We start from the raw sequence: 55,291 nt of genomic DNA, 5'->3' as shown, positions 1-55,291 counted from the left end.
AGCAGCCCCAGGCCGTCGGCGATGGCGATGCCGCCCAGCAGGACGGCCGGCACGTTGGTCAGCAGCATGCCCAGGGTCGTGCCCAGCGTACCAGCAGCATGTCGTTGAACTGGGCCGCCAGGGCGACGGTGGCGATCTGCGTCTTGTCGCCGATTTCGGCAATGGCGACGACCAGGGTGGAAACGAAGAAGGCTTCCAACGGGAAATCCGGGCGGAAAAAGAGGGCGGCAGGGGCGTCGGGAAAACGCTCGGGGAGGAGGAGGCTGCCCATAAACGGGCCGGACCATAACCAAGCTTTCCTCCTTTAGCAAGAGGAGGAATGGCCAAAAAAAGCAAGTTTTGCACAGGGTGAGGGGCGAGGCGGAAACTAGGGAATTCGTCAAGAGGGTTTTATGACGAAAGCCGAAGTTTTTTATCTGTATTTATTTAAGTCATTGATTTCAAAAGAAACTGAAGCAGTTGCCGCTTTCTTGGGCAGGTCGATAAGACTCCGCATGTTGCCTTGGAACCCACATGCTCTCCCCCAGCTTTTCAACAAACTTATCCACAGGAATCGTGGATATCACTAATGGGGGAGACAACGCCGGGCGGGACCTGCCGAAATTTCTCTCAGGTCCCGCCGGGGAAGGGGTCAGTTCCGCTCGGTGATCTGGGCGGTGGTGGGGTCGACATGGACTTCCCGCTTGCGGCCGTCATCGCCGATATATTCGACTTCCCAGCGGCCGTCGTTCCATTCGATCTCCTCGAAATAGGCCACGTCGATCTGCTGCTCCAGCGTCTGGATGATCTGGGACAGCGGCTGGGCATTGGCCGGCGGTGGATCGTCGGCCAGGGCAGGGGACGCCGCCAGGGTGAAGGCAAGCGCGCCCGCGGCCAGGATCGGGCGGGATCGGATCGAAAGGATCATGGAAACCTCCGTTATCTTGCTGTTGAAAAAACTCCTGCGACAGACGCTTGTTCCCGGAACGGGCGGCGACGGCGCAGAAAAAAAGCCCGCCGTTGCCGGCGGGCATGAAAAAAGACAGGTCCTTGCGACCCGTTTACTCGACCGGGCTTTCGCCCCTCGGGGCGGCGCCGGGGCGGCCATGGGCGAGGACGACCTGCTTCTCCAGGTCGGCTTCGGTGCACAGCCCCAGGGTCACCGGATTGCGCGGCTTGATATTGGCGGCATTCCAGTGGGTACGGTCCCGCACGGCCAGGATGGTCGGCTTGGTGGTGCCGATCAGCTTGCAGATCTGGGCATCCGTCAGTTCCGGATGGTGCTTCAGCAGCCAGGCGATGGCATCGGGCCGGTCCTGGCGCTTGGACACCGGCGTATAGCGCGCGCCCTTGCTCTTGGGCTGCGAGATTTCCGAAGCGATCAGGCGCAGACGGGCATTCTCGTCCTTTTCGCAGCGGGCGATCTCCTCCTGGGTCAGCTGGCCGCTGGCGACGGGATCCAGGCCCACGATGCCGGTCGCCACTTCGCCGTCGGCGATCGCCTGAACCTCAAGCGAATGCATGCCGCAGAAATCGGCGATCTGCTCGAAGGTCAGAGTCGTATTCTCAACGAGCCAGACGGCTGTCGCCTTGGGCATGAGCGGCAAGGCCATAGGAGGTCCTCCTTGTTTTTGGTCTGATCCCCCGCGACCGGCGACGGTCGCGCCGATGAAACGGCGTCGGGGTAAAGTGGAATAGGTTCCCTTATAGGTCCTCTCCGGGAAAGGGTCAAATCCCGCCACCTACACCGTCAGGACTATTTTTCCAATATGGTCGCTGCTCTCCATCAACCGGTGCGCTTCGGCCGCCTGGTCCAGGGGAAAAGTGGCATAGATGATCGGCGCCACATCGCCCGCATCGAGCAGCGGCCAGACCTTCTGGCGCAACTCGGCGGCGATGGCGGCCTTGGCCGCGACCGATTGCGGACGCAGGGTCGAACCGGTCAGGGTCAGGCGCTTGAGCATCACCGGCATGAGATTGATTTCGGCCTTCGATCCTTTCAAGAAGGCGATGCTGACCAAACGGCCATCCATGGCCAGGCATTTGATGTTGCGGGGAATGTAATCGCCCCCGACCATATCCAGAATGACATCGACACCGCGCCCGTCGGTGACGGCCTGGATGACTTCGACGTAATCCTCAAGGCGATAATTGATGGCCTGGTCGGCGCCCAGCTTCTCGCAGGCCTCGCATTTCTCGGGGCTGCCGGCGGTGGCGTAGACGGTGGCGCCGAAGGCCTTGGCGAGTTGGATGGCGGTGGTGCCGATGCCCGACGAGCCGCCATGGATCAGCAGGCTTTCCCCTTCCTTCAGCCGGGCGCGCTGGAAGACGTTGTGCCAGACGGTGAAGTAGGTTTCGGGCAGGGCGGCGGCCTTCTCCATGTCGAATCCTTCCGGAATCGGCATGCAGCAGGAGGCGGCGGCGGTGCAGTATTCGGCATAGCCCCCGCCGGTGACCAGGGCGCAGACCTCGTCCCCGACCTTCCATTCGGTCACGCCGTCGCCCAGGGCGACGATGGTGCCGGCCACTTCCAGGCCGGGAATGTCGGAGGCGCCGGGCGGCGGCGGATAGGACCCCTGGCGCTGGATCACGTCGGGGCGGTTGACCCCGGCCGCGGCCACCTGGATCAGCACCTCGCCCGCCGCCGCCACGGGCACGGGCCGTTTCGCGGGCACCAGCACGTCGGGCGCGCCGGGTTGGGTGATTTCGATACAACTCATGGCCTCGGTCATGCGCGGCTCCCGATTGACGATGGAAACAGAGAAGGCCAGTCTGAAACCAGGACGCCGGTGAGACAAGAGGCGAGGAGGACCACATGGACCCGGAAGACCTGGAACCCCGCAAGCAGCCCGCACAGCCGCTCGGCAATCTGGACTCTCTGTCTATCGCCGAACTGGAGGCACATATCGTAGCCTTGGAAGGGGAAATCACCCGTATCCGCCGCGCCATCGCGGCCAAGCGCAATCATCGGACCGGGGCAGAGGAACTGTTCCGCAAAGATTAAGACCAAAGTCCAGGAGACAAGAAAGTGCAGGAAACGTTCACGCTGAAGGGGAAGCGCGCCGTGGTCACCGGTTCGACCAGCGGCATCGGTCTCGGCATCGCCCGCGCCCTGGCCGCCCAGGGCTGCAAGGTCATGCTCAACGGTTTCGGCGAGCCCGAGGCCATCGAGACTTTGCGCCGCGCCCTGGAGGAGGAATACGGCACGGAGATCGCCTATAACGCAGCGGACCTGTCCCGTGCCAAGGAATGCGAGGCCCTGATCCGCGATGCCGAGAATAGCTGGGGCGGCGTGGATATCCTGGTCAACAATGCCGGCATCCAGCATGTCGCCCCGGTCGAGGATTTTCCGCCGGAGCGCTGGGATGCGGTGATCGCCATCAACCTGTCCTCGGCCTTCCACACCATCCGCGCCGCCCTGCCGGGCATGAAGGCCTCGGGCTATGGCCGCATCGTCAACATCGCCTCGGCCCATGGGCTGGTCGCTTCGGCCTGCAAGTCAGCCTATGTGGCGGCCAAGCATGGCGTTGTCGGCCTGACCAAGGTGGTGGCGCTGGAAAATGCCGAAACCGGCGTCACCTGCAACGCCATCTGCCCCGGCTGGGTGCTGACCGCGCTGGTGGAAAAGCAGATCCATGCCCGCGCCGAGGCCGAAAACCTGTCGGTCGAGGAGGCCAGCCGGCACTTGCTGTCGGAGAAGCAGCCGAGCAAGCGCTTCACCACTGTCGACGAACTGGGCGAGCTGACCGTCTTCCTCTGCGGTCCGGCGGCGGGCAACATCACCGGCGCCTCGATGCCGGTGGATGGCGGATGGACCGCGCAATGACGGCCGAGAAGCCCTCTTCGCGCATCGCCCCGGCACGCCGGGGCGATTTCCGCTTCTTCACCGAGCTTCAGACGCGCTGGTCCGACAACGACATGTTCGGCCATCTCAACAACGTCACTTATTACCGCTTCTTCGAGGCGGTGGTGGTGGATTTCTTCCTGCGGGAAATGCGCGTCGACCTGTTCAAGGGCGATACCGTGCCCTTCGCCGCCGAAAGCACCTGCCGCTTCCGTAAGGCCTTGAGCTGGCCCCAGGCGGTGGAGGGCGCCTTCCGCGTCGAGCATATGGGAACCTCGTCCGTGCGCTACGGCCTGGCCCTGTTCGCCAAGGGCGAGGAGGAAGCCGCCGCCGATGGCCATTGGGTCCATGTCTTCGTGGACCGCGAAACCCAACGCCCGGTTCCGATCCCGGACGAGGTGCGGGCGACTTTCGCGCGGTTTGCCGGGGTAGAGCGCTGAGTATCCTTCGAGACGGCCCTGCGGGCCTCCTCAGGATGAGGGTTCAAGTGTTGCATTAGCCTCACCCTGAGGAGCCGCGTGAGCGGCGTCTCGAAGGGTGGAGCGGGCCAAAAGCCCAAGCATCACTCCGGCGACCGATAAGGCAGGAAGAAGCAGAAGGCGGCGCCTTCGCCCGGGGCGCTGCGGACCCAGATGTCGCCGCCCAGGCGGTGGACGATGGAGCGGCAGATCGCCAGCCCCAGGCCGGTGCCTTCGGGCTTGGCCGTCAATGTGTCGCCTACCTGCTGGAACTTCTCGAAGATGGTCGGCTGGGCCTCCGGCGGGATGCCGGGGCCGTTGTCGATGACGCAGATCTCGTAGCCGTCATTCCCGGCCTCCAGCTTCACCTGCACCAGGCCTTCCCCTTCGGCGCAAAATTTCACGGCATTGGACAGCAGGTTGATGATGACCTGCATCACCCGGTCGCGGTCGGCCCAGGCCATGGGCATGTCCGGCGGCAGCTTTTCCTCCAGGACGATGCGCTTGTCCTTGAAAAGCTGGCGCGTGGCATTGGCGGCGTCGTGGACCACTTCGCGCGGATCGATCATGGTGAAGGTCCATTGCATGTTGCCCGCCTCGATCTTGGCCAGGTCCAGGACCTGGTTGATCAGGCGCGACAGGCGCTCGCTTTCGCGGATGACGATCAGCAGGAATTCCTGGCGCTGTCCGGCGTCCAGATCGGGATTGTCGTGCAGGATTTCCGAGAAGGAGCGGATCGAGGTCAGCGGCGTGCGCAATTCATGGGTGACCGTCGAGATGAAATCGTCCTTCAGGCGGTCCAGTTCCTTCAGCCTTTCATTGGCGGCGCGCAATTCGGCGGTGGCGGCCTCCAGTTCCGCCGATTTCTGCTCCAGCTTCTGGCTGTAGGCGATGACATGGCTGGCCTCGTCGAGGATCTCCATGACCTCGTGCAAACCGACGATCTCGCCCTTGGCGACGCTGGCGACCATGACGCGGGCCGACGCCGCACCGATGGTGCCGGCCAGCAGGCGTTCCGAGAAATTGACCAGATCGGGATCGGCCTGGGTGACCTTGGCGAAGTCGATCTTGTGTTCGGCGGCATAGAGGCGGAAGGCGCGTTCCGTGCGCTCGCGGCCCAGGAAGCGCAGGACCAGGGCGTAGAGATCGGCCACGGTGGCGGTGCCGCGCCAGAATCGGGAACTGCCATGCTCGCCCGAGGGGCGGAAGACATCCACGAACAGCGTGGCCTGGATGCGTTCCATGGCATTCTGCTGGGTCAGCAGCGAAACCATCACATAGCAGCCGATATTCGCCATCATCGACCAGACCAGCGAATGGGTCACCGGGTCCAGCCCCGTCAGGCCCAGCAATTCATAGGGGCGCAGCAGCGCCATGCCGAACAGGCCGTCGGTGATGAAGGTTTCAGGCAGCCAGCCGGAGCGGGCGAAGCTGGGCAGCAGCAGGGTATAGAGCCAGATGAGGAAACCGGCGACCAGCCCGGCGACGGCGCCTTTCTGCGTCGCTCCCTTCCAGAAGATGCCGCCGATCAGCGCCGGGGCGAATTGGGCGGCGGCGCAGAAGGACACCAGGCCGATGGTGACCAGGGTGAAGGAGCCGCCGATCAGCCGCACATAGAGATAGCTGAGGAACAGGACGATGACGATGGTCCAGCGGCGGATGGTCAGCAGCAGGCCGCTGATATCCTTGCGTTCCTGAAGCTTCAGCCAGCGCAGGCGCAGCAGCACCGGCATCACCAGGTCGTTGCACACCATGGTGGCGAGCGCGATGGTCTCGACGATGACCATGCCTGTTGCCGCCGACAACCCGCCGATGAAGGCGAACAGGGCAATGCCTTCCATCTGGTGGGCGATGGGCAGGGCCAGCACGAAGTTGTCGGGATTGACCTGTCCGGGGGGGAAGAGCAGCAGCCCGGCGAAGGTGATGGGCAGCACGAAGAGGTTGATCAGGAACAGATAAAGGGGGAACAGCCAGACGGCCTTGCGCACATGGCGTTCGTCGACATTCTCGACCACGGCGACCTGGAACTGGCGGGGCAGGCAGATGATCACCACCATCGACAGCAGGGTCAGGGCGATCCAGTCGCCGTAATGGCCGATATCGCCGACATGGAACAGGCGGGCGAGGTCGGGGTTTTCGGCGGCGCGGGTGAAGATGTCGCCGAAGCCGTCGAACATCAGGAAGGTGACGGCGAAGCCGACGGCCAGGAAGGCGATCAGCTTGACCACCGATTCGAAGGCGATGGCGGCCACCATGCCTTCGTGATGTTCCGAGGCGTCGATATGACGGGTGCCGAACAGGATCGAGAACAGCGCCAGGACCAGGGCGACATAGAAGCCGGTATCCCATAGCAGCGGCAATTGCGCCACATCCCGGGTGGCGGCCTGGTCGGGATAGTTCAGCAGCACGGTGAAGGTGCTGGAGACGGCTTTCAGCTGCAGCGAGATATAGGGCATGATCCCGATCACCGCGATGATCGTGACCAGCCCGCCCAGAAGCTGGCTCTTGCCGTAGCGCGAGGAGATGAAGTCGGCGATCGAGGTGATGCGGTTGACCTTGGAGATCCGCACCATTTTGCGCAGCACCAGCCACCACAGCGCCGCCATCAGCGTCGGGCCGAGATAGATCGGCAGGAAATGGATGCCCCCCTCCGCCGCCCGCCCGACCGAACCGTAGAAGGTCCAGGAGGTGCAATAGACGGCGATGGACAGGGCGTAGGTATAGGGGTTGGCGATGATGCTGCGCCCCTGGTCGGCGCGCTTGTCGCCCCAATAGGCGATGGCGAAGAGCAGGCACAGATAGGCGAAGGAGACGACGATGATGGTCGAGCTATGGAGCATCGCCGCCTTCCCCCTCTGTGGCGGCGCGGTTGTCGCCCTCGGTCTCGGCCGACCGCTCGATGATCAGGGCCAGGGCCAGGATCAGGCCCAGCCAGGCCAGGAAGACATAGACGAACAGCAGCGGGATGCCCCACAGCATGGTGGGAGCGTTGAACACCGCCAGAAGCGGCGGGTTGAACAGGGCCAGCCCCATCATGAAGGCCGCCACCAGCCTTTCGCGGATGCCGCTGGGCCGCGCCATGCGCAGGCTGGCCGGGCTGCGATGGGGGGCGCGGGCCATGGGATCAGAGCCGCCGTTCGCGCTGGCGGAGCTGGGCGGTCATGTTCGCCGCCTTCATCACCTGCCCCAGGGTGACAAGGCCGCGCGCCTGCAAGCGATCGATCAGCCGCACCAGGATCTGCGCCGTCGCCATGGCATCGCCCAGGGCGGTATGGCGGTCGGTGATGGTGACGCCGGTGCGTTCGGCCAGCGCGTCCAGGGAATGGTCGTCGGCATCCGGGTCCACCAGGGCCGAAAGCAGCAGCGTGTCCACCACCGCATTGCGGAAGGTCACCCCGGCGGCCTCTTCCTTCAGGCGCACGAATTTCAGGTCGTAGGCGGCGTTATGCGCGACCAGGATGGCGTCCTCGCCGACGAAATCCTTGAACTGGGGCAGCACCACCTGGATCGGCGGCTTGTCGCGGACCATGTCCTCGGTGATACCGTGGAAGCGGATGGAATCCGGGGGAATGCTGCGGCCGGGATTGATCAGGCGCAGGAAGGTCTCGCCGGTCAGGACGCGCTGGCGCACCACCCGCACGCCGCCGATCGAGATCATCTCGTCGCCTTCGGTGGGGCGCAGGCCGGTGGTTTCGGTATCGAAGACCACGAAGGTCAGGTCGTCGAGCCGCCGGTCGGCCAGCCTAGCATCGGGGACATGCTCGCTCATCAGGCCGAAATCATAGAATTCCGGTCGCGGCGGCAGGGTGGTGACGGGTTCCTGGAATTGCGGGCGATGGGGGGCGAGCAGGGGCACGCGCAGGGAGGAATATCCCGGCCGCTTGTCCGGCTGGCTCCACAACTCGCTGCCGTGGCGATCCAGGACGTCGCGCAGGGTCTGGCTGCCCAGGGGCCCGTCCAGGGGTTCGTCCAGCCAGGTTTCCAGCTTCTGCGACGGGACCGGTTTGCCCTGCCAAGTGATGTCCAGATAGACGCGGCGGTCGCCCAGCAGCAATTCGACATCGAAGTCCCTGGTCCTGGCGAAGTCCGAAACCTCGCGCAGCAGCCGTTCCAGCGCCATCATCAGCGACAGGCTGTCGCCCTGCAGCCAGAGCGGCATCCCCACCATGGTCAGGCGCAGCTCCGTCTCCTCGTCCAGGCGGCGGGTCAGGCAGTTGATCAGGTCCATGGAATAGATGTCGGTCATCGGCCAGCGCCCGACGCCATGGCCGCGATATTGCGCCGCCAGCATCTCGATGCGCTCGCTCAAGGCGGTCGCTTCCTTGAGGATCGCCTGCTCGAATTTCTCGCGCTCGGCGGTCTCCATCTGCGGATAGAGGGCCACTGTCTCGGCGGCGGCGCGCAGATTGGCGACGGGGCTGCGCAGGTCGCGGGTCAGCGCTCGGCGCACTGCATCGCTCTTGGCGAGCGAGGCCACCTGGACCGAGATATCCACCAGTGTGATGACATAGGCGGTGACCTGGCGGTCGCGGTCCAGAATCAGGGCCATGCGGCCTTGCAGCATGATGCGGGAATCGACGGTGGCGCAGACGAAGGTGGTGCTGAGTTCCTCGGGGGTGGTGGCATCGCTTTCGCGGCGGCGCCAGTCCAGGCGTTCCAGGCTGTGCAGCACCGGCTGGCGGGTCAGCAGGCGGAACAGCGGCCGGCCCAGCCCCACCGACAGGGTCGGCCCCAGCATGCGCGCGGCGGCTTGGTTGTAGAGCAGGATCTGGTGATTGATGCCGCAGACCAGCACGCCCTCGCTGAGGTCCAGCAGGATGGCTTCCAGCCAGCTTTTCTGTTCCTCCGTCCGGGCGGTGGCGTTGTCGATGGCCTGGAGCGTCTCGTCGCGCGACTGGTGCAGGGCCTCGACCAGGGCGCCCACGGAATCGGAAAGGCCCTTGAGGGCGCCGCCGGGCAGGACGGGGGGACGATGGACCATGCGGCTTTCGATGGTGCTGCGCAGGCCCAGTTCCAGCCTCTTGGCCGGGCGCAGGATGCCCCGGTCCACCGCCAGCCACAGGCCGATCACGCCCAGCATCAGCAGGAAGCCGATTCCGGCCCCCCGCGCCAAGGCTTCACCGGGGCCGGAATCGGCGATCAGGCCGGGCAGAGCGGTCGGGGCGGCGAAGGCCAGGGCCGCCATGGCGGTGAAGAGCAGGCCGAGGCTCTGTCTGCGCATCCGCGAACCTCCTGCCGGTCAGGCGCTTCCTTGCGGCTTCATGTGGCTTTTCACCCGATCGACCACTTCGCGGGTGGAGAAGGGCTTGGTGATGTAGTCGTCGGCGCCCAGGGCGAGGCCCTTTTCCTTCTCGATCTCGCGCCCCTTGGCGGTCAGCATGATGATGCGCACGCCGTTCCAGGCGGGATTGGCGCGGATGGCCTGGCAGACGTCGTAGCCGTCGCGCTTGGGCATCATCACGTCGAGCAGGACCACATCGGGGGCGCTTTCTTCGACGGCTTTCAGCGCCGCTTCGCCGTCGCGCGCCACGCGCACGTCGAAACCGGCCTGCTTCATCAGGAATTCGAGGGACAGGACGATATTGGGCTCGTCATCGACGACCAGGACCGACTGGGTCACGGGGCCTCCTCCCTTTGCTTTTGTGTCCGTCTCGAAAGGACGGTTTTCAATAAGATAACATCTTCACATATCTCTGTCATTTCGCCCGGCGGGGCAGGGATTTAGCAACCGGTCTTGGTCCTCTGGCCTATGTCTTCCGGGCTTTTGCGGGCGGCGGGACCTGCCCATATTCAGACCATGGACCCAGCCCTTTCCCCTAAGCCGCGTTTCGGCGCAACGCCGGATGAGTGGCATGTTCCCCTGAGTGCCGGCCAGGTGACGCTGGCCGAGGCGGTGGCCGATTTGCGTCTGGTCGGCGGCGGACAGGCCGAGGTGCCGTTGCTGGTGCAACTGGTCGAGAACCCGAAATTCCGCATTCCCGGCTTCGACCTGTTCCATGGCCGGGTCGGGCTGGACGACCATGATTGCATCCATGTCCTGTTGGGGCGCGGCATCCGGCCCAAGGACGAAGCCTTCGTCATCGGCTTTACCATGGGATCGACCCATCGCGTCGGCTCCTCGGAGGAACGTCTTTTCTCCTTCATCGCGGGAAATCTCTATTCCGGCATCTATCGTTTCTCGAACGAGGACATCGCCGTTTTCCGTGATGCCTTGCGGCTGGGCTACATCTCGCGCTGCCAGGCCTTGGACCAGGTGGATTTCAGGCCCTACATGAACCGCTCCCTGGCCGAAGCGAGGGCCGCGCTTGGCATCGAGGCCGACCTGTTGCGGGCCTATTACGCCATCGAGGGGCGGCGCTATCCGTCCTCACCCGAAAGCGTCCGCCTCACCGCGTAAGGCTACCCCCTGCGTCCAAACGGCTTGACCGGCCTGAGGCCGCTCCCACCTGTCCGTCAGGGGAAACCTGTCCGAAGGAGGGGGGCAAGCAAGGAGACGGCGATTATGCAGACACCGAGCATGAAGGATATCCGGCGCATCGCCATGATCGGCGGCGGCGGCCTTTTGGCGCTTCAGGGATTGCGGCGGGGCGATGCCGCAGGACTGGCCATGGCCGCGGCGGGGTCAGGCTTGCTGACGGCCGCGCTGCGCGGCAGCGAAGTCCTGGGCAAACTGCGTCAGGGCAAGGCGAAGGAGGCGATGGAAAGCCGCCCGGTCCGGTCCCGCTGCACCATGACCATCTCCGCCTCGCGCCGGGACCTCTACCGTTTCTGGCGCCGGACAGAAAACCTGAACAAGCTGATTCCCCGGATCGAGCATGTCGATTCCATCAGCGATACCCGTTCCCACTGGAGCATGTCCCTGCCCATGGGCGTGACGCTGGAATGGGAATCCGAGGTCATCGACGAGCGCGAGAACCAGTTGATTCGCTGGCGTTCGGTCGGTACGCCGGATGTGAACAATTCCGGGCAGGTGCGTTTCCGCGATATCGGCGACGGCCGTACCGAAGTGGATTTGTCCCTGCGCTACGAGCCGCCCTTCGGAATGGCCGGGCAGGCGGTGGCCTGGATGATGGGGCACGAGCCGGAACAGCAGGCCATGGAGGCGCTGAAACGCTTGAAGCAGATCATGGAAAGCGGCCGGGATGCGCATGAGGGCATCACCACGACCGGCAAGGCCGAGGACCGAGGCCGGACTCCGCCCCCCCCCTCGACCGAAGGCGGCGGCATCGTGAAGGGGGCCGGGGTGAAGGGGACCGAGGAAGAGAAAGGCCATGGCGTGGTGACCGGCGTCGAAATGGTCGGCGGCCAGCCGGTGGCGGCGCGCAGCATCGATCCCACCAGCGACCAGCAATCCGAGATCGTGCGCAAGAATACCTGATGCCAAATCCTTGACGCCTCCCCTGTCGTCGCCCATACCCCCCAGGAATGAGACGACAGGAGGACGGGATGAACCTGCGTATCGAAAGGCTGAGCGGCCAGGGCTTGGCGGCGCGGCTGGGCGATCTGGCCCGGCTGCGCATCGCCGTCTTCCGCGACTGGCCCTATCTCTATGATGGCGATCAGGCCTATGAGGAGCGCTATCTGCGTTCCTATGCCGAGACGCCGGACAGCGTCATCGTCGCGGCGCTGGACGGGGAAAAGGTCGTCGGGGCTGCCACCGCCCTGCCCATGGCGGGTGAGCCCGAGGAAATGCGCGCCGCCTTCGCCAAGGCCGGATTCGATCCCAACCGCATCTTCTATTTCGGCGAGTCCGTGCTGCTGTCCCAGTATCGCGGCCAGGGCATCGGCGTCGAATTCTTCCGCCAGCGCGAAGCCCATGCCCGCGAGACGGGCGGCTATACCCATGCGACCTTCTGTGCTGTCGACCGTCCGGCCGATCATCCCCGCCGTCCGGCGGATTACGTGCCCCTGGATGACTTCTGGCGCCGGCGCGGCTTCACCCCGCTGCCCGACATGACGGTGCATTTTTCATGGAAGGACCTGGACGAGGCCGAGGAAAGTCCCAAATTGATGCGCTTTTGGATCAAGGAGCTATCGTGACCCTGCGCGTCGCCGCCGCCCAATATCCCATCGACCGCCCGCTTGTCTGGCAGGACTACGCCGCCAAGGCCGAATCCTGGGTGGCCGAGGCCGCCGCCCGTGAGGCCCGCCTGCTGGTCTTTCCCGAATATGGCGCCATGGAACTGGCCGCCCTGCTGGGGGAAGAGGTGGCGGCCGACCTGCATCGCCAGATCGACGAGATGCAGGCCTTCCTGCCGCGCTTTCTCGATCTTTGGGGCGGCCTGGCGAAACGGCATCGGGTCTGGCTGCTGGCGCCCACCCTGCCGGTGCGGCGGGACGGGCAATTCCGCAACACCGCCCATTTCTTCGCGCCCGACGGTACGTGCCGGGTGCAGGAAAAGATGATCATGACCCGCTTCGAGAACGAGGAATGGGGCATCGGGCCGGGCGAGGCCTTGCGCGTCTTCGACACCGATTTCGGCCGGGTCGGCATCGCCATCTGCTACGACGTGGAATTTCCGCAGCTTGTCCATGCCCTGGCCGAAGCCGGGGCCGGATTGATTTTGGCGCCAAGCTGCACCGACACGCTGGCCGGCTGGCACCGCGTCCGCCTTTCGGCCCAGGCCCGTGCCCTGGAGAACCAGTGCTTCGTCCTGCAATCCCCCACGGTGGGCGAGGCCCCGTGGTCACCCGCCGTGGACGTCAATATCGGTGCCGCCGCCATTTTCGGCCCACCTGACCGCTTCATGCCCGATAACGGCATCCTGGCCGAAGGCGAACTGAACGCGCCGGGCTGGGTCTATGCCGATCTCGACATGGACGCGATGACCCGCGTTCGCGCCGAAGGTCAGGTCTTCAACTGGCGCGACTGGGACCGGCAGGCGGGACTGGGCAAGGTGGAGGTGGCGTAGGCGGGATGTGCCAATTCATGCTTCGAGACGCCGCTTCGCGGCTCCTCAGCATGAGGTTTGGTTATGTTATTGAAAAGTAAGGAAGTGGCCTCGCCCTGAGGAGGCCCGCAGGGCCGTCTCGAAGGGCGCTGCGGGCCTAATTGCTAATTCGTCACCCGTCCCTTCGCGCGATACCGTCCGTCCTCGAAGCCCTGGAACATCTCGTTGACCTGGGGATGGGCGACGGGGCCGTGTTCGTCGTCGGGCAGGAGGTTCTGTTCCGAGACATAGGCCACATAGGGACCCTGCGGCCCCACGGCGAGCAGGTGGTAGAAGGGCTGTTCCTTGTTCGGGCGGATCTCTTCGGGGATGGCCTGATACCATTCCTCGGTATTGGCGAATTCCGGGTCCACGTCGAAGATCACGCCCCGGAAGGGAAAGATCCGGTGGCGGACGATTTGGCCGATTTCGAATTTGGCCAAGCGCATGATCACATTCATTTAGGCGTCCACTCCCCACCAGGCACGGGCTTCTCGGACGGTCCAGGAGGGACCGTGACCGCTGAACAATATAGTCTCGGGCGGAAGCAATGCGAGAAAACGGGTGATCGAGGCCTCCAATTGGGGCTGGCTGCCACCGGGGAAATCGGTGCGGCCGACCCCGTGGTTGAACAAGGTGTCGCCGGTGATGCAGAAACCGGGAAAGGCATAGCAGACGCCGCCGGGCGTATGGCCGGGCGTGTGGATCATGCGGACCTCGACGCCCCCCAGGTTCAGCACCGGCTCGCCCGTCCGCCAATCCGCCAGTTTCGGCGGGGTCAGGCGCATTCCCAGATAGGCGGCGAAATGCGCCGCCTGGGCGATCACCGGCTTTTCGTCCTCATGGGCGAGGAAAGGCAGGCCCAGCGCCTGCTGGATCGCGTGGGTCGCGCCGATATGGTCGGGATGGCCGTGGGTCAGCCAGATGGCCTTGACCGTGCCGCCTTCGGCCTGCCCCAATTTCAGGATCCGTTCGGCTTCGCCGCCGGGGTCGAGCACCACTCGTTCGCCGGTCGGGACATGTTCGACCAGATAGCAATTCTGGTTCAGCGGCGGATTGGTCACGACGATGCGCAGGGCGAAATCGCCGATCATCAAAGGCCGGTGCGTTGCCATGCCTGTCCTTCTCCCTGTGTATCTCCGGTTTACTCCGGACGCTTGGACTTGCCAAGAGGGCGCCGACGCAGGGCGCGGACCAGGAAACGGGATGGATGGATGGCCTGGGCGACGTCGCGTTCCACGGGTAAAGGCGCACCGGCCATGGTCGCGGCCAGGATCTCGGCGGCCAAGGGAGCCAGGGGAAAGCCCTTCGAGCCCAGGCCCGACAGGACATAGAGCCCGTCCTGCCAGCGCGCCGCCGGATAGCTTTCCGGGCGGCGGCCGTGATGCAGATCGGCGAAATCCTGACGATAGCTTGCCGCATCGGGTACCGGCCCGACCAGGGGCAGGTGGTCGTCGGTGGTGGCGCGCAAGGCCGCCCGGCCGCCCTTGATGCGGGATTGCCAGCGCTCGGCCAGGGCGGGCAGGGGGCCGCGCAGCAGGTCCAGGCAATGGGCGTGGTCCTCCTCGGACAGGGCGCTCCAGCCGAGGTCGGCGGGGTCGGGCCAGCGTCCGAAGGTCGCGCCGATCACATGCATGCGGCCATCCCAGGGCGCGGGCACTTCCGGCGTGGCATAGCCTCCGAAGGACAAGGCGACCGAAGGCCCGGTGCCGTCGGCCTCGACGAAGGAAATCTGGCCGCGATTGGCATGGATCGGCAATTCGGCGCTGGGGCAGAGGCGGGGCGTTTCCGGCCCGTTGGCCAGCACCACGGCGGCGGCTTCGGTGATGATTTCGCCCGCCGGATCGCGCAGCGCCCAACCGTCCGGAATGCGTTCCAGTGACGCCACCTCGGCGCGGATGGTAGCGATGCCTTGGCTCAGGGCCTCGCAGATGCGCGAAGGCGCGATGCATCCGGCATGGGGGAAGAACAGGCCGCCGAAAGGCGCCTCGATGCCGTGTTCCAGCTCTTCCGCCAGATCTTCGGTGCCGGCCAGCCCGCGCAGGCGTTCCGCATCCTCGGCATCGCGGGCGAGCAGCGCCAGTCCGCGTCCATGCCAGATATCCTCGGGCAGAGTCTCGTACAGCCGTTTTGCATAGAAGAAGGCGGCGGAATGGAAACGTGCATTGGCGCTGGCCGAGGCGGTGAGATGGGGCTTGAACAGCCCGGCCGGATTGCCCGATGCTTCGCGCGCCAGGGCGGCATGGCGCTCGATGATGACGGGCGAGAAACCATATCCGGCCAAGGCATGGGCCGCCGCCACGCCGGCGATGCCGCCGCCGATCACCGCCACCGGCCCGGCGGGCGCTGGTTCGGCGGGCGCGTACCACGGCGCGTCGAGCACGACGGGGGCGGGGGCTTCCATTCGGCCGCGCAGGCATTCCCGCTTGCGCCCGAAGCCGGGGGCTTTTTCCATCACGAAGCCCAGGGCCTGCAGATTGCGGCGAACTTCTCCCGCCGCGGTGAAGGTGGCGAGGCGTGCACCGGGAGCCGACAGCCGGGCGACCTGGGCCAGGACCTCGGGCCGCCACATCTCGGGATTCCGCGAGGGGGCGAAGCCGTCCAGATACCAGGCATCGAAGCGGCCTTCCAGCCTGGACAGCATCTCGGCGGCCTCGCCCATCAGCAGGGTCAGGGCGACCCTGCCGTTCTCCAGCATGATGCGGTGGAAGCCCGGCCGGGCGCCGGGCCAGTGTTCGACCAATTGCCGGGCCAGCGGCGCCAGTTCGGGGAAGGCGGCCAGGGCGCGGGCCAGGTCGTCCCGCCCCAGGGGGAAGCCCTCGACCGCTACGTAATCCAGCCGCGCGCCGGGGGACGCGCTTTCGCGCCAGGCCTGCCAGGTCAGCAGGAAGTTCAGCCCGGTGCCGAAGCCGGTTTCGCCCAGGGCGAAACGGTGCCGGTCCCGCCATATGGACGGGACGCCGATGCCGTCCAGGAAGACCCACCGGCTTTCCGCCAAGCCCTGTCCGGCGGTGAAGTAGATGTCGCCGAAACGTTGGGATCTGGGGGTGTCGCCGATGCTCCAATCCAGATGGGCTTGGGACAGGGTGGGGAGAGGACTCCTCATTTGGAGGTAACCATAATCGTTAGGGGTGGTGGGCCAGATGGGGCTTGTTTCGGTCTCTTCCCCCATGGTTCTATCGCTTTCGAGGATGATCGAGACCCGATGTCCGAAGGATTGCCACCTTCTCATCCCGCCGACTTTCCGGCCCGACTATAGCGACAAGACGGCACTGCCCATAAGGCTGCCTGACTTACACGTATTTTATCATGCCGCCAGGCATGGCGGATCAAAAAAGGACCAGGCCCAGTGAACAATCGCAAACGCCTCGTCATCGCCGCTTTGGTTGCCCTTGGGCTGCTGGGCGGCATTGCCACCAGCTACCCCCTCTATAGCGCGCTCACCTCCGGAACCGAGACGGAAGAGGGCATGACGTTGCGCGATTCCAGTTATTCCCAGGTGGTCGAGCTGGTACGCGCCGGCGAAGTCGAGACGTTGACCTTCTACGGCATGCGTTCGGCCTCTGCCGCCGGTACCGACAACGTGTTGCACCGGACCCTGGTGCCGGAACTGGTGGCCGCCGATCTGGCCCGCCAGGCCGCCGATGCCGGCGTGACCGTCGAGTTCAAATCCGAAGAATTCCTGCCCTATGGCGAAAGCGTCACCGCACGGGCCTTGCTGGCCGTGGTGGGCAATCTGCTGATTTTCGGCTTCCTGGGGGCCTTCTTCTATTTCTACGTCCTGCGCGGCCCGATGGCCGGACGTTCCAAGGTGCGCCAGGTTTCCGCCTCGGACAGCAATGTGCGCTTCGCCGACGTGGCGGGCTGCGATGCCGAGAAGGAAGAGCTGATGGAAGTGGTGCAGTTCCTGCGCGACCCGCAGCGCTTCAGCCGCCTGGGCGGTACCGTTCCCACGGGCGTGCTGATGTCCGGCCCGCCGGGCACCGGCAAGACCCTGCTTGCCAAGGCCGTGGCCGGCGAGGCGGGCGTGCCCTTCTTCTCGGCCTCGGGTTCTGATTTCGTCGAGATGTATGTCGGCGTCGGCGCCGGCCGCGTGCGCAGCATGTTCGCCAAGGCCAAGAAGAAGGCGCCCTGCATCCTGTTCATCGACGAGATCGATGCGGTGGGCCGTTCGCGCAGCACCGGCACGTCCGGCGGCGCGCATGAAGAGCGCGAGCAGACCCTGAACCAGCTTTTGGTCGAGATGGATGGCTTTGGCGCCAATTCCGGCGTGATCGTCATCGCCGCCACCAACCGCCCGGAAATCCTGGATGCCGCCTTGACCCGTCCTGGCCGTTTCTCGCGCAATATCGTGCTGCAGAACCCGGATATCGGTGGGCGCGAAAAGATCCTGGCCGTGCATTGCGCCAAGGTGCGTCTGGCTGCCGATGCCGACCTGCATGTGGTGGCGCGCGGCACGCCCGGTTTCTCGGGCGCCGACCTGGCCAATCTGGTCAACGAGGCCGCCATCATGGCCGCCCGCAGCAACCGCGACAGCGTGACCATGGCCGATTTCGATCACGCCAAGGACCGCCTCATCATGGGCAACGAGCGCCGTTCCTTCGTGCTGAGCGAGGAGGACCGCCGCCTGACCGCCTATCACGAAGCGGGACATGCCCTGGTCGCCCATTACAGCCCGGCTTCGGACCCGATCCACAAGGTCACCATCGTGCCGCGCGGCCAGTCGCTGGGCATGGTGGTCCGCATCCCCGAACGCGACCAGCCCTCGCTGCGCCGTTCGCGCCTGCTGGCCGACCTCGCCGTGGCCATGGGTGGCCGTGCCGCCGAGGAACTGATCTTCGGGCCGGAGGAAATCACCACGGGGGCGTCGGGCGATATTCAGATGGCATCGCGCATCGCCCGTAAGATGGTCGCGGAATGGGGCATGAGCGAGAGGGTCGGCACCGTCGCCTATACGCTGAACTATGCCGAGCGCGACAGCGCCTTCTCGGAAGACACGACGCGCCAGATCGATGCCGAGGTCAAGGCCCTGGTGGCGGAAGGACGGGACCGTGCCCTGCACATCCTGACCACGCGCATGGACCAGCTTCATGAACTGGCCCAGGCCCTGCTGGAACGGGAAAGCCTGAGCGGGGCCGAGATCAAGGAAATGGCCCGCAACTGGCCCGCCTCGGTCGAGGACCCGTCGGAGGTGGTGGCCGAACAGGCCGCGTAAACTCCCCGACAGGAAAAGGGTCCGCTTCGCCCGCCTCCAGCAATGGGGGCGGGCGAAACGCTGTTTGAGGCTTGAGAAGGGAGCTCATTTTCCGGCGCTTTCTGCGGAACCATCCGGAGAGGGGATTGTTGGTCCTTCGCTGCCCCATTTCACGGAGGATCCCATGAAAGAGACGGAACGCGCCAAGCATGAACATGGCGGGCCCGGCAAGTCCGCCCGCAAGGGACATCTGGACCCGGACGACAAGGGCAATGTGGCCAGTCAGCAGCAGACCGGCGGTGCTGGTACCAGCGATGAAAAGCCCGCTTCCGACCGGCGCATCGGCACCGGCGAATCGGAAGACCAGAAGCACTGATGGTTGAGCAGGTCCTTCTCACCGAGACGCGCATTCTCCCCATCGCCTCGGGCGGCTATGCGCCGGTCGAGGTGATGACGGGGCGGGGGCGCGTGGATTTCCGCTGGTACGAAGTGGAAGGAGCCGAAGCCGCCGTCTTGATGGTGGGCGGCGTCGGCGGCGGCTGGGACAGCCCGGCCCACGACCTCTATCCCTGGCTCTGTCAGGAATTGCCGAAGGCGGGCATCGCCGCTTTGCGAGTGCGATTCCGCCATTCCAGCCAGTTGAACGAGGCGCTTCACGATGTGCTGGCCGGTATCGCCTTCCTGGAGGGCGAGGGTATCAAGCGGGTGGGTTTGGTCGGACATTCCTTCGGCGGTGCGGTGGTGACCCAGGCCGCCGCTTTGTCGCCCGATGTGGACGCCTTGGTGACCATTGCCACCCAGGCCTATGGCGCCACCCTGGCCGATCAGGTCCTCTGCCAGACCTTGATGCTGCATGGCGAACAGGACGAAATTCTGCCGTCTCTTTGTACCGACCGGCTGGCTTCGCAGATCACCGCCCCCAAGCGCGTGGAATATTTCCCCGGCGCGGGGCATTGCCTGGACGAAGTGGCAGCTCAAATCCGGCCGCTTCTGCACGATTGGTTGGTGGCGCGGCTGCGGTGAGGCGGGCGAGAAGCTAGAAGACACAGATGAAAATAATAACAAACACCCTTTCTTCTATCTGTGTTTCTCTGTGTTCATCTGTGTCTCTATAAAAAGCCTCTACAGCCCCAGGCGCGGAATTTCGATGGCCGGGCAGCGGTCCATGATCACTGTCAGTCCCGCTTCCTCGGCGCGGCGTTTGGCGTCGTGGTCGATGACGCCCAATTGCATCCACACGACCTTGGCGCCGATGGCGATGGCTTCGTCCACGACGCCGCCGGCCTGTTCGGAATTCCGGAAGATATCGACCATGTCGACGGGGAAGGGAATTGCGGCGAGATTGGGATAGACCGTCTCGCCCAGCAATGTCTGTCCTTCCAGCCCCGGATTGATGGGAATGCAGCGATAGCCCTGACGTTGCAGGAAGGCCATGACGCTATGGCTGGGGCGGATGGTCTTGGGCGAGGCGCCGACCACGGCGATGGTCTTGACGCTGGTCAGGACGTCGCGGATCACGGCTTCGGACATCTTTCTGCTCCTGTGGGATTGCGCCGGTGAATCAGATGCCGCCGCCGGCTTCGATCAGGCCGGTCTGGCGCTCGACTTCCAGCAGCAATTCGTGAAGATGCGAATCGACCACGCCGTGATTTTCCAACTCGCGCACCGTGTTGATCAGGTAGTCGCGGTTCAGTCCGGCACGGCCTTCGGCATCCATGATGATCTGGGCCGAACGCTCCAGCCCCAGATTTCCGGCATATTGGCGGTGCTGGGGATCGGCCACGAAGGTATAGGCTTCCACCCGCTCGCCGCTGCGGCACAGGCAGACCGGCAAGGTGAGGGCGATATAGGCGTAAGATCCCAATTCCCGTTCGTTCAGGTAATCGACCACTTCGTCGGCCTTATCGGCAGCGACGCGGAAGGCCGCGCCCTGGCAGTGCCCGCCCGGCGTCAGCCCCAGCACCAGGCCCGGCTTCTCCGCCGTGCCTCGGTAATGGCGGGAGTAAAGGCAGAAGGCACGGTGATAGCCCTCCAGTACGGCGGGCTGCACATCCAGGTAAGGAAAACCCGGCCGCCACATCAGCGAGCCATAACCGAATACCCAAAGATCGCCTTCAGACATTATACCCTTCGTTCTTGCTGGAGAGATGCCGCGGGAGGCGCGACCTCTTGTGCGGAGATATTGTGATTTCAGGCCAGGATGAACAGGACGGCGTCTTCCCTCAGCAGCCCCGCCAGACGGGATCGCGCTTAGCGAGGAAGGCGTCGATGCCTTCCTCGGCGTCTTGGGCCAGCATGTTCCGGGTCATGACCTCGCTGGCATAGGCATAGGCCTCGTCCAGCCCCATTTCCGCCTGCCGGTAAAAGGCTTCCTTGCCGGTCGCCAGCGTCAGCGGGGATTTGGCGGCGATCTGGCGGGCCAGCTGAGTCACCTGCTCGTCCAGTTCCGCCGCCGGGACGGCACGGTTGATCAGGCCCCAGGCCTGCGCTTCGGCGGCGGTGACGGGGCGGCCGGTCAGCAGCATCTCCATGGCCTGTTTGCGGCCCACGGCACGCGACAGGGCGACCATGGGGGTCGAGCAGAACAGGCCGATATTGACGCCGGGCGTGGCGAAGCGGGCCTCTTCGGCAGCTATGGCTAGGTCGCAGCTCGCCACCAGCTGGCAGCCGGCGGCGGTGGCCATGGCATGGACCTTGGCAATCACCGGCTTGGGCAGCCGGACGATGGCGGTCATCAGGGCCGAGCACCGGGAGAACAGGTCGGCATAATTCTCCCGCCCCGGATTGGCGCGAATTTCCTTCAGGTCGTGTCCGGCGCAGAAGGCCGGGCCGTTGGCGGCGATGACCACCACCTTGACCGTCGCGTCCGAGGCGATCGCATCCAGTTCGGCCTGAAGGGCGGCCATCAGCCCCAGCGACAGGGCGTTGCGTGCCTGGGGGCGGTTCAGCGTCAGCGTGGCGATGCCCTCGGCATCCTGGCGCAGCAGCAGGGGCTGAGCGGTTTCGGCGGTCATGGATGGTCTCTCCCTGTTTCTTGATTATGAATTTCAGTCTGCGCCCCCGGGGACATGGGATCAAGCCCGTGCGTTGACGCAAAGGGAAAGCCGCCGCCATACTTGGAGAAAATAATCCCGGAGGAAACATGCCGCTCATCACCGTCGAGGATTTCCAGAAACTGGTTTCCGCCGAATTGCCGCTGGTCGATCTGTTCGGCATGCATACCGAGGCCATCGGCGAGGGCACGGCGCGCATGCGCATGCACGCCAATCCCGATCTGGTCCGTCCCGGCGGCACGGTCGCGGGACCGGCCCTGATGGCCCTGGCCGATGTCACCATGTATGCGGTGGTGCTGGGCATGATCGGCAAGGTGGAACTGGCGGTGACCACCAATCTGTCGATCAATTTCCTGCGCAAGCCGCCCCAGGCCGACGTCATTGCCGAAGGCCGCATCCTGAAGCTGGGCAAGCGCCTTGCGGTGGGCGAGGTGGCGCTCTACACGGACGGCAGCGACGACATGGTCGCCCATGTCACCGGCACCTATTCCATTCCTCCCTCGGCGGCGGCCGTCATGAGCCGGACCAGCGCGGCCTGAACGTTCCCCCGATGCGGCTCCGGCGATGCCGGAAAGAGAGGTGAGTCTTGCCCATGCGAGATGAGTCCTCCGGCTTTTCCGTCTCCCGATCGGTCTGACCGATCGGGCCGGGACGCATCTTTTTCAAGTCTTCTTCAGCCTTAGGTGCATTTGCCTCGGGGAAATTCTCCTCGCACTCTTGAGACGCTCATGCGTCGCCGCGAGTCGTGCAGGAAGGGTCCGGGAGGTATCACATGCTGCTGTCGGAAGTCGCCCCGAAGGCCTCCGCCACCGAAATCCGCCCGATGAAGGTGGAGGATTACGGCAGCCTTGCGCCGCTCTACCGCCGGATGGACTGGCAAGTGCCTTCCGTGGCGAAATGGCGCTGGCTGACGGTGGACAATCCCGCGCTGGCCGAGGCCGGGCCGGGATTCCGGCCCGGCTGGCTGTTGCTGAACGGCGGCAGGCCCTGCGGTTTTCTCGGGAATCTGGCCCAGCGCTATTGGCTGGACGGCGAAGCGGTGCTTGCTGCCGCGGGCCAAGCCTATCTGGTGCTGCCGGAACATCGCAGCGCCAGCCTCAAGCTGCTGCACCGCTTCATGAACCAGCCCGGCGTCTCGTTGCTGTTCAATACTTCGGCCAATGAAACGGCCTCCAGCATCTTTGAATTCTTCAAGTTCCAGAGCCTGCCGGAGGGGCCGCTCTCTTCCCGCTTCGGCTGGGTGCTGAATGCCGGAGCGGTGGCGGCGGCGAAAATGCGGCGGCAGGGGAAGGGAAAAAGCCTGGCCGGGCTGGCGAGCATCGTGGGCGCTCTCGCCGGAGGTCCCGGCCTGCGCTTGGCCGGTCATGGGATGAAACGCCCCGCCGGTGCCATGCCCGACCTGCGGTCCCTGGAGGCATCGGCGGTAGGCGAGGCCTTCGACCGGCTGTGGCTGCGTCTGACCCTCAGTTCGGAAAAGCTGCTGGCCTGGCGGGATGCCGCCACCTTGCGCTGGCGTCTGGGCGATCCCGATGCCCAACATCCGGTGCGCCTGATCAGTTGCGGCAGCGGCGGCTATCTAGACGGCTACGTCTTGTGGAAGGCGCATGCGCGGCCCGCGATCGGCCTGCTGGGCGCGCGCATCCTCGACCTGCAACTGGACCCGGAAGCGCCGCCCGAGACGGCGGACTGGCTGCTTTGGGCGGCCGCGCTGCAGGCCAGGCGCGAGGGCTGCCACCTGATGGAGATGTTCGGCCTGCCGGGCCTCGCGCAGCAGCGCTTCCTGGCGCGCCGGGCCATCCCCATGCCCTATCCCCATAACTCTTATTTCTATCGCGTGCCGGATGCGGCGCTGGCCCAGCTGCTGCAAGACCCGGATGTCTGGCTGCCCAGCCTGATGGATGGGGATGCCAGCCTCTTTTACTAACCCCTCAAACAGCGGCCAATGCACCCATGGTTGTTTTGTGGGGCGCGAATGTTCCGCGATAATTTCAGGAATGTGATCCCGCGGCGGTTTTTCCGGCTTGCTCAGCCGGAACCTGCGGAAGAGCCCCCCGCAACAATGTGGGACATGCATGATGACCATTTCTTCCCGCAACGGCCTGCAAATCTACACGACCTGCCCGCAGTCGAAGGACCAGGACGGGAAGGATTATCCGCGCCGGGTGATCGAGGTGGCCCAATGGAGCGAGGCGGCGGGCTGCGCCGGCATCCTGATCTATACCGACAACAGCCTGGCCGATCCCTGGCTGGTGGCGCAGGTCATCCTGCAGAACACCCGCAGCCTGCTGCCCTTGGTGGCGGTGCAGCCCCTCTACATGCATCCTTATGCGGCGGCCAAGAAGGTGGCCTCGCTGGCCCTGCTTCATGACCGGCGGATCGCCCTGAACATGCTGGCGGGCGGGTTCCGGAACGACCTGTTGGCGCTGGGCGACGACACGCCCCATGACGACCGCTACCGGCGCACCACCGAATATGCCCTGATCCTGAAGCAATTGCTGGAAAGCCCGCATCCGGTGCGTTTCGAGGGCCGGTACTACCGGGTCAAGGGAGTGAGGATGCAGCCGCCGCTGCCGCCCGAGCTGTTTCCGGAAATCCTGATCTCCGGCTCCTCGGCCGCCGGGCTGGCCGCCGCCGAGGACATCGGCGCCACGGCGGTGGTCTATCCCAAGCGCCTGGAGGCGGGGGAGGAGGCGAAGATGCCCGCAGGCTGCGGGGCGCGGATCGGCATCATCGCCCGCAAGGACGGCGCCGAGGCCTGGCGCATCGCGCATGAACGCTTCCCCGAAGACCGTCCGGGCGAACTGACCCATCAACTGGCCATGAAGGTCAGCGATTCGGTCTGGCACAAGCAGCTTTCCGAAACCGAGACCGTCCCCCGTTTCGCGGACGATCCCTATTGGCTGCGCCCGTTCCAGACCTACAAAACATTCTGCCCCTATCTGGTCGGCAGCTACGAGCGCACGGCGGCCGAGCTGGTCCAATACATCACCCAGGGACACCGCCTCTTCATCATGGATATTCCCCCGTCCTACGAGGAAATCGAGCATATGCGGCTGGCCTTCCAATACGCGCAGGAGATGGCGGCATGAGCGTGCGGCTGCTGCATCACCTTGTGGCCGCCCAGGCCGAAACCCGTCCCGAGGCGACGGCTCTGGTAATGGCGGACCAGCGCATGACCTATGGCGCGCTGGAGGCGATGTCCAACCGCTTGGCCCGGCTGCTGCGCGCGCAGGGATGCCGCGAGGGCGACCGGGTCTGCCTGCTGCTGCCCAAGTCGCTTCATGCCCTGACGGCCATCCAGGCGGTGCTGAAGGCGGGCTGCGTCTATGTCCCGATGGACCCCGCCAGCCCCGCCTTGCGGGCGGCCCGCATCGTCGAGTCCTGCCGCCCGCGCGTCATCCTGATCACGGCTGCCACCGGGAGGCTGATGGAGGAGATCGCCGCCGAAAGTCCCGCCGCCCGGGCCGCGCGGATCGGCCTGATCGGGCCGCAATCCTGGCCAGGAGTACATTTCGAGGCCGCCGAGGCCCTCGGCCTGCCGGAAAGCGCGCCGGATGTCCGCCGCGGGCCCGAGGATGCCGCTCATATCCTGTTCACCTCGGGGTCGACGGGTTTGCCCAAGGGCGTGGTCATCACCCATGCCAATGCCCTGTCCTTCGTGGAATGGGGCGTGGACTATTTCGGCATTGGGAAGGCGGATCGTCTCTCGGGCCATCCGCCGCTGCATTTCGATCTCTCCACCTTCGACATGTTCGGCAGCTTCAGGGCTGGGGCCGAATTGCATCTGGTGGCGCCGGAACTCAACCTGCTGCCCAACAAGCTGGCCGAGTTCATCCGCTCTTCCGCACTGACGCAATGGTTCTCGGTGCCTTCGGTGATGTCGCTGATGGCCAAGGCCGGGGTGATCCGCGACGGCGATTTCCCCAGCCTGAAGCGGGTGCTGTGGTGCGGCGAGGTGCTGCCGACCTCCAGCTTGATCCACTGGATGCGGCGCCTGCCCCATGTCCGCTTCACCAATCTCTACGGTCCCACCGAGGCGACCATTGCCAGCAGCTATTATACCGTTCCCGCCTGTCCCTCGGACGAGCGGGCCGCGATCCCCATCGGACGGCCTTGCGGCGGCGAGGATCTGCTGGTGCTGGATGAAGAGATGCGGCCCACGCCGCCCGGCGAGGTGGGCGATCTCTACATCGCCGGGGTGGGGCTCAGTCCCGGCTATTGGCAGGACCCGGAAAAGACACGGGGCGTCTTCCTGCCCCATCCCTTCTCCCCGGGCCGCGTCTACAAGACCGGCGATCTGGCGCGGCTGGGCGAGGACGGGCTGATCCATTTCGTCGGCCGCGCCGATAGCCAGATCAAGAGCCGGGGCTACCGCATCGAACTGGGCGAGATCGAGGCCGCACTGGATGCCCTGGGCATCCTCAAGGAAGCGGCGGTGGTGGCGGTCCAAAGCGGCGGTTTCGACGGCGCGACGATCTGCTGCGCCTATGTTCCCGCCGAGGACCATGACCTGAATCCCAAGGATTTGCGCAAGGCACTGAGCCGCCATCTGCCCGCCTACATGCTTCCGACGCGCTGGGCGGCCTACCGGATGCTGCCCAAGAATGCCAATGGCAAGATCGACCGTCCGCGCCTCAAGGAAGACATGTCGGCCAGTCCGGAGAAGGCCGATGCATGAAGCCGGACGGGCCCGGCCTGCCGAGGCCCGTCCGCTCACCATCATGCTGGTGGGCGAGGGGGCCCCAGCCATGCGCCTGCTCCGCAGCCTGACGGACAATTCCAGGCATTCCCTGGCCGGGGTGGTGACGGGCGAGGCGGTAGGATCGGGCCCCAGCCTGCGGGCCTTGGCGCGCAAGCTCGACTTGCCGGTCTGGCCCAGCCGCCTCGTGACCGATCCGGCCTTCGCCGAGATCGTCGCGGCGGCGGGGGTGGATTTGCTGCTGAACGTGCATTCGCTGCTGCTGGTCCGGCCCGAGGTCATCGCGGCGGCACGGATCGGCGCCTTCAACATGCATCCCGGCCCGCTGCCCCGCTATGCCGGTCTCAACAGCGTCAACTGGGCGCTGTTCCGGGGCGAGGAACAGCATGGCGTGACCCTGCATTGGATGGATGGCGGCATCGATACCGGCGCCATCGCCTATCAGACCCTGTTCGATGTCAGGCCGGACGACACGGCGCTGACGGTCTCGGCCAGGTGCAGCGACCTGGGTCTGGGGCTGATCCAGCGCCTGATCAAGACGGCGGCGATCGAGCCGTCCTCCATTCCGCGCCAGCCCACGGACCCGGTGAAGCGGGAATATTTCGGGCGGGAGATCCCCCAGCAGGGACGCTTGTGCTGGTCGCGCCCGGCGCGCGAGGTGGTGGACTTCATCCGCGCCTGCGACCACGGCCCTTTCCCCTCGGCCTGGGGCCATCCGCGCACGCGGCTGGGCGGGCGTGAATTCGCCGTCTTGCGCGCCTCCCGCACCGGCCAGCCCGCCACGGCCGCGCCGGGCACCGTCTGCGGGCGCGAGGGCAGCCAGGTCACGGTCGCCTGTGACGACGAGACGATCCTGGTTTCGCATGTCCTCTTCGACAGCCGTTCCATCGTCGCCGGCGAATTGCTGGCCCCGGGCCAGTGCCTGGAAGACGGAGATTGACCTCAAGCCTTCAGCCTAGGGAGTACGTGCGTATGATCGAGACGCTTCGGGAGTTCTTCGCCAACGAACTGAATGTCGATGTGCCTTCCATCGACACCGACCTGTTGGAAGAGAGCCTGGTGGATTCGCTGATGCTGCTGCAGTTGATCATGTTCCTGGAAAGCCGCTACGGCTTCACCGTCGCGCCCGACAGCCTGGAATTCGACAATTTCCGCAGCATCCGCAGCATCGCCGATTTCGCCGCCACGCAGATGGCGATGGCCTGATTCGCCGGGCGGGAAAGGGAGGATTATCCGAAAGCGCCGCAAGGCCAGCATTCATGCGCTCCTTGAGTGAGGTAAAATAATACCACTGGCGTAACTGCCTTGATTTCATTGGTTTTTTAGGTGTTGACGAGCGCGGGGAATCTGAGGATACTCCGCGCCTCAATGAGACGGGGCTTTTGGCCTCGCCTGGAAACCCCGGTTATGCAGTGGATGTCATGAAGACCTATTCCGCCAAACCGTCCGATATCGAAAAGAAGTGGATCTTGATCGACGCGGACGGCGTCGTCCTGGGCCGCCTCGCCAGCATCATCGCGATGCGTCTGCGTGGCAAGCACAAGACCACCTTCACCCCGCACATGGATTGCGGCGACAACGTCATCGTGATCAATGCCGACAAGGTGCGTCTGACCGGCAACAAGCTGGCGGACAAGCGCTTCTACTGGCATACCGGCCATCCGGGCGGCATCAAGGACCGCACCATGGGCCAGCTGCTGTCGGGCCGCTTCCCCGAGCGCGTGATCATCAAGGCCGTCGAGCGCATGATCACCCGTGGTCCGCTGGGCCGCGCGCAGATGAAGAACCTGCGCGTCTATGCCGGCGCCGCTCATCCGCATGAAGCCCAGGCCCCCGAGGTGCTGGACGTCGCCGCGATGAATCCGAAGAATAAGAGGAGCGCGTAAGCATGGCTGACGATCTCAAGAGCCTTGCTGATCTGAAGGCCGTCTCGACCGAGGCCGCTCCGGCCCGCGAGCCCAAGATCGACGCCCAGGGCCGTTCCTACGCCACCGGCAAGCGCAAGAACGCCATCGCCCGCGTGTGGGTCAAGCCCGGTTCGGGGCGCATCACCGTCAACGGCCGCGATGTCGAGAACTACTTCGCCCGTCCCGTGCTGCGCATGCTGATCAACCAGCCCTTCCAGGTCGCTGGCCGCGTGCAGCAGTTCGACGTGGTCTGCTCGGTCACCGGTGGCGGCCTGTCGGGCCAGGCCGGCGCCGTGCGTCACGGCATCAGCCGCGCGCTCAGCTTCTACGAGCCGGCCCTGCGTTCCTCGCTGAAGGCCAGCGGCTTCCTGACCCGCGACCCGCGCGTCGTCGAGCGTAAGAAGTACGGTAAGGCCAAGGCCCGCCGCTCCTTCCAGTTCTCGAAGCGCTAAGTCGTTTCCGGTCTTGGATCGGAAGAAGGCCCGCCCCGGAAGAGGCGGGCCTTTTTTCATTTGCGGGCAGCATTTGCCACCTCTTTTTATTCTTGGCTCTCGCCGTTGACCGGCGCGGTTCCGAGGCGTAGCTTTGCCGCTCGAATTTCCTGCCTCGGCAAAGGGTAAAGGCATGAACGACAACGAGATCCGGGTCGGCATTCTGGGCGCCAGCGGTTACACGGGTGCGGAACTGGTGCGCCTGCTGGCGTTGCATCCGACGGCACGCATGGTGGCGCTGACGGCCGACCGCAAGGCGGGCCAGACCATGGCCTCGGTGTTCCCGCATCTGGCCGGGCAGGACCTGCCCAACCTGGTGGCCATCGACGACGTGGATTTCAGCCAGCTCGACGCGATTTTCTGCGCGCTGCCCCATGGCACGACGCAAGAAGTGATCGCGGGCCTGCCCGGCCATCTGAAGGTGGTGGACCTGTCGGCCGATTTCCGCCTCTCCGATACCGGCACTTATGCTCAATGGTACGGCCACGAGCACAAGGCGCCGGACTTGCAGAAGCAGGCGGTCTACGGCCTGACCGAACTGGCCCGCGAGGCGGTCAAGAGCGCGCGGCTGGTGGCCAATCCGGGCTGCTATCCGACCTCGGCCCAATTGCCGCTGATGCCCCTGATCCAGGCCGGCCTGATCGAGGCCGACGAGATCATCATCGACGCCAAATCCTCGGTCTCGGGCGCCGGGCGCGGGGCCAAGGAAGCCAATCTCTATACCGAGGTCTCGACCGGCATCCATGCCTATGGCATCGGCAGCCACCGCCACATGCCCGAGATCGAACAGGGCCTGTCCCAGGCGGCGGGCCGTCCGGTGCAGGTGGCCTTCACGCCGCATCTGATGCCGATGAACCGCGGCATCCTGTCCACCATCTATGTGCGCCTCGCCAAGGATGTTTCGGTCGACGATCTGCGCCAGCACCTGATGCAGACCTATGAAGGCGAGCCCTTCGTGCGGGTGGTGCCGGAAGGCGTGGTGCCTGCGACGCGGCATGTCTACGGGTCGAACCACTGCCTGATGGGCGTCTTCGCCGACCGCCTGCCGGGCCGTGCCATCCTGTGCTCGGTCATCGACAATCTGGTGAAGGGGGCCTCGGGCCAAGCGATCCAGAACTTCAATCTGATGTTCGGCCTGAAGGAAACCGCTGCCCTGGAACAGCAACCTCTCTTCCCGTAAAAAGGACGAAATACAGCCATTGGAGGAATGACGTGAGCGCCCTGATCCTGCCCTTCGGGGGCGTGACCCCCACTTTGCATCCGGAAGCCTTCATCGCGCCCAATGCCGCCGTCATCGGCGACGTGCATGTGGGCGCGGGAAGCTCGATCTGGTTCGGCTGCACGGTGCGCGGTGACGTCAACAAGATCCGCATCGGCGAGCGGACCAATATCCAGGACCATACGGTCGTTCACGTCACCCGGGAAAAGTATCCAACCTATATCGGTTCCGACATCACCGTCGGCCATGGCGCCATTCTTCACGGCTGCGTGCTGGAAGACGGCTGCTTCATCGGCATGGGGGCCACGGTGATGGACGGCGTGGTGGTCGAAAGCGGCGCCATGGTCGCCGCCGGGGCCCTGGTCACGCCGGGCAAGCGGGTCAAGAAAGGTGAGTTGTGGGGCGGCAGCCCGGCCCGCCCCATGCGTCCGCTGACCCAGGCGGAACTGGATTTCTTCCCCGTCTCGGCGGACAATTATTGCGAACTGGCGGCGCAATATCTGCGAGAAGCGCGGGGGCGGTAGGATGAACGGCCCCGATCCGAACGACCCCCATCCCATGAAGGGGTTTCCCCGGGTCGGGTTCCTGAAGGCCTTCATCACCCGGCCCAACATCATCGTCGGCGATTATAGCTATTACGATGATCCGGCAGGGCCGGAACGCTTCCAGGACGAAAACGTCCTCTATCATTACGATTTCATCGGCGACCGGCTGATCATTGGCCGGTTCTGCGCCATCGCCACCGGGGCCAGCTTCATCATGAATGGCGGCAGCCATGCCGTCTCGGGCTTCTCGACCTATCCCTTCCTGATCTTCGGCCAGGGATGGGAGGGGCTGGAACCGGATTTCCCCTATAAGGGCGACACCGTCATCGGCAATGATGTCTGGATCGGGCGCGAGGCCACGATCCTGCCCGGTGTCACGGTCGGGGACGGCGCCATCATCGCCGCCAAGGCCGTCGTGACCGCCGATGTCGCGCCCTATGCCGTGGTCGCCGGGAATCCTGCCCGCGAAGTCCGCCGCCGTTTTCCGGAAGAGGTGGTGGCCGAATTGCAGTCCATCGCCTGGTGGAACTGGGACGCGGCCAAGATCACCCGGAATCTGCAAGCGATTGCCGGTGCAGACCTGAATGCCTTGAGGGCGGCGGCGCGGGAATAGGGGGCTCCAGCCTGGGGTCCGCTTACTCTTCGAGACGGCCCTGTGAGCCGCGCTCTGGAACATCCCTGAGGTCCAGGAGCCTCAGGCTCCTGGCGGGTGCAGGGCGGCGCCCTGCACCCCTTTCCCTCAAAAGTTCACGCCGTCTTGATGTCGCGCAGGAAGTGTTCGACTTCTCCGCGCAGGGAATCGGCGTTCTTCATCAGCTCGTCTGCGGAGTCGTAGACGAGCTGCGCCGATTGACCGGTTTCACTGGCGGCTTGCGAGACGCCGATGATGTTGCTGGAAACCTCGTCGGTTCCGGCGGCCGCCTGCTGGACGTTGCGGGCGATTTCCTGGGTGGCCGCGCCTTGTTCCTCGACCGCCGAGGCGATGGAGGAGGCGATCTCGTTGATCTGGCGGATGATCTTGGCGATATCGCCGATGGCATGCACGGCTTCGGCTGTTTCCTCCTGCACCGACTGGATCTGGCGGGCGATTTCTTCCGTCGCCTTGCCGGTCTGGTTCGCCAGCGATTTCACCTCGTTGGCGACCACCGCGAAGCCCTTTCCGGCCTCGCCCGCACGGGCCGCCTCGATCGTGGCGTTCAGCGCCAGCAGATTGGTCTGGCTGGCGATGTCGGTGATCAGATTGACCACTTCGCCGATCTTCTGCGCGGCACTGGCCAAGCTTTGCACCTTGGCATTGGTGCGTTCGGCCTGTTGGGCGGCTTGATTGGCGATGCTGCTGGACTCGATCACCTGACGCGAGATTTCCCGCACCGAGGACGACAATTCCTCGGCGGCGGCGGCGACGGTCTGCACATTGCTGGAGGCCTGTTCGGCGGCGGCGGCCACGGCGGCGCTGCGTTCGCTGGTGCCGCGGGCGCCGGAGGTCATGCTTTCCGAGGCTTCGTGCAGGTGGCGGACTGAAACGCTGACCGATTGCAGCAGGGCGCTTACTCCGCTGTCGAACTTCCGGGCCAGCTCTTCCATGCGTTGCTGGCGGGCCAGTTTCCGTTCGTTCTCGGCGGCCTGTTCGGCGGCGATGCGGGATCGTTCGATGGCATTGGTCTTGAACACCGCCAGCGCGCGGGCGAGACCGCCGATTTCGTCCTTACGGTCGCTGTCGGTGATCGCGATGCCGTGGTCGCCCTGGGACAGGCGGGTCATGTCGCCGGTGAGGCGGGCCAGGGGGCGGGTGATGCTGCGACTGATCGCCAGGGACGTGCCCAGAACCAGCAGCAGCAGGGCGGCGACACCGCCGCCGAAGCTGATCAGGCGGCTGAAGAAGATGGCATCGACATCGTCGATATAGATGCCGGTACCGACGATCCAGCCCCAGGCGGGAAAGCCCTGGACATAGGACAGTTTGCGCACGGGTTCGGTCACATTGGGCTTGGGCCAGTAATAGAAGACGAAGCCCTGGCCTTTTTCCCGCACGATGGACACGAATTCGCGGAAGAAGTAATTGCCGCGCTTATCCTGCATGTCCGACAGATCCTTGCCCACCAGCGCCGGGGTAAAGGGATGCATCAGCATCTTGTTGCTGGTGGACTGGACCCAGAAATACTCGTTGCCTTCATAGCGCAGGGCTTGGAGCGCCTGCAAAGCCGCCGCCTGGGCTTCTTCCTGGCTCATCTGTCCGGAAGAGGCGAGGGCGTGGTAATGCCCCAGCAGCGAAACCGCCGTTTCCACCAGATGGCGCGTCTTGAGCTCGCGGTCATGCAGCAGGTCCGAACGCAGCAGGAACAGGGCGGTGGCGACCACCGTGACCAGTGCGACTGCAGCAATGGCAATATTTGTCCACAACTTGGACGAGATTCGCATGTCATTGATATGCACAATATCCCCCTAAGAACTGCGCCCTGAAAGGCGCTTATTATGCGCTGTATTCTTGCCGCTTATAGAAAAAGCGCAAGGGGATAGTAGAAAAAAACTTTAGATCACTCTACGGGTGAATACCCTATAAAGTTGAGTATCCCTAAAGTTTCATTGTGCCGCGTCAAGCCGGGGAACGGGCGTGCGGAACCGGGCGAGAAGCTCGGCTTCGCGGGCCTTGGCTTTTTCCACATTGGCCTGCTTGACATGGCCGAAGCCGCGCATCGTCTGGGGCAGGGCGGCGATTTCCACCGCCAGCGCATGGTTCTCGGGGGACAGCCCGGCCAGCAATTCCGCCACCACCTCTTCATATTCGCCGATCAGGCGGCGTTCCATGCGCCGCTCCTCGCTGCGACCGAAGGGGTCGAAGGCGGTGCCGCGTAAGGACTTCATCTTCGCCAGCAGGCCGAAGGCCTTCATCATCCAAGGGCCGAAGCTGGATTTCACCGGCAGGCCGGTATGGGGATCGCGGCGCGAGAAGGCGGGCGGGGCTAGGTGGAATTCCAGCTTGCTCCAGCCGTCCTCGAACTGCTCGGACAGGGCCTTGCGGAAGCTGTCCCCGGCATAGAGGCGGGCGACTTCGTATTCGTCCTTGTAGGACATCAGCTTGAAGGCCGAGCGTGCCACGGCGTCGGTCAGGCCTTCCATCCCCGGCGTGCGGTGCTGCTCGGTTTCGCGGGCATGGTTCACCAGCTTACGGTAGCGGGCAGCCCAGGCTTCGTTCTGGTATTCGACCAGGAAAGCCTCGCGGCGGGCAATGACCTCGTCCAGGCTCTGCGACAGGCGTTGGTCCTCGGGCAGGGAGTCGGCCGGCAGGGCGATCGCTTCGACGGCTGCCGGATCATGGGCGGCGCGGCGGCCCCAGAGGAAGGCCTGGCGGTTGAACTCGATGGCCGTGTTGTTCAGTTCGATGGCCCGCAGGATGGAGGCCTCGGCCAGCGGGATCAGCCCCTTCTGCCAGGCATAGCCGACCAGGAAGAGATTGGTGGCGATGGAATCGCCCATCAGCGCGGAGGCAAGGCGGGTGGCGTCGATGAAATCCACCGCTTCTTCGCCCACGGCTTCAGTGATGGCGCTGCGGATCTTGCGGGTGGGAAAGGCCAGGTCCGGGGTCTGGGTGAAATCGGCCGTGGCGGTCTCATGGGCATTGATGACGGCGCGCGAGAAATCCGTGCGCGTCTTGGCCAGGGCGTCGAAGCTGCCGGCCACCACCATGTCTCCGCCCAGCAGCAGGTTGGCGCCGCCCGCGACGATGCGCACGGCATGGATGGCTTCGGGATCGTCGGCGATGCGCAGATGGCTGATGACCGCGCCGTTCTTCTGGGCCAGCCCGGTCATGTCCAGTACCGAACTGCCTTTGCCCTCGATATGCGCGGCCATGCCCAGCAGGGCGCCGATGGTCACGACGCCGGTGCCGCCGATGCCGGTGATGACGATGCCATAGGGTTCGGCGGCGGAAGGCAGGACCGGTTCCGGCAGGTCATCGAAGCACCGTGCCTTGCCCGCGCCCAGGGCTTCGTGACGGCGCGGCTTGCCGCCATGGACGGTGACGAAGCTGGGGCAGAAGCCCTTCAGGCAGGAAAAGTCCTTGTTGCAGGCCGATTGGTCGATGACCCGCTTGCGGCCGAATTCGGTTTCGACGGGGGCGACGGCGACGCAATTGGACTTGGCACCGCAATCGCCGCAGCCCTCGCAGACCAATTCGTTGATGAAGACGCGCTTGTCCGGGTCGGGCATCTGGCCGCGCTTGCGCCGCCGCCGCTTCTCCGCCGCGCAGGTCTGGTCGTAGATCAGCACCGAAACGCCGGGAACATCGCGCAATTCCAGTTGCAGCCGTTCCAGCTCGTCACGGTGATGGATGCGGGTGCCGGGCGGGAAGGCGGCGCCGAGGGGATATTTGTCGGGCTCGTCCGTGACGACGAGAATGGTCCGCACGCCTTCGTCGTAAACCTGCCGGGCGATGTTGGGCACGGTCAGCGGTTCTTCCAGATGTTGCCCGCCGGTCATCGCCACGGCGTCGTTGAACAGGATCTTGTAGGTGATGTTGACCTTGGCGGCGATGGCGGCCCGGATGGCGAGGCTGCCGGAATGGTAATAGGTGCCGTCGCCGAGATTCTGGAAGACGTGCCGGGTTTCGGTGAAGGGGGCTTGGCCGATCCAGGATGCGCCTTCGCCGCCCATCTGGGTCACCGTTTCGGTATGGCGGTTCATCCAGATCGCCATGTAATGGCAGCCGATCCCGGCCCCGGCGCGCGATCCCTCCGGCACGACGGTCGAGGTGTTGTGCGGGCAGCCGGCGCAGTACCAGGGCAGGCGCTGTACCGAGGCGGGGATGTTCGCCAGCGCCTTTTCCTTGGCATCCAGCCAGTCCAGACGCTGCCTGATGCGGTCGGAACTGTGGAAGCGGGCGATGCGCGCGGCGAGCACGCGGGCGATACGGGCGGGGGTGAGTTCCCCGGCGGAGGGAAGAATCCATTCGCCTTTTTCGTCGAACTTGCCGATCACGCGCGGGCGCACATCCTCGCGCCAGTTGTAGAGCTGTTCCTTGAGCTGGTTCTCGATGACCGCGCGTTTCTCCTCGACCACCAGGATCTCTTCCAGCCCTTCGGCGAAATGGCGGATACCCTCGCGTTCCAGCGGCCAGGACATGCCGACCTTGTAGACCCGCAGGCCGATCTCGGCGGCATGGGCCTCGTCGAGGCCCAGGTCGTCCAGGGCCTGGCGCACATCCAGATAGGCCTTGCCGGTGGTGACGATGCCGAGGCGCGGGCGCGGGCTGTCGATGACTACCCGGTCGATGCGGTTGGCCCGCGCGAAGGCCAGGGCAGCATAGAGCTTGTGCCGCATCAGGCGCAATTCCTGCTCCATCGGGCGGTCGGGCCAGCGGATATGCAGGCCGCCGGGCGGCATCACGAAATCGTCAGGCTCGACCAGGGTCAGGCGGAACGGGTCGATCTGGACGGTGCCCGAGCTTTCCACCGTTTCGGAAATGGTCTTCATGGCGACCCAGCAGCCGGAATAGCGCGACAGGGCCCAGCCGATCAGGCCGTAATCCAGGATTTCCTGGACGCCGGAAGGATTGAGCACCGGGATCTGCGCATCCATCCAGGAATATTCGCTCTGATGGGGCAAGGTCGAGGAGCGGGCGCCATGGTCGTCGCCGGCCAGAAGCAGCACGCCGCCATGGGGCGAGGTGCCGGCGTAATTACCGTGCTTGAATACGTCGCCGCTGCGGTCCACTCCGGGGCCCTTGCCGTACCATAGGGCGAAGACGCCGTCATGCAGGGCGCCGGGCCACAGCCCTACTTGCTGAGTGCCCCAGACATGGGTGGCGGCCAAGTCCTCGTTCAGGCCGGAGACGAAGCGGATCTTCTCGGCTTCCAGGAAGCGCTGCGCCTTGACGATTTCCTTGTCCAGTCCGCCCAGGGGCGAACCGCGATAGCCCGAGATGAAGCCTGCGGTATTCAGTCCCGCCGCGATGTCCCGCTGGTGCTGCAGCATGGGCAGGCGGACCAGGGCCTGGATGCCGGTCATGAAGACCCGCCCCTGTGCCACCACGTATTTGTCGTCGAGGGATATCGCGGCTGCTACGGTCATCGCACATCCTCCCAGTGTATTTCTGTCGTTTTAATAAGACAGTGGGGAGACTCGATTTCGCGCACAATGCGGCCAAAGGTTCGGGGCGAAGAACGCAAGGAACGATCTCCATTTCCCCTGTGCCCTGCTTGGTTGTTCCACGCATGGGCGAGTCTTGGAAAGCTTGTTTCCCTTTCCCCGGGCGCCTCAGCCGAAAGGCGGGGATGGGAACCCAACCGGGGCGCCGGGCGTTCAGAAAGGAGAGGATTTCCCGACAGGAGGAACAGTCATGCGATTCTCCCTGCTCGCCAGTACCGTGCTGGCCGCCAGCGTTGCCTGGAGCGGGCTTGCCGCCGCCCAGGGAACGACCGTGGAGCGAGGCCCCCAGACGATCGAGGATCCGGGACAATCGGCAGACGAGGCCCGCGAACGGCAGATGCGCGATTCCCCGCAGGAGACCCAGGAGCAGGCGATCACCCAGCAGCGTTCCTCCGACCAGCAGCCGCCGGCCGTGGAGCCGCCGCCCGGGGAAGGGCCGCCTGCCGGCCAAGCCGGTCAGCTTTCTCCCGATGCGCAGGAATTGATCGGCCGCGAGGCGGTGGGTAGCGATGGCGTGCAACTCGGCCAAGTCGCCGACGTGCTGGTCGGCCCGGACGGCAATGTGGAAGCCGTGCTGGTCGATCGCGGTGGCTTCCTGGGCCTCGGCGCCACGCAGGTGGCAGTCGACTGGCAATTGGTGACGGTCCCCGAAGGCGGGGATCAGGTGGTGATCGGCATGACCGAGGATCAGGTGGCGAACCTGCCCGAGCATGAACGCTGAGCCGGGGTGCAAAAAGGGAAGGGGCCCGCGGGCCCCTTCTTCAGTTCTTACTTACGCATAGGCCCAAACCAGCAGCGCCACGCCCAGGATCAGGCGGTAGACCACGAAGGGCGTCATGCTGAAGCGCTTCAGCCAGGCCATCATCAGGGCCAGGGCGATATAGGCCGAGATGAAGGCGAAGACCGCGGCCAGGGCGGCATCCAGTTGCAAGGCCACATCGCGCGAATTCCAGATCTCATAGCCCATCAAGGTCCCGGCGGCCGCCGTGGTCGGGATGGAAAGCAGCATCGAGAAGCGCGCCGCCTGGGTACGGTCGAAGCCCAGGAAGCGGGCGGCGGTCATGGTCACGCCCGAACGGCTTGTGCCGGGGATGAGGGCCAGGATCTGGGCGAAGCCGATCACCCAGGCATGGCGCATGCGCATGCCTTCGACCGCCAACTCGGTGCGGCCGATGCGGTCGGCGACATAAAGCAATATCCCGAAGAACAGGGTCGCCCAGGCAACCACGGCAACGCTGCGCAGGCCGTCGCCGATGACGACCTTGTAGGCCAGCCCGGCGAGGATGACGGGCAGGGTGGCAAGGATCACCAGCCATGCAAGGCGCGCACCCTCGTCACGGTGGCCGCCGAGGAAGCGCACGGCACCGCGCGCCATATGCCAGCTGTCCCGCCAGAAATACAGGACCACGGCGGCCAGGCTGCCGATATGGACGGCGACGTCCAGTTCCAGTCCCTGGTCGACGCTGCCGTTGATGGCGGGAATGAGAATGAGATGGCCGGAAGAACTGATGGGAAGGAATTCGGTAACGCCCTGGACGATTGCCAGTACGATGAGTTCAAGAGGGGTCATTGGCGCTCCGTCGGCAGCTCGGCTGGGCAGAATGCCTTGTTGCCGTTAACAGATGCCCCTTGCATAGCAGAAATAAACGCCTCAGGAGTATAATTCCTTGGAAATTTAATATTTCCGACTGGATAAAGGAAAGAGCGGAAAAGGAGATTTCTCTACCGAGAAGACTATCTCCGATTTATTCCACTCTGTCTCCTTCTGTCAGAAATGCTGGTCGCGGGCCACTTCCACATCCGACATATAGATGATGCCGGTGCGGTCGGTTAGGAGTTTCAGGCCCTGTTCCATGAGACGGTGGGCCTGGTCCTGGCTGGTGATGACGATGATCATGGCATTGGCCAATGCTCCCGACAGATCGGTTTCCCCGCGTTCGCCGGTATGTCCCTTGCCAGACAAATGGGGCAGCATTGTGTAGCCGGTGACGCCAAGCTTTTCGATCAGATGCAGCATGGGCCGGACCATGGGCTGTTCGAGAATGATCTCGACCCGCTTTTTCTTGAAGGTTTCCATCGCGCCTTCCTCAGCCAAACAACCAGGTTGCCGCCGCCAGATAGACCGGAATGCCGATGACGACGTTGAAGGGGAAGGTTATCGCCAAGGCCAGGGTGACGTAAACGCCCGGATCGGCCTTGGGCACCGCCAGGCGCATCGCCGCCGGCACGGCGATATAGGAGGCAGAGGCTCCCAGCACGGCCAGCAGCGTGGCGCCGCCCACCGACAGGCCCAGCAGCCAGGCCATGCAGAGGCCGGCCAGGGCGCCGACCAGGGGCATGTACAGGCCGAAGGCCAGAACCATGCCGCCGCCCAGTTTGCTGGCCCGCAGGCGGCGCGAGGCGACAAGGCCCATTTCCAGCAGGAACAGGCAGAGCACACCCTTGAAGGGATCGAGCATGAAGGCGCCCACGGCGTCCATGCCCCGGTCGCCGGTGGTCCAGCCGATCAGGAAGCCGCCGACCAGCAGCACCACGCTGCCGTTGACGAAGATCTCGCGCAGCACCTCGCCCGACATCTGGGGATTGTCGCCCGCCAGGCCGCCGCCGTCCTTGCTGGCGCCGCGCCGGGCCAGCAGCAGGCCGCTGACGATGGCCGGGGTTTCCATCAGCGCCATCATGGCGACCAGATGACCCTCGAAGGGAATACCCTGGCTGTTGAGGAATTCGGTGGCGGTGACGAAGGTGACGACGCTGATCGAACCGTAATGGGCCGCAACCGCCGCCGCCGTTTCCCGTTTCATCAGCGTGGTGGCGCGCAGCAGGAAATAGGCCAGGAAGGGCAGCAGGAAGCTCAAGGCGACGGCGGCCAGCAGCGACAGCGCCACATTCAGCCCGAAGCCGGCATGGGAGAGCTTGACGCCGCCCTGGAAGCCGATCGAGGCCATCAGATAGATCGCCAAGCCCTTGCTGATGGCTTCGGGAATTTCCAGGTCCGAGCGCAATTGCGCCGCGATGAAGCCCAAGGCGAAGAACAGCACCATGGGCGTCAGCAGATTGCCCATGGCGACCGAGATTACGTCACCCAACGTCAGTCCTCCTGGGGTGAAAGATGGTCGAGAAGGGCCTGTGCCGCCACCGAGACCTGACGCCCGGCCGGCCAGACCAGATACCATTGCTTGAGGATCGGGAAATCCTCGACGTCCAGTTCCACCAATTCGCTGATGCCGTGGATGGCATGGCGGGACATCACGGCGAGGCCCAGCCCGCCCATCACGCCCTGCTTGATCGCCTCGTTGCTGCCCAGTTCCATGCGCAGGCGCGGATGCAGGCCGCGATCCTCGAAGAAGCGTTCCATGGCATTGCGCGTGCCCGAGCCCGTTTCGCGCATCAGGAAGGGTTCCTGCATCACCCGCTCAAGACTCTGGCGTCCCTGTCCGGCCAAGGGATGGCCGGCGGGCGCGACCACCACCAGCGGATTGGCGAGGAAGGGCCGGGTGACGACTTCGGGGTCCTGGGGCGGTTGGCCGAAGACATAGAGGTCGTCATGATTGTTCCGCAGGCGGTCGAGGACGCGGTCGCGCTGGATCAGTTCCAGCGTCACTGCGATGCCTGGATAGGCATTGCAGAAGGGGCCCAGCAGGCGCGGCAGGAAATATTCCGCCGTGGTCACCGCCGCGATGCGCAAGCTGCCGCGCTTGACGCCCTTGATATCGTCCAGGGTCATCTCGAAGTGGTCGATGCTGTCGAAGACCTCGCGGCACATACGGTGCAGGGCGCGTCCCGCCTCGGTCAGGTAGACCTTCTTGCCCACCTGCTCGAACAGCGGCAGGCCGACCGAATCGCTGATCTTCTTGACCTGCATGGACAAGGTGGGTTGAGTCAGGGACATCTCCTCGGCGGCACGTGAGAAGCTGCCGTGGCGGGCGATGGCGTCGAAGACGCGTAATTGACGGAAGGTGGCATGGCGCATGGCGGATCTTATAGATGATCCTCTATGGAACGTATAGAACGAATGATACTTGTTTATCCTTTAACCAGTCCCTGCTGACAGCATGAGGACGAGCGACGGGAGCCGGCTCATGCCGTTACGGGCAATCATCTTCGACGTCGATGGCACTTTGGCCGAGACGGAGGAGGCCCACCGCCGGGCTTATAACCTCACCTTTGCCGCCATGGGGCTGGGCTGGGTGTGGGACCGGCCCTTGTACAAGCGGCTTCTGGGCGTGGCTGGCGGCTGCGAGAGGCTGCGCCATTGGCTATCCGAAGCCCATCCCGGCCTGCTGGCCGAGGATCCGGGCCTGGTCGACGCCATCCATCGCGCGAAGACAGCCCGTTTCCTGGACATGGTCCGGGCCGACGAAGTCGCCTTCCGTCCCGGCGTGCGCCGCCTGATCGCCGAAGCGGCCGAGGCCGACCTGCGCCTGGCGGTGGCGACGGCGACCAGCCGGGTCAATATCGAGGCCCTGCTGAAGAATCTCGGGCCGCTGGGCGAATGCTTCACCGTGCTTGCCACGGGCGAGGATTCGCCGCGCAAGAAGCCCGCCCCGGACGTCTATCTCGCTGCCTTGTCCCGCCTCGGCCTGCCGCCGCAATCCTGTCTCGCGCTGGAGGATTCCCATGTCGGCCTGACGGCGGCGCGTGCCGCCGGGCTGACCTGCGTGGTGACGGTCAGCGCCTGGAGCGAGGGCGAGGATTTCACCGCCGCCACCGCCGTCCTCAGCGACCTGGGCGAGCCCGAACGGCCCTTCAACGCCGTCGAGGGCGAAACCCACGGCAAGTCCTGGGCCGATCTCGACCTGCTGCGCCGCTGGCATGGCGCCGCTTTGAACCAGGGACGGCGCTCGGCGTAAGGAAAGGGCGGGGGCGGGACGGTTTCCCGAAGTTATCAATCAGGACTCTATCGCGCCGCCTTTCCTGTGGCATAAGGGGCCACCCGCGCCACAGGAGCCCAGTCAGGCATGATTCGTTTCGACAATATCAGTAAGCAGAACGGCCACCGTATTCTCTTCTTCGAGGCCTCTGCCGCGCTCAACAGGGGCGAAAAGGTCGGCCTCGTCGGTCCTAATGGCGCCGGCAAGACCACGCTGTTCCGGATGATCACCGGGGAAGAGCTGCCGGATGACGGCCAGGTGGCGGTCGAGAAGCAGGTCTCGATCGGCTATTTCAACCAGGATGTCGGCGAAATGTCCGGCCGTAGCGCGGTCGCGGAAGTGATGAACGGCGCCGGGCCGGTCAGCGAGGTGGCGGCGGAATTGGCCGAACTCGAAGCGGCCATGTGCGATCCCGACCGCGCCGACGACATGGAGACCATCCTCGAACGTTACGGCGAAGTGCAGGCGCGTTTCGAGGAATTGGGCGGCTATGAGCTGGAGGGAAAAGCGCGGGAAGTGCTCGCCGGGCTCAGCTTCAGCCAAGAGATGATGGACATGGACGTGGGCGCGCTGTCGGGCGGCTGGAAGATGCGCGTGGCGCTCGCCCGCATCCTGCTCATGCGGCCCGACGCCATGCTGCTTGACGAGCCGAGCAACCACCTGGACCTCGAAAGCCTGATCTGGCTGGAGGAATTCCTGAAGGGCTATGACGGGGCGCTGCTGATGACCTCGCATGACCGCGAGTTCATGAACCGGATCGTCACCAAGATCATCGAGATCGACGAAGGATCGCTGAACAGCTATTCCGGCGATTATGCCTTCTACGAGCAGCAACGGGCGTTGAACGAGAAGCAGCAGCAAGCGCAGTTCGAGCGGCAGCAGGCGATGCTGGCGAAGGAACTGAAGTTCATCGAGCGCTTCAAGGCCCGCGCCTCGCATGCCAGCCAGGTTCAGAGCCGGGTGAAGAAGCTGGACAAGATCGAGCGCTTCGAGCCGCCGAAGCGCCGCCAGGTCGTCGCCTTCGACTTCCCGCCCGCCCCGCGCTCGGGCGAGGATGTCGCGGTCCTGAAGAATGTGCACAAGGGCTATGGCAGCCGGACCATCTATCAAGGGCTGGACCTGACCATCCGCCGCAAGGAGCGTTGGTGCGTCATGGGCGTCAACGGCGCGGGCAAGTCGACCCTCCTGAAGCTGGTGGCGGGCGCGACCGAACCGGATGCCGGGACCGTCGCCGTCGGCGGCAGCGTCAAGATGGGCTATTTCTCGCAGCACGCCATGGAAGTGCTCGATGGCGACCGCACCGTGTTCGAATCGCTGGAAGATGCTTTTCCGCAGGCGAACCAGGGCTCGCTGCGGGCGCTTGCGGGCTGCTTCGGCTTCTCGGGCGACGACGCGGAAAAGAAATGCCGCGTCCTCTCGGGCGGCGAAAAGGCTCGCCTCGTGATGGCGATCATGCTCTACAACCCGCCGAACTTCCTGGTGCTGGACGAACCGACCAACCACCTCGACCTTGACACCAAGCAAATGCTGATCTCGGCGCTGGATTCTTACGAAGGCACCATGCTCTTCGTGTCGCACGACCGCCATTTCCTGGCGCGACTGTCCAACCGGGTGCTGGAACTGACCCCCGACGGCATCCACCAATATGGCGGCGGCTACACGGAATACGTGGCCCGCACCGGACAGGAGGCACCGGGGCTGCGGAGCTGATCGGGCGGCGGGAGAGTTAGAACCCAAAACCTTGGTGTCTTTGTGCCTTGGTGGCTTTCAGCGGCAGGAAAAAACCACCAAGACACGAAGGCACCAAGAGGCCGGTTTCGAGGACGTTTTCTTTAGCAAAATGCGGAAAAACACCCATAGCTCGGGCTTTCCCGTCATCCCCGCGAAAGCGGGGATCCAAGTTGGGGCAACGCTGAGGTTTTGCCGCAAGATATTGACTGGTGGATGCATGGATTCCCGCTTTCGCGGGAATGACGAGACTTTTCCGCAGACTGTTACAGCGTTTGCTGTTGATGCCATCCGCTGACGCGGACGGGGTGACATGATATGCCGCGCACCGGTCAAGCCTTGGTGCGCGGCATATCCGCAGTCTTTCTTACGAACAGCCCGAGGTGCTGCCGCAGGTGTCGCACTTCATGCAGGTGCCGTTGCGGACCAGGGTGAAGTTGCCGCATTCGCCGCAGGCGTCGCCCTCATAGCCCTTGAGGCGGGCTTCGCGGATGCGTTCGCTGCGGGTGTCGACTTCCTCTTCGATCAGCAATTCGGTGCTTTCTTCCAGGGCGATGGCGGTGGCGCCTTCGACCAGGGAGGTCTCGATGCTGGTCTGCGAGGTGCTGGTCGTGGTGGTCTTGCCCGCGCCGTTGCGGCCCTTCAGCACATAGAGGTTGCTGCGGACATAGCCCTTCGAGGTCAGGCGTTCGACCACCGCACCCAGGGCGGCTTCCTGGCTCGACAGCGTGGCTTCGGCGGTGGTGCCGCGGCCGACGGTGTCGGGCATCAGGTCGCCGGGTTCGACATGGGCCAGATCGGTGCGGCCGAGATAGGAGATGGCGAGTTCGCGGAAGATGTAGTCCAGGATAGACGTGGACATCTTGATCGTCTCGTTGCCCTCGACCATGCCCGACGGATCGAAGCGGGTGAAGGTAAAGGCCTCGACATATTCCTCCAGCGGCACGCCGTATTGCAGGCCGATCGACACGGCGATGGCGAAGTTGTTCATCATGGCGCGGAAGGCGGCGCCTTCCTTGTGCATGTCGATGAAGATCTCGCCGACCTTGCCGTCTTCGTATTCGCCGGTGCGCAGATAGACCTTGTGGCCGCCGACGATAGCCTTCTGGGTGTAGCCCTTGCGGCGGTCGGGCAGCTTGCGGCGCTTCTGGACGATGCGCTCGACCACGCGCTGGGCGACGATCTCGGCCCGCGCGGCGGCGGGGGCCTCGGCCACTTCCTCTTCCAGCGTCTCGTCGTCGATCAGCGAGGATTGCAGCGGCTGGCTGAGCTTCGAGCCGTCACGGTAGAGGGCGTTGGCCTTCAGGCCCAGGCGCCAGGACAGCATGTAGGCGTCCTTGCAGTCCTCGACGCTGGCGGCGTTGGGCATGTTGATGGTCTTGGAGATGGCGCCCGAGATGAAGGGCTGCGCGGCGGCCATCATCTTGATGTGGCTGTCCACCGACAGGAAGCGCTTGCCCTTGCGGCCGCAGGGATTGGCGCAGTCGAAGACCGGCAGATGCTCGTCCTTGAGGAAGGGTGCGCCCTCCAGTGTCATGGCGCCGGTGACATAGGTGTTGGCTTCCTCGATCTGGGCCTTGGTGAAGCCCAGAGCGGACAGCATGTCGAAGTTGAAGTCGTTCAGCTGCGCCATGGTGAAGCCCAGCACCTCGGTGCAGAAGCTTTCGCCCAGGGTGAAGCGGTTGAAGGCGAACTTGATGTCGAAGGCGCTGGCGGCGGCGGCCTCGGCCTTGGCGATCACCTCGGGGGTGAAGCCCTTGGCGGCCAGGCTTTCCGGATTGATGTGCGGAGCGCCGGTCAGGGTGCCGTGGCCGACCGCATAGCGGATGATCTCCTCGATATCGGTCTGGCTGTAGCCCAGGGTGCGCAGGGCTTCGGGCACCATGCGGTTGATGATCTTGAAATAGCCGCCGCCGGCCAGCTTCTTGAACTTCACCAGGGCGAAGTCGGGCTCGATGCCGGTGGTGTCGCAATCCATCACCAAGCCGATCGTGCCGGTCGGCGCGATCACCGTGGCCTGGGCGTTGCGGTAGCCGTGTTCCTCGCCCAGGGCAAGGGCCTGGTCCCAGGCCTTGCGGGCTGCCGCCACCAGCACGTCGTCGGGGCAGTTGGCGCCGTCCAGCGGCACCGGCGGGATGCTCAGGCCTTCATAGCCCGAGGTCAGGCCATAGGCGGCGCGGCGATGGTTGCGGATGACGCGCAGCATGTGGTCGCGGTTGGGCGCGAAGCCGGGGAAGGCGCCCAGTTCGCCCGCCATCTCGGCCGAGGTGGCGTAGGAGATGCCAGTCATCAGCGCGGTGATGGCGGCGCAATAGGCGCGGCCCGCGTCGCTGTCATAGGGCAGGCCCGAGGTCATCAGCAGGCCGCCGATATTGGCGAAGCCCAGGCCCAGCGTGCGGTATTCATAGGACAGGCGGGCGATCTGCTCGGACGGGAACTGGGCCATCAGCACCGAGATTTCCAGCACCACGGTCCACAGGCGGCAGGCATGCGAGAAGGCTTCGATGTCGAAGCTGCCGTCCGCGCGGCGGAAGGCGATCAGGTTCAAGGACGCCAGATTGCAGGCGGTGTCGTCCAGGAACATGTATTCCGAGCAGGGATTCGAGGCGTTGATGCGCCCCGAGGCCGGGCAGGTGTGCCACTCGTTGATGGTGGTGTCGTACTGCAGGCCCGGATCGGCGCAGGCCCAGGCGGCTTCGCCGATCTGCTCCCACAGGTCGCGGGCCTTGATGGACTTGGCCACCTTGCCGTCGGTGCGGCGGATCAGGTTCCAGTCGCCGTCGTCGAGGACCTTCTGCAGGAACTCGTTGGTCACGCGCACCGAATTGTTGGAATTCTGCCCCGAGACGGTGAGATAGGCCTCGGAATCCCAGTCGGTGTCCAGCACCGGGAAATTGATCTCGGTGAAGCCCTGGCGGGCGAACTGGATGACGCGCTGGATGTAGTTTTCCGGGATCATCGCCTTGCGGCCGGCGATGATGGCCTTCTTCAGCGCCTTGTTGACCTTGGGATCGTAGCGGTCTTCGCCATCGGCTGCGCCGTCCCAGTTGCGGATGGCGGCCATCACCTCGTTGAGGTGCTTGTTGGCGAGCTTCGAGCCGGCCACCAGGGCGGCGACCTTCTGTTCCTCGACCACCTTCCAGCTGATATAGGCCTCGATATCGGGATGGTCGATGTCGACGGTGACCATCTTGGCGGCGCGGCGGGTGGTGCCGCCCGACTTGATGGCACCGGCGGCGCGGTCGCCGATCTTGAGGAAGCTCATCAGGCCCGAGGACTTGCCGCCGCCGGCCAGACGCTCGCCTTCGCCGCGCAGACGCGAGAAGTTGGTGCCGGTGCCCGAGCCGTATTTGAACAGGCGCGCCTCGCGTACCCACAGGTCCATGATGCCGCCTTCGTTGACCAGGTCGTCCTGGATCGACTGGATGAAGCAGGCATGGGGCTGGGGATGTTCGTAGGACGAGGCCGAACGGGTCAGCTCGCCGGTGATATAGTCGACGTAGTAATGGCCCTGGCTGGGACCATCGATGCCATAGGCCCAGTGCAGGCCGGTGTTGAACCATTGCGGCGAGTTCGGCGCGCCCATCTGCTGGCACAACATGTAGCGCATTTCGTCGAAGAAGGCCTGGGCGTCTTCTTCATCGGTGAAATAGCCGCCCTTCCAGCCCCAATAGGTCCAGGTGCCGGCCAGACGGTCGAAAACCTGCTTGGCGCTGATCTCGCCGCCGAAACGTTCTTCTTCCGGGAAGTCGGCCAGGGCTTCGGTGTCGGCCTCGCGGCGCCACAGCCATTCCGGCACGCCTTCCTCGGGAACGGGCTTGAGCAGGGCGGGAATGCCGGCCTTGCGGAAATATTTCTGCGCTAGGACATCACAAGCCACTTGCGACCAATCGGCCGGAACCTCTATGCCCGTCTGGCTGAAGACGACCGAGCCATCTGGGTTGCGAATCTCACTCGTCGCGCTGCGAAAGGTAATGTCGGCGTAGGGCGAGACACCGGCGCGGGTATAGTGGCGAGTGATCCGCATAGAAGCTACCTCTTGTGCGAGTGGCTGAAATTCAGGCAGGAAAAATCATGGCGCCGCAGCGCGGGCATCTACGGGATGGGGCGCAGCAACGAAGGGGTAAGCTAAGCCAAGCTCCGGCGTCGCGCAACCACATTTTGACGACGTTACGCATCCGTAACACATTATATAGTATTTGAGCTAAAAGGGGATTGACGCCGGGAAAGGCTTGGAATTTCCAGGATTTAGCGCAAGGGCGCGCGGCGCACTGGACGGTCGCCCGTGCTTTTGCCATATTCCGGCACCACCCATACTCGTAGCCGTGGAGAAGACCTATGAGCATCGGCACGCGTCTGTTCACCTGGATCAAGGGCCAGCTGGTCGGCACCGACTCGCTGGGCAACCGATATTATACTGAACGCCATGCTCCCAAAGGGCGCCGGCCCAAGCGCTGGGTCGTCTTCGCCGGCGAAGCCGAAGCTTCGACCGTGCCGCCCGAATGGCATGCCTGGCTGCATTACACCACCGAGCATCCGCTGACCGAAAAGGCGGCGAAGGCTGCGGAATGGCAGAAGCCCCACGTGCCCAACCTGACCGGCACCCCGGCCGCCTATCTGCCGCCGGGCCATGACCTGCGCGGCGGCCAGCGCGAGCGTTCGGCGGCCGATTACGAGGCGTGGCGTCCCTGACCGCGCCGCTAGCGGCTTGGGGTGTGGACGTCGGGGATCGTGAATGAGGGGGCAAGGGCGGTGGTGAGCATGGCACGGAACAGCGAAGCGATCATCGGTGCCGTGGTGCTGGCGGCGGGCGCTTTCCTGTTATGGGCGGTCTTCACCACCGGCCAGCTGTTCGGCGGCGGCAATGATGGCTATCACGTCACCGCCCGTTTCAACCGCACCGACGGATTGGTGCGGGGAAGCGAGGTCCGCCTGGCCGGCATGGAGGTCGGCCGCGTCGTCGGCGAAAGGCTCGACGACCGCTTCCGCGCCATCCTGACCCTGCGCCTGGCGCCGGGCATCGAACTGCCCCGCGACACGGCGGCGGCGATCCATACCGACGGCCTGCTGGGAAGCAAGTTCATCGAATTGCAGCCCGGCGGCGACGAGGAGAACATCCCCCCCGGCGGCGAGATCTTCTATACCCAGGATGCCGTGGTGTTGCAGGACCTGCTGGAAATGATCGTGGCCGAAGCGCGTGCCCGGCGGGGCATGGACAGCGAAGAGGAGACGGCGCCGGAAGGGGCCGGGCAGTGATGAGCAGGAACCTTATCGAAACCATCATGGGCGGCGTGGTGCTGCTGGTCGCGGGCTATTTCCTGGTCTTCGCCTATAGCCATGCCGATCTGCGCGCGGTGCAGGGCTACGAGCTGGAAGCCCATTTCGCCCGCGTCGGCGGGCTGGATGTGGGCTCGGACGTGCGCATCAACGGCATCAAGGTCGGCACCGTCATGTCCCAAAGCCTGGACCCCAGGACCTTCGACGCGGTTGTCCGCATGTCGATCCGTCCCGACATCCAGTTGCCGACGGATACCGTGGCCGCCGTGGCCAGCGAGGGGCTGATGGGCGACCGCTTCATCCGCCTCGATCCCGGCCGTGCCAGCGAAACCATCGCCGCCAACGGCCGTATCGAGCGCACCCGCGATTTCCGGGCCTTGGAAGAAATGGTCGGCGAGATCATCTTCATGGCGACCGAACCCGCCGGTAGCAACCGCCAGCCCGCTCCGGCGGCCCCGGCGCCGCAGACCGAAGGGCTGGGCGGCGGTGCCTTCGGGTCCGGTTTGTTCGATTGAGTTGGCAAAAGAGATCCGGCCTCCGTCCAGGTCCCTGAAGCTCATTTCTTTCCTACCGGCTCCCGCGCAGGCGGGGGCGGCGTTTCTGCCGAAAAAAAGCCTGTTTTCCGTGGAAGGATCGCAGGGAATCCCGCTTTCGCGGGATTGACGGAAGGACGGAGGGCCGCAGGACAAGGCCCGGATCGTCGATGTCGAGGAATAGAGGATATCCATGAACAGCAAACTTGCCGTCACCCTGACAGCCTTCAGCTTGCTGGCCATGCCGGCGGCGGCCCGGGCCGCTGACATGCCGATGGATATCGCTGTCCTTCAGGCCCTGGACAAGGCCACGGCGCGCGTGCAGAAGCTGAGGGTTCCGGTGGGCGAGGCGGTGCGCTTCGGCACCTTGCAGATCATCGCCCGCACCTGCCGCGAGCGGCCGCCGGAAGAGCAGCCGGAAAGCGCCGTCTTCCTGGATGTCTGGGAAAGCCGCCAGGGCGAGGCCGCCGAAGGCGTGTTCCGGGGCTGGATGTTCGCCTCCAGCCCGGGCCTTTCGGCGATGGAACACCCGGTCTACGATATCTGGGTGATCGGCTGCGAAAGCGCCTCTTCCCAGTCGCAATCCAATTCGCAATAGAAGGTCGCCCGCCCGTCCATGGCGCGGGCGAGTTGCTGCAGATAGGCGTGACGGCTGATTTCCCGCGCGCCGAAGCGTTCCAGATGCTCGGTGACGAACTGGGTGTCGAGCAGGGTATAGCCGCCGCGCCGCAGCCTTGCCACCAGATGGACCAGGGCGACCTTGCTGGCGTCTGTGGCGCGCGAGAACATGCTTTCGCCGAAAAAGGCCGTGCCGAGGGACAGGCCGTAGAGCCCGCCCACCAACTCGCCGTCGCGCCAGCTTTCCACCGAATGGGCGAGGCCCAGCATGTGCAGCTCGCAGAACAGCCGCACGATCTCGTCATTGATCCAGGTGTCGCTGCGATCGGCGCTGGGCTCGGCGCAAAGGCGCATGACCTGCTCGAAGGCGGTGTCGCAGCGCACCTCGAAGATGCCGCGCCGCAGGGTCTTGCGCAGGGAGCGGGGCAGGTGGAAGTTGTCCAGCGGCAGCACGCCGCGCTGGTCCGGATCGATCCAGTACAGCTTGTCGTCTTCGCGCGAACGGGCCATCGGGAAGATGCCCGAGGCATAGGCGCGCAGCAGCAGTTCCGGCGTCAGGGGGCGCATCGGACCGCGCCCCCCCGGCCGGATGACGGCAGGGCTATTTCTTCAGCCCCATGAACTTTTCCAGCCAATGGATGTCGTACTCGCCATTGACGAAGTCGTTCTCGACGATCAGGCGCTGATGCAGCGGAATGGTCGTCTGTACGCCTTCGATCACATATTCGCCCAGGGCGCGCCGCAGCCGCATCAGGCATTCGTTGCGGCTGGTGCCGTGGACGATCAGCTTGGCGATCATGCTGTCGTAATGCGGAGGCACCCGATAGCCCGAATACAGGCCGGAATCCACCCGCACGCCCAAGCCGCCCGGAGCGTGATAGCCGCCGACACGGCCGGGACTCGGAGCAAAGGTCTCGGGGTTTTCTGCGTTGATACGGCATTCGATGGCGTGACCGGAGAAACGGATATCCGCCTGCGTGTAGCCCAGCGGAGCGCCGGCGGCGACACGGATCTGCTCGCGGACGAGATCGATGCCGCTGATGGCCTCGGTCACCGGGTGTTCCACCTGCAGGCGGGTGTTCATCTCAATGAAGTAGAACTCGCCGTTCTCGTACAGGAATTCAAGGGTCCCGGCGTTCCGATAGCCTAACTTGCGGATAGCGTCACAGGCAATCTGGCCGATACGCGCGCGCGCCTCGGCGTTCAGGGCGGGAGAGGGGGCCTCTTCCAGGACCTTCTGGTGCTTGCGCTGGAGCGAGCAGTCGCGCTCGCCCAGATGCACCACATTGCCGAAGCCGTCGGCCAGGATCTGGATTTCGATATGGCGCGGCTTCTGGAGATACTTCTCCATGTAGACGTCGGGATTGCCGAAGGCGGCCTTGGCCTCCTGGCGGGCCAGGCGCCAGGATTCACGCAGCTCCTCGGCGGAGTTGGCGACCTTCATCCCCTTGCCGCCGCCGCCCGCCGTCGCCTTGATCAGCACGGGATAGCCGATCTCGCCGGCCACGCGCAGGGCTTCCTCTTCGCTGGACAGGGCGCCGGCCGAGCCGGGGACGCAAGGCAGCCCGGCCGCCTCGGCCGCCTGCTTGGCGGTGATCTTGTCGCCCATCATGCGGATATGGTCGGCGCTGGGACCGATGAAGGTGAAGCCGTGTTCCTCGACCATCTGGGCGAAGTCGGCATTCTCGGACAGGAAGCCGTAGCCGGGATGGATCGCATCGGCGTTGGTGATGGTCGCCGCCGACAGGATGGCCGCCTTGTTCAGGTAGCTGTCGCGGGCCGAGGCCGGGCCGATGCAGACCGATTCATCGGCCAGGCGCACATGCATGGCGTCAGCGTCGGCAGTGGAATGGACCGCGACCGTGCGGATACCCATCTCGCGGCAGGCGCGGTGGATACGCAGCGCGATTTCGCCCCGGTTGGCGATCAGGACCTTTTCGAACATGCGTTCGGTGCTCACTCGATGATCAGCAGGGGCTCGCCGAATTCGACCGGATGGCCGTCGGACACCAGGATGCGGCTGACCTTGCCGCCGCGCGGGGCGCGGATCGGGTTGAAGGTCTTCATGGCCTCGATCAGCAGCAGGGTCTGGCCTTCGGAAACGGTGTCGCCGACATTGACGAATTGCGGCGCGCCGGGTTCGGAAGCCAGATAGACCACGCCGACCATGGGCGAGGCGACCGCGCCCGGATGCTTCGACAGGTCTTCGACCGACGCGGCCGGAGCGGCGGCGGCGGCCGGAGCCGCGGCGGGGGCGGCGATGGTGACCGGCGCGGCCGGGGCGGCGCCGCGGGCGACGCGGATACGCAGCGAACCGGTATCGTATTCGATCTCGGTCAGATTGGTTTCGTCGAGCAGGCCAGCGAGCGCGCGGACCAGTTCACTATCGATCGGAGTGTTAGCCATTATGCCTCTTCTGATCCCGCAGAAGGCGGGCAAGCGCGTCCATGGCCAGGATGTAGCCATGGCTGCCGAAGCCGCAGATCATGCCGCGTGCCGCCTTGGAGATGTAGGAATGGTGGCGGAAGGGGTCCCGCTGATGAATGTTTGAAAGATGGACCTCGATGGCCGGCAGGCCGCTGGCGAGCAGCGCATCGAGGATGGCGACCGACGTATGGGTATAGGCGCCGGCATTGATGATGATGCCGTCCTGGTCCAGCCGTGCTTCCTGGATCCAATCCACCAGCACGCCTTCATGGTTGCTCTGGCGGAAATCGACGGCAACCTCCAGCGTCTCGCCATGCGAGCGGCAGGAGGCCTCGACATCGGCCAGGGTTTCCGAGCCGTAGATTTCCGGCTGGCGGGTGCCCAACATGTTGAGGTTGGGTCCGTTGAGGATAAGGATCTTGGGAGTCACGCGAAGGCCCGGTTTGTTGGTACGGATCGCCATGGACGGTCGTTATAGCACGGGCATGGCGTGGTGCAACCGCGATAGCGGATTTTCGCTTCACTTCCCCGGAAAGGGAATCCGGCCGAGGGCGTTGCATGGCCGGGCCGCGCATACCATACTAACGCCCTTTCCGGCCCCATTGTCGGCCCAAGAACGTCCACCTCTGATCGGAATAGTATTATGCGTGTCACCATCAATGGCGAAGAACGCGTCATTAACGCCCCCGCGACCGTGGAAGCCCTGCTCGGCCAGATCGGGATCGATGCCGGCAAGGTCGCGGTCGAGCGCAACCTGGAAATCGTGCCGCGCTCGGCTTATGGGCAGGTCCAGGTGAACGAGGGGGATCGCTTCGAGATCGTCCACTTCATCGGCGGCGGTTCGGCGGCGGTGACCGGGGATGACGCCTTGGTCGTGGCGGGGCGGCGCTTCAATTCGCGCCTGCTGGTCGGCACCGGCAAGTACAAGGATTTCGAGGAGACGGCCCGGGCCATCAAGGCGTCGGGCGCCGAGATCGTGACCGTGGCGGTGCGCCGGGTCAATCTGTCCGATCCCTCGCAGCCCATGCTGGTCGATTACGTCAGTCCCAAGGAATACACCTTCCTGCCCAACACGGCGGGCTGCTATACCGCCGAGGAAGCGGTGCGCACCCTGCGCCTGGCGCGCGAGGCCGGCGGCTGGGACCTAGTGAAGCTCGAGGTGCTGGGCAACCAAGCCAATCTCTATCCCGACATGGTCGAGACGCTGAAGGCAGCCGAGATGCTGGTCCGCGAGGACTTCAAGGTAATGGTTTATTGCTCGGACGATCCGATCATGGCCAAGAGGCTGGAAGACCTGGGCTGCTGCGCCATCATGCCGCTGGCCGCGCCCATCGGTTCGGGCCTGGGCATCCAGAACCCGGTCAATATCCGCATGATCATCGAACAGTCCAAGGTGCCGGTGCTGGTGGATGCCGGCGTGGGCACGGCCTCGGATGCCGCCGTGGCCATGGAACTGGGCTGCGACGGGGTGCTGATGAACACCGCCATCGCCGAGGCGAAGGACCCGATTCGCATGGCGCAGGCCATGAAGCTGGCGATCGAATCCGGACGTTTGGCCTATCTCGCGGGACGCATGCCCAAAAAGTCATATGCCGACCCGTCTTCACCGCTCGCCGGGATGATATAGAAGTCTTTGATTTTATTGGTCGTTTTCTGGGGTCGCTGAAAAAAAATCGAAGGTGATAAAAAATCAGCTTTTCTTTAGCGAAGAAGGGCGTATATAGCGATCCCAGACGTACCGCGCACGTGCCTCTGACCTTCCATGGTTACGTAACGACGTCCAAGGCGTTCCCCTGAAGTCGTCGGCTTGCCGGCAGCCCCGGAGGAAGTGGCTATGTTCGCGATATCTCTAGACGCTTGGGCGTCTTGTTCCGCCTTTGCACATGATGCAAAGGATGGTTGCGGCGAGGATAAGACGAAATCCTCGCACGGCTACATGCGGCTTTTGGGCCGCCGTAATCCCCACTCCAGTCTAAGGACGGCCTCCTAGGCGATCGCCTTAGGGGACCCCGCGTCCCGCGATTCCACACCTTTTTGTTGAACCGCTCGTGTACGAAAGGAGTACGCGATGACCGAGAAGATTGCCCGTTTTTTGGCGGAGCGACGTCCGGCGACGCCTTGCGTTGTCATTGATCTGGATGTGGTCCAGGAAAACTACGAAGCCCTGCGGCATTACTTGCCGCTGGCACAGATTTACTATGCCGTGAAGGCCAATCCGGCGCCGGAGATCCTGCGCCGCCTGACCGATCTCGGCTCCAGCTTCGACTGTGCCAGCCGCCCGGAAATCGAGTATGTCCTCTCGGCCGGTGCCACCGTCGACCGTGTCTCCTTCGGCAACACGATCAAGAAGGAACGCGACATCGCCTGGGCCTATGAGCAGGGCGTGCGCCTCTATGCCTTCGACAGCGAGGCGGAACTCGAGAAGCTGGCCCGTTCGGCTCCCGGTTCGCGCGTCTTCTGCCGCATCCTGATGCAGTGCGAAGGCGCCGAATGGCCGCTGTCGCGCAAGTTTGGCTGCGAAGTCGATATGGCCAAGGAACTGCTGATCCGTGCCCGTGACATGGGCCTGGAGCCCTATGGCGTGTCCTTCCATGTGGGGTCGCAGCAGACCGACCTGTCCCAGTGGGACGTGGCCGTCGGCAAGACCCAGATGCTGTTCACCGAGCTGAATGCGGCCGGTATCGAACTGAAGATGGTCAATCTGGGCGGCGGCTTCCCGGCGCGTTACCGCGACGAAGTCAACAGCATCGACGCCTATGCCGATGCCGTGATGCATGCCATGACCAATCATTTCGGCAACCGCCTGCCGCAGATGATCATCGAGCCCGGCCGTTCGATGGTCGGCGATGCCGGCGTGCTAGAAGCCGAAGTGGTGCTGATCTCGCGCAAGAGCTTCGACGAGGACTCCCGCTGGGTCTATCTTGACGTGGGCAAGTTCGGCGGCCTGGCCGAAACCATGGACGAGGCCATCAAGTACCGCATCCTGACGCCCCATGACGGCGGCGACACGGGTCCGGTGATCCTGGCCGGTCCGACCTGCGATTCGGCCGATATCCTGTACGAGAAGGCCGGCTACGAGATGCCGCTGAACCTGCAGGTCGGCGACCGCGTGCGCATCCTGTCCACCGGCGCCTACACCACCACCTATTCGGCGGTGAACTTCAACGGCTTCGCGCCGTTGCAGGCCCACTACATCTGATCCGGTCCCGGGCGGCAGTTTCTAGGAATTGCCGCCTGGACTGGGCGCTTATTCATCCTTCGAGACGGCCCTTCGGGCCTCCTCATGCTGGAGACCTTTGCGCGGGGGAGGATCGGCCTTTTAGGTGGCAAATCGAGGCTGCTTTGCCCTTAACAAAACCGCCGCCAGAGCTTGA

The 55,291-nt window shown here is 64.6% G+C and carries 55 protein-coding genes; 30 read left to right on the top strand and 25 right to left on the bottom strand.

The window, feature by feature from the left end:
* Nucleotides 1-58: 58 nt before the first annotated feature.
* From EPD66_RS24680 to EPD66_RS17705, 4 genes are all read right to left on the bottom strand, one after another.
* On the bottom strand, nt 59-199 hold the full coding sequence (locus tag EPD66_RS24680; RefSeq protein ID WP_255448558.1) for a TMEM165/GDT1 family protein: 141 nt from the start codon (nt 197-199) through the stop codon (nt 59-61).
* Nucleotides 200-631: 432 nt separating this feature from the next.
* Nucleotides 632-907, bottom strand: a complete 276-nt coding sequence (locus EPD66_RS24135) for a PepSY domain-containing protein (RefSeq protein ID WP_185961481.1) — start codon at nt 905-907, stop codon at nt 632-634.
* Between the two features lie 133 nt (nt 908-1,040).
* Entirely contained in the window at nt 1,041-1,592 is a 552-nt protein-coding gene (locus EPD66_RS17710) for a DUF1013 domain-containing protein (RefSeq protein ID WP_142849841.1), read from the bottom strand.
* Between the two features lie 129 nt (nt 1,593-1,721).
* On the bottom strand, nt 1,722-2,711 hold the full coding sequence (locus tag EPD66_RS17705; protein WP_142849840.1) for an NAD(P)H-quinone oxidoreductase: 990 nt from the start codon (nt 2,709-2,711) through the stop codon (nt 1,722-1,724).
* Between the two features lie 83 nt (nt 2,712-2,794).
* On the opposite strand from EPD66_RS17705, the gene EPD66_RS17700 reads away from it, so the two are divergent.
* From EPD66_RS17700 to EPD66_RS17690, 3 genes are read left to right on the top strand one after another with little or no spacing between them, the layout of a single operon-like run.
* Nucleotides 2,795-2,983: a DUF1192 domain-containing protein gene (locus EPD66_RS17700; protein ID WP_142849839.1), complete on the top strand. Its 189-nt coding sequence runs from the start codon at nt 2,795-2,797 to the stop codon at nt 2,981-2,983.
* 24 nt (nt 2,984-3,007) lie between these two features.
* A complete protein-coding gene (locus tag EPD66_RS17695; RefSeq protein ID WP_142849838.1) occupies nt 3,008-3,805 on the top strand; it encodes a 3-hydroxybutyrate dehydrogenase in 798 nt (265 codons plus the stop codon).
* Nucleotides 3,790-4,263: a thioesterase family protein gene (locus EPD66_RS17690; protein ID WP_255448557.1), complete on the top strand. Its 474-nt coding sequence runs from the start codon at nt 3,790-3,792 to the stop codon at nt 4,261-4,263. The genes EPD66_RS17695 and EPD66_RS17690 overlap by 16 nt, the downstream gene beginning before the upstream one ends.
* A 122-nt stretch (nt 4,264-4,385) precedes the next feature.
* Here the strand turns inward: EPD66_RS17690 and EPD66_RS17685 are convergent, their stop codons facing one another.
* The 4 genes from EPD66_RS17685 to EPD66_RS17670 are packed head-to-tail and all read right to left on the bottom strand — an operon-like array spanning nt 4,386 to nt 9,901.
* A complete protein-coding gene (locus tag EPD66_RS17685; RefSeq protein ID WP_142849837.1) occupies nt 4,386-7,121 on the bottom strand; it encodes a sensor histidine kinase in 2,736 nt (911 codons plus the stop codon).
* Nucleotides 7,111-7,401 (bottom strand): hypothetical protein, encoded by a 291-nt coding sequence (locus EPD66_RS17680; protein WP_221931019.1) that lies wholly within the window; start codon nt 7,399-7,401, stop codon nt 7,111-7,113. Before EPD66_RS17680 ends, EPD66_RS17685 begins: the two co-directional genes overlap by 11 nt.
* A 4-nt stretch (nt 7,402-7,405) precedes the next feature.
* On the bottom strand, nt 7,406-9,502 hold the full coding sequence (locus EPD66_RS17675) for an exonuclease domain-containing protein (RefSeq protein ID WP_142849836.1): 2,097 nt from the start codon (nt 9,500-9,502) through the stop codon (nt 7,406-7,408).
* An 18-nt stretch (nt 9,503-9,520) separates the two neighbouring features.
* The gene (locus EPD66_RS17670; protein ID WP_142849835.1) at nt 9,521-9,901 is read right to left on the bottom strand and encodes a response regulator transcription factor; all 381 of its coding nucleotides are present in this window, start codon (nt 9,899-9,901) and stop codon (nt 9,521-9,523) included.
* Between the two features lie 177 nt (nt 9,902-10,078).
* On the opposite strand from EPD66_RS17670, the gene EPD66_RS17665 reads away from it, so the two are divergent.
* The 4 genes from EPD66_RS17665 to EPD66_RS17650 all read left to right on the top strand — a co-directional run bounded on the left by EPD66_RS17665 (nt 10,079) and on the right by EPD66_RS17650 (nt 13,193).
* Nucleotides 10,079-10,678, top strand: coding sequence for a hypothetical protein (locus EPD66_RS17665; RefSeq protein ID WP_142849834.1), 600 nt, complete (start codon nt 10,079-10,081; stop codon nt 10,676-10,678).
* 105 nt (nt 10,679-10,783) lie between these two features.
* Entirely contained in the window at nt 10,784-11,659 is an 876-nt protein-coding gene (locus tag EPD66_RS17660) for an SRPBCC family protein (RefSeq protein WP_142849833.1), read from the top strand.
* A 68-nt stretch (nt 11,660-11,727) separates the two neighbouring features.
* Nucleotides 11,728-12,321, top strand: a complete 594-nt coding sequence (locus EPD66_RS17655; RefSeq protein WP_142849832.1) for a GNAT family N-acetyltransferase — start codon at nt 11,728-11,730, stop codon at nt 12,319-12,321.
* Nucleotides 12,318-13,193, top strand: coding sequence for a carbon-nitrogen hydrolase family protein (locus tag EPD66_RS17650; RefSeq protein ID WP_142849831.1), 876 nt, complete (start codon nt 12,318-12,320; stop codon nt 13,191-13,193). Before EPD66_RS17655 ends, EPD66_RS17650 begins: the two co-directional genes overlap by 4 nt.
* Before the next feature lie 143 nt (nt 13,194-13,336).
* Here EPD66_RS17650 and hspQ read toward each other — a convergent pair whose 3' ends face one another.
* The 3 genes from hspQ to mnmC are packed head-to-tail and all read right to left on the bottom strand — an operon-like array spanning nt 13,337 to nt 16,317.
* Entirely contained in the window at nt 13,337-13,672 is a 336-nt protein-coding gene (hspQ, locus tag EPD66_RS17645; protein ID WP_142849830.1) for a heat shock protein HspQ, read from the bottom strand.
* The gene (locus tag EPD66_RS17640) at nt 13,673-14,326 is read right to left on the bottom strand and encodes an MBL fold metallo-hydrolase (protein WP_142849829.1); all 654 of its coding nucleotides are present in this window, start codon (nt 14,324-14,326) and stop codon (nt 13,673-13,675) included.
* 29 nt (nt 14,327-14,355) lie between these two features.
* On the bottom strand, nt 14,356-16,317 hold the full coding sequence (gene mnmC, locus EPD66_RS17635; protein WP_185961480.1) for a bifunctional tRNA (5-methylaminomethyl-2-thiouridine)(34)-methyltransferase MnmD/FAD-dependent 5-carboxymethylaminomethyl-2-thiouridine(34) oxidoreductase MnmC: 1,962 nt from the start codon (nt 16,315-16,317) through the stop codon (nt 14,356-14,358).
* 243 nt (nt 16,318-16,560) lie between these two features.
* On the opposite strand from mnmC, the gene ftsH reads away from it, so the two are divergent.
* The 3 genes from ftsH to EPD66_RS17620 all read left to right on the top strand — a co-directional run bounded on the left by ftsH (nt 16,561) and on the right by EPD66_RS17620 (nt 19,428).
* A complete protein-coding gene (ftsH, locus tag EPD66_RS17630; RefSeq protein WP_255448556.1) occupies nt 16,561-18,426 on the top strand; it encodes an ATP-dependent zinc metalloprotease FtsH in 1,866 nt (621 codons plus the stop codon).
* Nucleotides 18,427-18,589: 163 nt separating this feature from the next.
* Entirely contained in the window at nt 18,590-18,781 is a 192-nt protein-coding gene (locus EPD66_RS17625; protein WP_142849827.1) for a hypothetical protein, read from the top strand.
* Entirely contained in the window at nt 18,781-19,428 is a 648-nt protein-coding gene (locus tag EPD66_RS17620) for an alpha/beta fold hydrolase (RefSeq protein ID WP_142849826.1), read from the top strand. Before EPD66_RS17625 ends, EPD66_RS17620 begins: the two co-directional genes overlap by 1 nt.
* Before the next feature lie 99 nt (nt 19,429-19,527).
* Here EPD66_RS17620 and EPD66_RS17615 read toward each other — a convergent pair whose 3' ends face one another.
* The 3 genes from EPD66_RS17615 to EPD66_RS17605 form a co-directional block, all read right to left on the bottom strand.
* Nucleotides 19,528-19,935 (bottom strand): CoA-binding protein, encoded by a 408-nt coding sequence (locus EPD66_RS17615; RefSeq protein WP_142849825.1) that lies wholly within the window; start codon nt 19,933-19,935, stop codon nt 19,528-19,530.
* Nucleotides 19,936-19,966: 31 nt separating this feature from the next.
* Nucleotides 19,967-20,527 carry a gamma-glutamylcyclotransferase gene (locus EPD66_RS17610; RefSeq protein ID WP_142849824.1) on the bottom strand — a complete coding sequence of 187 codons (561 nt, stop codon included), beginning with the start codon at nt 20,525-20,527 and terminating at the stop codon, nt 19,967-19,969.
* A 100-nt stretch (nt 20,528-20,627) separates the two neighbouring features.
* On the bottom strand, nt 20,628-21,419 hold the full coding sequence (locus EPD66_RS17605; RefSeq protein WP_142849823.1) for an enoyl-CoA hydratase: 792 nt from the start codon (nt 21,417-21,419) through the stop codon (nt 20,628-20,630).
* Between the two features lie 128 nt (nt 21,420-21,547).
* On the opposite strand from EPD66_RS17605, the gene EPD66_RS17600 reads away from it, so the two are divergent.
* From EPD66_RS17600 to EPD66_RS24760, 11 genes are all read left to right on the top strand, one after another.
* Complete coding sequence (locus tag EPD66_RS17600) at nt 21,548-21,997, top strand: PaaI family thioesterase (RefSeq protein ID WP_142849822.1); 450 nt, start codon at nt 21,548-21,550, stop codon at nt 21,995-21,997.
* A 233-nt stretch (nt 21,998-22,230) separates the two neighbouring features.
* Nucleotides 22,231-23,382 carry a hypothetical protein gene (locus tag EPD66_RS17595; RefSeq protein ID WP_142849821.1) on the top strand — a complete coding sequence of 384 codons (1,152 nt, stop codon included), beginning with the start codon at nt 22,231-22,233 and terminating at the stop codon, nt 23,380-23,382.
* A gap of 148 nt (nt 23,383-23,530) precedes the next feature.
* Nucleotides 23,531-24,547, top strand: a complete 1,017-nt coding sequence (locus EPD66_RS17590) for an LLM class flavin-dependent oxidoreductase (protein WP_142849820.1) — start codon at nt 23,531-23,533, stop codon at nt 24,545-24,547.
* Nucleotides 24,544-26,136: an amino acid adenylation domain-containing protein gene (locus EPD66_RS17585; protein ID WP_142849819.1), complete on the top strand. Its 1,593-nt coding sequence runs from the start codon at nt 24,544-24,546 to the stop codon at nt 26,134-26,136. The genes EPD66_RS17590 and EPD66_RS17585 overlap by 4 nt, the downstream gene beginning before the upstream one ends.
* Nucleotides 26,129-27,097: a methionyl-tRNA formyltransferase gene (locus EPD66_RS17580; protein ID WP_185961479.1), complete on the top strand. Its 969-nt coding sequence runs from the start codon at nt 26,129-26,131 to the stop codon at nt 27,095-27,097. The genes EPD66_RS17585 and EPD66_RS17580 overlap by 8 nt, the downstream gene beginning before the upstream one ends.
* A gap of 32 nt (nt 27,098-27,129) precedes the next feature.
* A complete protein-coding gene (locus tag EPD66_RS17575) occupies nt 27,130-27,363 on the top strand; it encodes an acyl carrier protein (RefSeq protein ID WP_142849817.1) in 234 nt (77 codons plus the stop codon).
* 215 nt (nt 27,364-27,578) lie between these two features.
* Entirely contained in the window at nt 27,579-28,043 is a 465-nt protein-coding gene (rplM, locus tag EPD66_RS17570; RefSeq protein WP_142849816.1) for a 50S ribosomal protein L13, read from the top strand.
* 2 nt (nt 28,044-28,045) lie between these two features.
* Nucleotides 28,046-28,516, top strand: coding sequence for a 30S ribosomal protein S9 (rpsI, locus tag EPD66_RS17565; protein WP_142849815.1), 471 nt, complete (start codon nt 28,046-28,048; stop codon nt 28,514-28,516).
* Between the two features lie 172 nt (nt 28,517-28,688).
* Complete coding sequence (gene argC, locus EPD66_RS17560; protein ID WP_142849814.1) at nt 28,689-29,735, top strand: N-acetyl-gamma-glutamyl-phosphate reductase; 1,047 nt, start codon at nt 28,689-28,691, stop codon at nt 29,733-29,735.
* 32 nt (nt 29,736-29,767) lie between these two features.
* The gene (locus tag EPD66_RS17555; RefSeq protein WP_142849813.1) at nt 29,768-30,298 is read left to right on the top strand and encodes a gamma carbonic anhydrase family protein; all 531 of its coding nucleotides are present in this window, start codon (nt 29,768-29,770) and stop codon (nt 30,296-30,298) included.
* Between the two features lies 1 nt (nt 30,299).
* A complete protein-coding gene (locus EPD66_RS24760; RefSeq protein WP_142849812.1) occupies nt 30,300-30,932 on the top strand; it encodes a CatB-related O-acetyltransferase in 633 nt (210 codons plus the stop codon).
* A gap of 134 nt (nt 30,933-31,066) precedes the next feature.
* Here the strand turns inward: EPD66_RS24760 and EPD66_RS17545 are convergent, their stop codons facing one another.
* Entirely contained in the window at nt 31,067-32,719 is a 1,653-nt protein-coding gene (locus EPD66_RS17545; protein ID WP_255448555.1) for a methyl-accepting chemotaxis protein, read from the bottom strand.
* 180 nt (nt 32,720-32,899) lie between these two features.
* Nucleotides 32,900-36,385: an indolepyruvate ferredoxin oxidoreductase family protein gene (locus EPD66_RS17540; protein WP_142849811.1), complete on the bottom strand. Its 3,486-nt coding sequence runs from the start codon at nt 36,383-36,385 to the stop codon at nt 32,900-32,902.
* 268 nt (nt 36,386-36,653) lie between these two features.
* On the opposite strand from EPD66_RS17540, the gene EPD66_RS17535 reads away from it, so the two are divergent.
* Entirely contained in the window at nt 36,654-37,184 is a 531-nt protein-coding gene (locus EPD66_RS17535; protein ID WP_142849810.1) for a PRC-barrel domain-containing protein, read from the top strand.
* A 51-nt stretch (nt 37,185-37,235) separates the two neighbouring features.
* Here EPD66_RS17535 and EPD66_RS17530 read toward each other — a convergent pair whose 3' ends face one another.
* The 4 genes from EPD66_RS17530 to EPD66_RS17515 all read right to left on the bottom strand — a co-directional run bounded on the left by EPD66_RS17530 (nt 37,236) and on the right by EPD66_RS17515 (nt 40,433).
* The gene (locus EPD66_RS17530; protein ID WP_142849809.1) at nt 37,236-38,033 is read right to left on the bottom strand and encodes an undecaprenyl-diphosphate phosphatase; all 798 of its coding nucleotides are present in this window, start codon (nt 38,031-38,033) and stop codon (nt 37,236-37,238) included.
* Nucleotides 38,034-38,231: 198 nt separating this feature from the next.
* Nucleotides 38,232-38,540 carry a hypothetical protein gene (locus EPD66_RS17525; RefSeq protein WP_142849808.1) on the bottom strand — a complete coding sequence of 103 codons (309 nt, stop codon included), beginning with the start codon at nt 38,538-38,540 and terminating at the stop codon, nt 38,232-38,234.
* 10 nt (nt 38,541-38,550) lie between these two features.
* Nucleotides 38,551-39,549, bottom strand: coding sequence for a sodium-dependent bicarbonate transport family permease (locus EPD66_RS17520; RefSeq protein ID WP_142849807.1), 999 nt, complete (start codon nt 39,547-39,549; stop codon nt 38,551-38,553).
* A gap of 2 nt (nt 39,550-39,551) precedes the next feature.
* Nucleotides 39,552-40,433, bottom strand: coding sequence for a LysR family transcriptional regulator (locus EPD66_RS17515; protein WP_142849806.1), 882 nt, complete (start codon nt 40,431-40,433; stop codon nt 39,552-39,554).
* Between the two features lie 109 nt (nt 40,434-40,542).
* Between EPD66_RS17515 and EPD66_RS17510 the strand changes: the two genes are divergently transcribed.
* Nucleotides 40,543-41,313, top strand: coding sequence for an HAD-IA family hydrolase (locus EPD66_RS17510; RefSeq protein WP_142849805.1), 771 nt, complete (start codon nt 40,543-40,545; stop codon nt 41,311-41,313).
* A gap of 108 nt (nt 41,314-41,421) precedes the next feature.
* Complete coding sequence (locus tag EPD66_RS17505; RefSeq protein WP_142849804.1) at nt 41,422-43,044, top strand: ABC-F family ATP-binding cassette domain-containing protein; 1,623 nt, start codon at nt 41,422-41,424, stop codon at nt 43,042-43,044.
* A 385-nt stretch (nt 43,045-43,429) separates the two neighbouring features.
* Here EPD66_RS17505 and EPD66_RS17500 read toward each other — a convergent pair whose 3' ends face one another.
* Nucleotides 43,430-47,089: a vitamin B12-dependent ribonucleotide reductase gene (locus EPD66_RS17500; protein WP_142849803.1), complete on the bottom strand. Its 3,660-nt coding sequence runs from the start codon at nt 47,087-47,089 to the stop codon at nt 43,430-43,432.
* 311 nt (nt 47,090-47,400) lie between these two features.
* Between EPD66_RS17500 and EPD66_RS17495 the strand changes: the two genes are divergently transcribed.
* The 4 genes from EPD66_RS17495 to EPD66_RS17480 all read left to right on the top strand — a co-directional run bounded on the left by EPD66_RS17495 (nt 47,401) and on the right by EPD66_RS17480 (nt 49,470).
* Entirely contained in the window at nt 47,401-47,754 is a 354-nt protein-coding gene (locus EPD66_RS17495; RefSeq protein WP_142849802.1) for an NADH:ubiquinone oxidoreductase subunit NDUFA12, read from the top strand.
* A gap of 69 nt (nt 47,755-47,823) precedes the next feature.
* Complete coding sequence (locus EPD66_RS17490; protein WP_142849801.1) at nt 47,824-48,318, top strand: outer membrane lipid asymmetry maintenance protein MlaD; 495 nt, start codon at nt 47,824-47,826, stop codon at nt 48,316-48,318.
* Entirely contained in the window at nt 48,318-48,854 is a 537-nt protein-coding gene (locus EPD66_RS17485; protein ID WP_142849800.1) for an outer membrane lipid asymmetry maintenance protein MlaD, read from the top strand. Before EPD66_RS17490 ends, EPD66_RS17485 begins: the two co-directional genes overlap by 1 nt.
* Before the next feature lie 211 nt (nt 48,855-49,065).
* On the top strand, nt 49,066-49,470 hold the full coding sequence (locus EPD66_RS17480) for a DUF2155 domain-containing protein (RefSeq protein WP_142849799.1): 405 nt from the start codon (nt 49,066-49,068) through the stop codon (nt 49,468-49,470).
* Here EPD66_RS17480 and aat read toward each other — a convergent pair.
* Genes aat through aroQ form a run of 4 tightly spaced genes read right to left on the bottom strand, consistent with a single transcriptional unit; the run spans nt 49,407 to nt 52,380 of the window.
* Entirely contained in the window at nt 49,407-50,057 is a 651-nt protein-coding gene (aat, locus tag EPD66_RS17475) for a leucyl/phenylalanyl-tRNA--protein transferase (protein WP_142849798.1), read from the bottom strand. The genes EPD66_RS17480 and aat overlap by 64 nt on opposite strands.
* A gap of 34 nt (nt 50,058-50,091) precedes the next feature.
* Nucleotides 50,092-51,435: an acetyl-CoA carboxylase biotin carboxylase subunit gene (accC, locus tag EPD66_RS17470; protein WP_142849890.1), complete on the bottom strand. Its 1,344-nt coding sequence runs from the start codon at nt 51,433-51,435 to the stop codon at nt 50,092-50,094.
* An 11-nt stretch (nt 51,436-51,446) separates the two neighbouring features.
* Nucleotides 51,447-51,896, bottom strand: a complete 450-nt coding sequence (locus tag EPD66_RS17465; protein WP_142849797.1) for an acetyl-CoA carboxylase biotin carboxyl carrier protein subunit — start codon at nt 51,894-51,896, stop codon at nt 51,447-51,449.
* Entirely contained in the window at nt 51,889-52,380 is a 492-nt protein-coding gene (gene aroQ / locus EPD66_RS17460; protein WP_142849796.1) for a type II 3-dehydroquinate dehydratase, read from the bottom strand. The genes EPD66_RS17465 and aroQ overlap by 8 nt, the downstream gene beginning before the upstream one ends.
* A gap of 180 nt (nt 52,381-52,560) precedes the next feature.
* Between aroQ and thiS the strand changes: the two genes are divergently transcribed.
* Nucleotides 52,561-53,544: a sulfur carrier protein ThiS gene (gene thiS / locus EPD66_RS17455; RefSeq protein WP_142849795.1), complete on the top strand. Its 984-nt coding sequence runs from the start codon at nt 52,561-52,563 to the stop codon at nt 53,542-53,544.
* A gap of 441 nt (nt 53,545-53,985) precedes the next feature.
* The gene (locus EPD66_RS17450) at nt 53,986-55,116 is read left to right on the top strand and encodes a type III PLP-dependent enzyme (RefSeq protein WP_142849794.1); all 1,131 of its coding nucleotides are present in this window, start codon (nt 53,986-53,988) and stop codon (nt 55,114-55,116) included.
* The last annotated feature ends 175 nt before the right edge of the window (nt 55,117-55,291 follow it).

The organism is Telmatospirillum sp. J64-1, assembly GCF_006980715.1.
Taxonomy (GTDB): domain Bacteria; phylum Pseudomonadota; class Alphaproteobacteria; order Rhodospirillales; family Magnetospirillaceae; genus Oleiliquidispirillum; species Oleiliquidispirillum nitrogeniifigens.
The sequence above is the reverse complement of the archived record's forward strand: the minus strand, read 5'-3'. Positions and strand labels throughout refer to the sequence as shown.

Excerpts from the sequence above, each read along its gene's own strand:
- EPD66_RS17640 (WP_142849829.1), bottom strand. The coding sequence starts at position 14,326 with ATGGCAACGCACCGGCCTTTGATGATCGGCGATTTCGCCCTGCGCATC.
- mnmC (WP_185961480.1), bottom strand. The coding sequence starts at position 16,317 with ATGAGGAGTCCTCTCCCCACCCTGTCCCAAGCCCATCTGGATTGGAGC.
- EPD66_RS17530 (WP_142849809.1), bottom strand. The coding sequence starts at position 38,033 with ATGACCCCTCTTGAACTCATCGTACTGGCAATCGTCCAGGGCGTTACC.
- EPD66_RS17655 (WP_142849832.1), top strand. The coding sequence starts at position 11,728 with ATGAACCTGCGTATCGAAAGGCTGAGCGGCCAGGGCTTGGCGGCGCGG.
- aroQ (WP_142849796.1), bottom strand. The coding sequence starts at position 52,380 with ATGGCGATCCGTACCAACAAACCGGGCCTTCGCGTGACTCCCAAGATC.
- EPD66_RS17575 (WP_142849817.1), top strand. The coding sequence starts at position 27,130 with ATGATCGAGACGCTTCGGGAGTTCTTCGCCAACGAACTGAATGTCGAT.
- EPD66_RS17450 (WP_142849794.1), top strand. The coding sequence starts at position 53,986 with ATGACCGAGAAGATTGCCCGTTTTTTGGCGGAGCGACGTCCGGCGACG.
- EPD66_RS17675 (WP_142849836.1), bottom strand. The coding sequence starts at position 9,502 with ATGCGCAGACAGAGCCTCGGCCTGCTCTTCACCGCCATGGCGGCCCTG.
- accC (WP_142849890.1), bottom strand. The coding sequence starts at position 51,435 with ATGTTCGAAAAGGTCCTGATCGCCAACCGGGGCGAAATCGCGCTGCGT.
- EPD66_RS17510 (WP_142849805.1), top strand. The coding sequence starts at position 40,543 with ATGCCGTTACGGGCAATCATCTTCGACGTCGATGGCACTTTGGCCGAG.
- EPD66_RS17580 (WP_185961479.1), top strand. The coding sequence starts at position 26,129 with ATGCATGAAGCCGGACGGGCCCGGCCTGCCGAGGCCCGTCCGCTCACC.
- aat (WP_142849798.1), bottom strand. The coding sequence starts at position 50,057 with ATGCGCCCCCTGACGCCGGAACTGCTGCTGCGCGCCTATGCCTCGGGC.
- EPD66_RS17485 (WP_142849800.1), top strand. The coding sequence starts at position 48,318 with ATGAGCAGGAACCTTATCGAAACCATCATGGGCGGCGTGGTGCTGCTG.
- EPD66_RS17590 (WP_142849820.1), top strand. The coding sequence starts at position 23,531 with ATGATGACCATTTCTTCCCGCAACGGCCTGCAAATCTACACGACCTGC.
- EPD66_RS17515 (WP_142849806.1), bottom strand. The coding sequence starts at position 40,433 with ATGCGCCATGCCACCTTCCGTCAATTACGCGTCTTCGACGCCATCGCC.
- hspQ (WP_142849830.1), bottom strand. The coding sequence starts at position 13,672 with ATGAATGTGATCATGCGCTTGGCCAAATTCGAAATCGGCCAAATCGTC.
- EPD66_RS17685 (WP_142849837.1), bottom strand. The coding sequence starts at position 7,121 with ATGCTCCATAGCTCGACCATCATCGTCGTCTCCTTCGCCTATCTGTGC.
- EPD66_RS17615 (WP_142849825.1), bottom strand. The coding sequence starts at position 19,935 with ATGTCCGAAGCCGTGATCCGCGACGTCCTGACCAGCGTCAAGACCATC.
- EPD66_RS17680 (WP_221931019.1), bottom strand. The coding sequence starts at position 7,401 with ATGGCCCGCGCCCCCCATCGCAGCCCGGCCAGCCTGCGCATGGCGCGG.
- rplM (WP_142849816.1), top strand. The coding sequence starts at position 27,579 with ATGAAGACCTATTCCGCCAAACCGTCCGATATCGAAAAGAAGTGGATC.
- EPD66_RS17600 (WP_142849822.1), top strand. The coding sequence starts at position 21,548 with ATGCCGCTCATCACCGTCGAGGATTTCCAGAAACTGGTTTCCGCCGAA.
- argC (WP_142849814.1), top strand. The coding sequence starts at position 28,689 with ATGAACGACAACGAGATCCGGGTCGGCATTCTGGGCGCCAGCGGTTAC.
- EPD66_RS17595 (WP_142849821.1), top strand. The coding sequence starts at position 22,231 with ATGCTGCTGTCGGAAGTCGCCCCGAAGGCCTCCGCCACCGAAATCCGC.
- EPD66_RS17535 (WP_142849810.1), top strand. The coding sequence starts at position 36,654 with ATGCGATTCTCCCTGCTCGCCAGTACCGTGCTGGCCGCCAGCGTTGCC.
- rpsI (WP_142849815.1), top strand. The coding sequence starts at position 28,046 with ATGGCTGACGATCTCAAGAGCCTTGCTGATCTGAAGGCCGTCTCGACC.
- EPD66_RS17710 (WP_142849841.1), bottom strand. The coding sequence starts at position 1,592 with ATGGCCTTGCCGCTCATGCCCAAGGCGACAGCCGTCTGGCTCGTTGAG.
- EPD66_RS24135 (WP_185961481.1), bottom strand. The coding sequence starts at position 907 with ATGATCCTTTCGATCCGATCCCGCCCGATCCTGGCCGCGGGCGCGCTT.
- EPD66_RS17605 (WP_142849823.1), bottom strand. The coding sequence starts at position 21,419 with ATGACCGCCGAAACCGCTCAGCCCCTGCTGCTGCGCCAGGATGCCGAG.
- EPD66_RS17665 (WP_142849834.1), top strand. The coding sequence starts at position 10,079 with ATGGACCCAGCCCTTTCCCCTAAGCCGCGTTTCGGCGCAACGCCGGAT.
- EPD66_RS17620 (WP_142849826.1), top strand. The coding sequence starts at position 18,781 with ATGGTTGAGCAGGTCCTTCTCACCGAGACGCGCATTCTCCCCATCGCC.
- EPD66_RS17495 (WP_142849802.1), top strand. The coding sequence starts at position 47,401 with ATGAGCATCGGCACGCGTCTGTTCACCTGGATCAAGGGCCAGCTGGTC.
- EPD66_RS24760 (WP_142849812.1), top strand. The coding sequence starts at position 30,300 with ATGAACGGCCCCGATCCGAACGACCCCCATCCCATGAAGGGGTTTCCC.
- EPD66_RS17540 (WP_142849811.1), bottom strand. The coding sequence starts at position 36,385 with ATGACCGTAGCAGCCGCGATATCCCTCGACGACAAATACGTGGTGGCA.
- EPD66_RS17610 (WP_142849824.1), bottom strand. The coding sequence starts at position 20,527 with ATGTCTGAAGGCGATCTTTGGGTATTCGGTTATGGCTCGCTGATGTGG.
- EPD66_RS17480 (WP_142849799.1), top strand. The coding sequence starts at position 49,066 with ATGAACAGCAAACTTGCCGTCACCCTGACAGCCTTCAGCTTGCTGGCC.
- EPD66_RS17490 (WP_142849801.1), top strand. The coding sequence starts at position 47,824 with ATGGCACGGAACAGCGAAGCGATCATCGGTGCCGTGGTGCTGGCGGCG.
- EPD66_RS17700 (WP_142849839.1), top strand. The coding sequence starts at position 2,795 with ATGGACCCGGAAGACCTGGAACCCCGCAAGCAGCCCGCACAGCCGCTC.
- EPD66_RS17500 (WP_142849803.1), bottom strand. The coding sequence starts at position 47,089 with ATGCGGATCACTCGCCACTATACCCGCGCCGGTGTCTCGCCCTACGCC.
- EPD66_RS17505 (WP_142849804.1), top strand. The coding sequence starts at position 41,422 with ATGATTCGTTTCGACAATATCAGTAAGCAGAACGGCCACCGTATTCTC.
- EPD66_RS17585 (WP_142849819.1), top strand. The coding sequence starts at position 24,544 with ATGAGCGTGCGGCTGCTGCATCACCTTGTGGCCGCCCAGGCCGAAACC.
- thiS (WP_142849795.1), top strand. The coding sequence starts at position 52,561 with ATGCGTGTCACCATCAATGGCGAAGAACGCGTCATTAACGCCCCCGCG.
- EPD66_RS17625 (WP_142849827.1), top strand. The coding sequence starts at position 18,590 with ATGAAAGAGACGGAACGCGCCAAGCATGAACATGGCGGGCCCGGCAAG.
- EPD66_RS17690 (WP_255448557.1), top strand. The coding sequence starts at position 3,790 with ATGGACCGCGCAATGACGGCCGAGAAGCCCTCTTCGCGCATCGCCCCG.
- EPD66_RS17525 (WP_142849808.1), bottom strand. The coding sequence starts at position 38,540 with ATGGAAACCTTCAAGAAAAAGCGGGTCGAGATCATTCTCGAACAGCCC.
- EPD66_RS17705 (WP_142849840.1), bottom strand. The coding sequence starts at position 2,711 with ATGACCGAGGCCATGAGTTGTATCGAAATCACCCAACCCGGCGCGCCC.
- EPD66_RS17660 (WP_142849833.1), top strand. The coding sequence starts at position 10,784 with ATGCAGACACCGAGCATGAAGGATATCCGGCGCATCGCCATGATCGGC.
- EPD66_RS17465 (WP_142849797.1), bottom strand. The coding sequence starts at position 51,896 with ATGGCTAACACTCCGATCGATAGTGAACTGGTCCGCGCGCTCGCTGGC.